Annotated in this window: 62 protein-coding genes, 1 tRNA gene and 1 pseudogene (1 of these 64 cut by a window edge); 42 read left to right on the top strand and 22 right to left on the bottom strand. The window is 46.1% G+C overall.

The features are described from left to right. The 28 genes from QUB52_RS16170 to prfA all read left to right on the top strand — a co-directional run. Positions 1-153, top strand: the 3' portion of a protein-coding gene (locus tag QUB52_RS16170) for a hypothetical protein (RefSeq protein ID WP_265233284.1). It extends 99 nt beyond the left edge of the window; the window shows 153 of its 252 coding nt (coding positions 100-252); the start codon falls outside the window, past its left edge; it ends in the stop codon at positions 151-153. Beyond that, positions 59-340, top strand: coding sequence for a 30S ribosomal protein S19 (gene rpsS / locus QUB52_RS16165; protein WP_265233170.1), 282 nt, complete (start codon positions 59-61; stop codon positions 338-340). Before QUB52_RS16170 ends, rpsS begins: the two co-directional genes overlap by 95 nt. 97 nt (positions 341-437) lie before the next feature. Continuing rightward, entirely contained in the window at positions 438-797 is a 360-nt protein-coding gene (gene rplV / locus QUB52_RS16160) for a 50S ribosomal protein L22 (protein ID WP_265233169.1), read from the top strand. A gap of 193 nt (positions 798-990) precedes the next feature. Beyond that, positions 991-1,719 (top strand): 30S ribosomal protein S3, encoded by a 729-nt coding sequence (gene rpsC, locus QUB52_RS16155; RefSeq protein WP_265233168.1) that lies wholly within the window; start codon positions 991-993, stop codon positions 1,717-1,719. 97 nt (positions 1,720-1,816) lie between these two features. After that, positions 1,817-2,239 (top strand): 50S ribosomal protein L16, encoded by a 423-nt coding sequence (rplP, locus tag QUB52_RS16150; RefSeq protein WP_265233167.1) that lies wholly within the window; start codon positions 1,817-1,819, stop codon positions 2,237-2,239. Between the two features lie 150 nt (positions 2,240-2,389). Then, entirely contained in the window at positions 2,390-2,671 is a 282-nt protein-coding gene (gene rpmC / locus QUB52_RS16145) for a 50S ribosomal protein L29 (RefSeq protein ID WP_265233166.1), read from the top strand. A gap of 42 nt (positions 2,672-2,713) precedes the next feature. Then, on the top strand, positions 2,714-2,962 hold the full coding sequence (gene rpsQ / locus QUB52_RS16140) for a 30S ribosomal protein S17 (protein ID WP_265233165.1): 249 nt from the start codon (positions 2,714-2,716) through the stop codon (positions 2,960-2,962). A gap of 115 nt (positions 2,963-3,077) precedes the next feature. Then, positions 3,078-3,446, top strand: coding sequence for a 50S ribosomal protein L14 (rplN, locus tag QUB52_RS16135; protein ID WP_193973611.1), 369 nt, complete (start codon positions 3,078-3,080; stop codon positions 3,444-3,446). Position 3,447: 1 nt separating this feature from the next. Next, positions 3,448-3,810, top strand: a complete 363-nt coding sequence (rplX, locus tag QUB52_RS16130; protein WP_265233163.1) for a 50S ribosomal protein L24 — start codon at positions 3,448-3,450, stop codon at positions 3,808-3,810. 113 nt (positions 3,811-3,923) lie between these two features. Further along, positions 3,924-4,469 carry a 50S ribosomal protein L5 gene (gene rplE / locus QUB52_RS16125; RefSeq protein WP_265233162.1) on the top strand — a complete coding sequence of 182 codons (546 nt, stop codon included), beginning with the start codon at positions 3,924-3,926 and terminating at the stop codon, positions 4,467-4,469. A gap of 22 nt (positions 4,470-4,491) precedes the next feature. Then, on the top strand, positions 4,492-4,896 hold the full coding sequence (gene rpsH, locus QUB52_RS16120; protein ID WP_265233161.1) for a 30S ribosomal protein S8: 405 nt from the start codon (positions 4,492-4,494) through the stop codon (positions 4,894-4,896). A gap of 122 nt (positions 4,897-5,018) precedes the next feature. Next, positions 5,019-5,567 (top strand): 50S ribosomal protein L6, encoded by a 549-nt coding sequence (gene rplF, locus QUB52_RS16115; RefSeq protein WP_265233160.1) that lies wholly within the window; start codon positions 5,019-5,021, stop codon positions 5,565-5,567. Between the two features lie 2 nt (positions 5,568-5,569). After that, positions 5,570-5,932: a 50S ribosomal protein L18 gene (gene rplR, locus QUB52_RS16110; RefSeq protein WP_265233159.1), complete on the top strand. Its 363-nt coding sequence runs from the start codon at positions 5,570-5,572 to the stop codon at positions 5,930-5,932. A gap of 199 nt (positions 5,933-6,131) precedes the next feature. Continuing rightward, positions 6,132-6,680 carry a 30S ribosomal protein S5 gene (rpsE, locus tag QUB52_RS16105; RefSeq protein ID WP_265233158.1) on the top strand — a complete coding sequence of 183 codons (549 nt, stop codon included), beginning with the start codon at positions 6,132-6,134 and terminating at the stop codon, positions 6,678-6,680. A gap of 144 nt (positions 6,681-6,824) precedes the next feature. After that, positions 6,825-7,271 carry a 50S ribosomal protein L15 gene (gene rplO / locus QUB52_RS16100; RefSeq protein ID WP_265233157.1) on the top strand — a complete coding sequence of 149 codons (447 nt, stop codon included), beginning with the start codon at positions 6,825-6,827 and terminating at the stop codon, positions 7,269-7,271. Positions 7,272-7,373: 102 nt separating this feature from the next. Then, positions 7,374-8,678, top strand: coding sequence for a preprotein translocase subunit SecY (gene secY / locus QUB52_RS16095; protein ID WP_265233156.1), 1,305 nt, complete (start codon positions 7,374-7,376; stop codon positions 8,676-8,678). 5 nt (positions 8,679-8,683) lie between these two features. Then, positions 8,684-9,265 (top strand): adenylate kinase, encoded by a 582-nt coding sequence (locus tag QUB52_RS16090; RefSeq protein ID WP_265233155.1) that lies wholly within the window; start codon positions 8,684-8,686, stop codon positions 9,263-9,265. A gap of 292 nt (positions 9,266-9,557) precedes the next feature. After that, complete coding sequence (gene infA / locus QUB52_RS16085) at positions 9,558-9,782, top strand: translation initiation factor IF-1 (RefSeq protein ID WP_006276978.1); 225 nt, start codon at positions 9,558-9,560, stop codon at positions 9,780-9,782. 362 nt (positions 9,783-10,144) lie between these two features. Then, positions 10,145-10,258: a 50S ribosomal protein L36 gene (gene rpmJ / locus QUB52_RS16080; RefSeq protein ID WP_015178722.1), complete on the top strand. Its 114-nt coding sequence runs from the start codon at positions 10,145-10,147 to the stop codon at positions 10,256-10,258. An 83-nt stretch (positions 10,259-10,341) separates the two neighbouring features. Next, entirely contained in the window at positions 10,342-10,725 is a 384-nt protein-coding gene (rpsM, locus tag QUB52_RS16075; protein ID WP_265233151.1) for a 30S ribosomal protein S13, read from the top strand. Positions 10,726-10,812: 87 nt separating this feature from the next. Beyond that, the gene (rpsK, locus tag QUB52_RS16070) at positions 10,813-11,214 is read left to right on the top strand and encodes a 30S ribosomal protein S11 (RefSeq protein ID WP_265233150.1); all 402 of its coding nucleotides are present in this window, start codon (positions 10,813-10,815) and stop codon (positions 11,212-11,214) included. A 174-nt stretch (positions 11,215-11,388) separates the two neighbouring features. Beyond that, complete coding sequence (locus QUB52_RS16065) at positions 11,389-12,333, top strand: DNA-directed RNA polymerase subunit alpha (RefSeq protein ID WP_265233276.1); 945 nt, start codon at positions 11,389-11,391, stop codon at positions 12,331-12,333. A gap of 125 nt (positions 12,334-12,458) precedes the next feature. Beyond that, positions 12,459-12,809 carry a 50S ribosomal protein L17 gene (rplQ, locus tag QUB52_RS16060; protein WP_242719721.1) on the top strand — a complete coding sequence of 117 codons (351 nt, stop codon included), beginning with the start codon at positions 12,459-12,461 and terminating at the stop codon, positions 12,807-12,809. 29 nt (positions 12,810-12,838) lie between these two features. Continuing rightward, positions 12,839-13,681, top strand: a complete 843-nt coding sequence (gene truA, locus QUB52_RS16055; protein ID WP_332973923.1) for a tRNA pseudouridine(38-40) synthase TruA — start codon at positions 12,839-12,841, stop codon at positions 13,679-13,681. Between the two features lie 215 nt (positions 13,682-13,896). Then, positions 13,897-14,352, top strand: coding sequence for a 50S ribosomal protein L13 (rplM, locus tag QUB52_RS16050; RefSeq protein ID WP_265233148.1), 456 nt, complete (start codon positions 13,897-13,899; stop codon positions 14,350-14,352). Next, positions 14,352-14,765, top strand: coding sequence for a 30S ribosomal protein S9 (gene rpsI, locus QUB52_RS16045; RefSeq protein WP_194067224.1), 414 nt, complete (start codon positions 14,352-14,354; stop codon positions 14,763-14,765). Before rplM ends, rpsI begins: the two co-directional genes overlap by 1 nt. A 588-nt stretch (positions 14,766-15,353) precedes the next feature. After that, positions 15,354-15,650, top strand: coding sequence for a 50S ribosomal protein L31 (gene rpmE, locus QUB52_RS16040; protein WP_265233147.1), 297 nt, complete (start codon positions 15,354-15,356; stop codon positions 15,648-15,650). 208 nt (positions 15,651-15,858) lie between these two features. Then, a complete protein-coding gene (gene prfA / locus QUB52_RS16035; RefSeq protein ID WP_332973925.1) occupies positions 15,859-16,953 on the top strand; it encodes a peptide chain release factor 1 in 1,095 nt (364 codons plus the stop codon). A 15-nt stretch (positions 16,954-16,968) separates the two neighbouring features. Here prfA and QUB52_RS16030 read toward each other — a convergent pair whose 3' ends face one another. After that, complete coding sequence (locus QUB52_RS16030) at positions 16,969-17,406, bottom strand: hypothetical protein (RefSeq protein WP_332973927.1); 438 nt, start codon at positions 17,404-17,406, stop codon at positions 16,969-16,971. A 181-nt stretch (positions 17,407-17,587) separates the two neighbouring features. Here QUB52_RS16030 and QUB52_RS16025 point away from each other — a divergent pair, with 181 nt between their 5' ends. Together QUB52_RS16025 and QUB52_RS16020 are read left to right on the top strand one after the other, a co-directional pair. After that, entirely contained in the window at positions 17,588-17,935 is a 348-nt protein-coding gene (locus tag QUB52_RS16025; protein ID WP_332973928.1) for a helix-turn-helix domain-containing protein, read from the top strand. Positions 17,936-18,000: 65 nt separating this feature from the next. Then, complete coding sequence (locus QUB52_RS16020) at positions 18,001-18,348, top strand: helix-turn-helix domain-containing protein (protein WP_332973929.1); 348 nt, start codon at positions 18,001-18,003, stop codon at positions 18,346-18,348. A 156-nt stretch (positions 18,349-18,504) separates the two neighbouring features. Here the strand turns inward: QUB52_RS16020 and QUB52_RS16015 are convergent, their stop codons facing one another. Continuing rightward, the gene (locus QUB52_RS16015; protein WP_332973931.1) at positions 18,505-19,314 is read right to left on the bottom strand and encodes a pentapeptide repeat-containing protein; all 810 of its coding nucleotides are present in this window, start codon (positions 19,312-19,314) and stop codon (positions 18,505-18,507) included. Between the two features lie 227 nt (positions 19,315-19,541). Here QUB52_RS16015 and QUB52_RS16010 point away from each other — a divergent pair, with 227 nt between their 5' ends. Beyond that, a complete protein-coding gene (locus QUB52_RS16010) occupies positions 19,542-20,804 on the top strand; it encodes a UvrD-helicase domain-containing protein (RefSeq protein ID WP_332973932.1) in 1,263 nt (420 codons plus the stop codon). Positions 20,805-21,136: 332 nt separating this feature from the next. Here QUB52_RS16010 and QUB52_RS16005 read toward each other — a convergent pair whose 3' ends face one another. From QUB52_RS16005 to QUB52_RS15975, 7 genes are all read right to left on the bottom strand, one after another. After that, positions 21,137-21,421, bottom strand: a complete 285-nt coding sequence (locus QUB52_RS16005) for a type II toxin-antitoxin system RelE/ParE family toxin (RefSeq protein ID WP_194062326.1) — start codon at positions 21,419-21,421, stop codon at positions 21,137-21,139. Further along, the gene (locus tag QUB52_RS16000; RefSeq protein WP_332966308.1) at positions 21,418-21,630 is read right to left on the bottom strand and encodes a hypothetical protein; all 213 of its coding nucleotides are present in this window, start codon (positions 21,628-21,630) and stop codon (positions 21,418-21,420) included. Before QUB52_RS16000 ends, QUB52_RS16005 begins: the two co-directional genes overlap by 4 nt. A gap of 156 nt (positions 21,631-21,786) precedes the next feature. Continuing rightward, on the bottom strand, positions 21,787-22,002 hold the full coding sequence (locus QUB52_RS15995) for a hypothetical protein (RefSeq protein ID WP_332973934.1): 216 nt from the start codon (positions 22,000-22,002) through the stop codon (positions 21,787-21,789). Between the two features lie 125 nt (positions 22,003-22,127). Then, positions 22,128-22,346 carry a type II toxin-antitoxin system HicB family antitoxin gene (locus QUB52_RS15990; RefSeq protein WP_332973936.1) on the bottom strand — a complete coding sequence of 73 codons (219 nt, stop codon included), beginning with the start codon at positions 22,344-22,346 and terminating at the stop codon, positions 22,128-22,130. A gap of 199 nt (positions 22,347-22,545) precedes the next feature. Then, on the bottom strand, positions 22,546-22,689 hold the full coding sequence (locus tag QUB52_RS15985; RefSeq protein WP_332973937.1) for a hypothetical protein: 144 nt from the start codon (positions 22,687-22,689) through the stop codon (positions 22,546-22,548). Positions 22,690-22,827: 138 nt separating this feature from the next. Beyond that, a tRNA-Glu gene (locus tag QUB52_RS15980) sits at positions 22,828-22,900 on the bottom strand. Between the two features lie 91 nt (positions 22,901-22,991). Beyond that, positions 22,992-24,038: a M42 family metallopeptidase gene (locus QUB52_RS15975; RefSeq protein WP_265233136.1), complete on the bottom strand. Its 1,047-nt coding sequence runs from the start codon at positions 24,036-24,038 to the stop codon at positions 22,992-22,994. Positions 24,039-24,360: 322 nt separating this feature from the next. Here QUB52_RS15975 and QUB52_RS15970 point away from each other — a divergent pair, with 322 nt between their 5' ends. Beyond that, the gene (locus tag QUB52_RS15970) at positions 24,361-25,107 is read left to right on the top strand and encodes an FkbM family methyltransferase (protein ID WP_265233135.1); all 747 of its coding nucleotides are present in this window, start codon (positions 24,361-24,363) and stop codon (positions 25,105-25,107) included. Positions 25,108-25,281: 174 nt separating this feature from the next. Here the strand turns inward: QUB52_RS15970 and QUB52_RS15965 are convergent, their stop codons facing one another. Both QUB52_RS15965 and QUB52_RS15960 read right to left on the bottom strand, forming a co-directional pair. Further along, positions 25,282-26,316, bottom strand: a complete 1,035-nt coding sequence (locus QUB52_RS15965) for a histidine kinase (RefSeq protein ID WP_265233134.1) — start codon at positions 26,314-26,316, stop codon at positions 25,282-25,284. A gap of 489 nt (positions 26,317-26,805) precedes the next feature. Beyond that, positions 26,806-28,206: an S-layer homology domain-containing protein gene (locus QUB52_RS15960; protein WP_332973938.1), complete on the bottom strand. Its 1,401-nt coding sequence runs from the start codon at positions 28,204-28,206 to the stop codon at positions 26,806-26,808. Between the two features lie 69 nt (positions 28,207-28,275). On the opposite strand from QUB52_RS15960, the gene QUB52_RS15955 reads away from it, so the two are divergent. The 5 genes from QUB52_RS15955 (at position 28,276) to speD (ending at position 34,686) form a co-directional block, all read left to right on the top strand. Next, positions 28,276-28,821, top strand: coding sequence for a hypothetical protein (locus QUB52_RS15955; protein ID WP_265233132.1), 546 nt, complete (start codon positions 28,276-28,278; stop codon positions 28,819-28,821). A 627-nt stretch (positions 28,822-29,448) separates the two neighbouring features. After that, positions 29,449-29,925: a BON domain-containing protein gene (locus QUB52_RS15950; RefSeq protein ID WP_265233131.1), complete on the top strand. Its 477-nt coding sequence runs from the start codon at positions 29,449-29,451 to the stop codon at positions 29,923-29,925. Between the two features lie 360 nt (positions 29,926-30,285). Then, complete coding sequence (locus QUB52_RS15945) at positions 30,286-31,494, top strand: general stress protein (RefSeq protein ID WP_265233129.1); 1,209 nt, start codon at positions 30,286-30,288, stop codon at positions 31,492-31,494. Between the two features lie 1,470 nt (positions 31,495-32,964). Next, positions 32,965-34,026 carry a pentapeptide repeat-containing protein gene (locus QUB52_RS15940; protein WP_265233128.1) on the top strand — a complete coding sequence of 354 codons (1,062 nt, stop codon included), beginning with the start codon at positions 32,965-32,967 and terminating at the stop codon, positions 34,024-34,026. A 237-nt stretch (positions 34,027-34,263) separates the two neighbouring features. Continuing rightward, a complete protein-coding gene (speD, locus tag QUB52_RS15935; protein ID WP_265233127.1) occupies positions 34,264-34,686 on the top strand; it encodes an adenosylmethionine decarboxylase in 423 nt (140 codons plus the stop codon). An 84-nt stretch (positions 34,687-34,770) separates the two neighbouring features. Here the strand turns inward: speD and QUB52_RS15930 are convergent, their stop codons facing one another. Further along, on the bottom strand, positions 34,771-35,367 hold the full coding sequence (locus tag QUB52_RS15930; RefSeq protein WP_332973939.1) for a hypothetical protein: 597 nt from the start codon (positions 35,365-35,367) through the stop codon (positions 34,771-34,773). A 145-nt stretch (positions 35,368-35,512) separates the two neighbouring features. Here QUB52_RS15930 and queF point away from each other — a divergent pair, with 145 nt between their 5' ends. Continuing rightward, a complete protein-coding gene (gene queF / locus QUB52_RS15925) occupies positions 35,513-35,932 on the top strand; it encodes a preQ(1) synthase (RefSeq protein ID WP_332973940.1) in 420 nt (139 codons plus the stop codon). 113 nt (positions 35,933-36,045) lie between these two features. Here queF and QUB52_RS15920 read toward each other — a convergent pair whose 3' ends face one another. The 7 genes and pseudogenes from QUB52_RS15920 to QUB52_RS15890 all read right to left on the bottom strand — a co-directional run. Further along, positions 36,046-36,243 (bottom strand): DUF2283 domain-containing protein, encoded by a 198-nt coding sequence (locus tag QUB52_RS15920; protein WP_265233124.1) that lies wholly within the window; start codon positions 36,241-36,243, stop codon positions 36,046-36,048. 301 nt (positions 36,244-36,544) lie between these two features. Further along, positions 36,545-37,957: a cytochrome c biogenesis protein gene (locus tag QUB52_RS15915; protein ID WP_332973942.1), complete on the bottom strand. Its 1,413-nt coding sequence runs from the start codon at positions 37,955-37,957 to the stop codon at positions 36,545-36,547. 246 nt (positions 37,958-38,203) lie between these two features. Further along, positions 38,204-38,935: a cytochrome c biogenesis protein CcdA gene (locus QUB52_RS15910; protein ID WP_375339772.1), complete on the bottom strand. Its 732-nt coding sequence runs from the start codon at positions 38,933-38,935 to the stop codon at positions 38,204-38,206. 115 nt (positions 38,936-39,050) lie between these two features. Next, positions 39,051-39,227, bottom strand: a complete 177-nt coding sequence (locus QUB52_RS15905; RefSeq protein WP_265233121.1) for a hypothetical protein — start codon at positions 39,225-39,227, stop codon at positions 39,051-39,053. 296 nt (positions 39,228-39,523) lie between these two features. Further along, positions 39,524-39,889: a hypothetical protein gene (locus tag QUB52_RS15900; protein ID WP_332973943.1), complete on the bottom strand. Its 366-nt coding sequence runs from the start codon at positions 39,887-39,889 to the stop codon at positions 39,524-39,526. A gap of 267 nt (positions 39,890-40,156) precedes the next feature. Beyond that, complete coding sequence (clpS, locus tag QUB52_RS15895; RefSeq protein ID WP_265233119.1) at positions 40,157-40,450, bottom strand: ATP-dependent Clp protease adapter ClpS; 294 nt, start codon at positions 40,448-40,450, stop codon at positions 40,157-40,159. 452 nt (positions 40,451-40,902) lie between these two features. Continuing rightward, positions 40,903-42,018, bottom strand: a pseudogene (locus QUB52_RS15890) (pyruvate formate lyase family protein); the annotation flags it as partial. Positions 42,019-42,447: 429 nt separating this feature from the next. Between QUB52_RS15890 and QUB52_RS15885 the strand changes: the two are divergent. Beyond that, positions 42,448-45,180 carry a bifunctional acetate--CoA ligase family protein/GNAT family N-acetyltransferase gene (locus QUB52_RS15885; protein ID WP_332973944.1) on the top strand — a complete coding sequence of 911 codons (2,733 nt, stop codon included), beginning with the start codon at positions 42,448-42,450 and terminating at the stop codon, positions 45,178-45,180. A gap of 290 nt (positions 45,181-45,470) precedes the next feature. Continuing rightward, complete coding sequence (locus QUB52_RS15880; protein WP_332973945.1) at positions 45,471-46,214, top strand: SGNH/GDSL hydrolase family protein; 744 nt, start codon at positions 45,471-45,473, stop codon at positions 46,212-46,214. Between the two features lie 423 nt (positions 46,215-46,637). On the opposite strand, the gene QUB52_RS15875 is transcribed toward QUB52_RS15880, so the two are convergent. After that, on the bottom strand, positions 46,638-50,975 hold the full coding sequence (locus tag QUB52_RS15875; RefSeq protein WP_332973946.1) for an amino acid adenylation domain-containing protein: 4,338 nt from the start codon (positions 50,973-50,975) through the stop codon (positions 46,638-46,640). 501 nt (positions 50,976-51,476) lie between these two features. Next, positions 51,477-52,079, bottom strand: a complete 603-nt coding sequence (locus tag QUB52_RS15870) for a superoxide dismutase (RefSeq protein WP_265233115.1) — start codon at positions 52,077-52,079, stop codon at positions 51,477-51,479. A 376-nt stretch (positions 52,080-52,455) separates the two neighbouring features. On the opposite strand from QUB52_RS15870, the gene QUB52_RS15865 reads away from it, so the two are divergent. After that, on the top strand, positions 52,456-52,995 hold the full coding sequence (locus tag QUB52_RS15865; RefSeq protein WP_265233114.1) for a phosphate-starvation-inducible PsiE family protein: 540 nt from the start codon (positions 52,456-52,458) through the stop codon (positions 52,993-52,995). A 194-nt stretch (positions 52,996-53,189) separates the two neighbouring features. Here the strand turns inward: QUB52_RS15865 and QUB52_RS15860 are convergent, their stop codons facing one another. Further along, complete coding sequence (locus tag QUB52_RS15860) at positions 53,190-53,741, bottom strand: peroxiredoxin (RefSeq protein ID WP_265233274.1); 552 nt, start codon at positions 53,739-53,741, stop codon at positions 53,190-53,192. Positions 53,742-53,977: 236 nt separating this feature from the next. Here QUB52_RS15860 and QUB52_RS15855 point away from each other — a divergent pair, with 236 nt between their 5' ends. Next, a complete protein-coding gene (locus QUB52_RS15855) occupies positions 53,978-55,303 on the top strand; it encodes a peptidylprolyl isomerase (protein WP_332973947.1) in 1,326 nt (441 codons plus the stop codon). Positions 55,304-55,624 lie beyond the last annotated feature (321 nt).

Raw genomic sequence — 55,624 nt, 5'->3', positions numbered from 1 at the left:
ATTCCTGCAACTTTCTTCCCAATTCAATTCCAACTACTAATTACTAATTACCAAAATCATGTCTCGATCGTTAAAAAAAGGCCCGTTTGTCGCAGATCATCTGATGACAAAGATCGAAAAGCTCAATGCCGCAGGCCAAAAACAAGTAATTAAAACTTGGTCGCGATCTTCCACAATCCTGCCCCAAATGGTAGGTCACACGATCGCAGTTCACAACGGCAAACAGCACGTCCCAGTCTACCTGACAGACCAAATGGTCGGTCACAAACTCGGAGAATTCTCCCCCACTCGCACCTTTAGAGGTCACGCGAAAAGTGGTGATAAAAAGGCCAAAAGATAGCCTAATTAGGTGACAGGTAATAGGTAAGCGGAAAAACTTTTCCCCAATTACCAATTACCTTTTCCCCAATTACCATTTACCAATTACCCAAATCGAAATGGCTATAGATACCACATCCGAAATTAAGGCGATCGCCCGTTACATCCGAACATCGCCCTTCAAAGTGCGCCGAGTCCTCGACCAAATTCGCGGCAAAAGCTACCAAGAAGCGCTGATTTTACTCGAATTCATGCCCTACCGCGCCTGCGAACCAATTGTCAAAGTTTTGCGATCGGCAGTAGCCAACGCCGAACACAACGCAGGATTGGACAAAAGCAAGCTCGTAGTCTCTCAAGCTTACGCAGACCAAGGCCCAGTCCTCAAACGCTTTAGACCACGCGCTCAAGGTCGCGCCTACCAAATCCGCAAGCCAACTTGCCACATTACGGTAATAGTTGCTCCGATCGCAGAAGACTAAACCAGGGAAAACGTAATAGGTAATAAACAGCTTAAAGTAGAAAAAATAGGTAATCACCAATTACTTTTCTTCAAGGCACGGAAATCACGGAGTGGCAGACAGTTGTTTTTTACTTCTTTCTTCTTCCTTCTTCCTTCTTCCTTCTTCCTTCCCTGTTACCAATTACCAATTACCAATTAACTCATCAAATATTATGGGCCAAAAAATACATCCAATTGGTTTTCGCCTCGGCATTACCCAAGAGCACCGCTCTCGCTGGTTTGCTGACCCGAAAAACTATCCAGAACTCTTGCAAGAAGACTTCAAAATTCGCAAGTACGTCCGCAAAACCCTCAGCAATGCTGGCATTTCTTCGGTCAGAATTGAACGCAAAGCCGATCAAATCGACCTAGAAGTATTCACCGCCAGACCGGGCGTTGTCGTAGGCCGCGGCGGAGCAGGTATCGAAACCTTGCGCGTCGGTTTGCAACAACAACTTGGCAGCAATCGCCAAATTCGCATCAACGTCGTCGAAGTTCAACGAGTAGATGCAGATGCCACGCTGATCGCAGAATACATCGCCCAGCAACTAGAACGGCGCGTATCCTTCCGCCGAGTAGTCCGCCAAGCAATCACCCGCGCTCAAAAAGTCGGCGTCCAAGGCATCAAAATTCAAGTCAGCGGACGCCTCAACGGCGCAGAAATCGCCCGTACCGAATGGACGCGCGAAGGCCGAGTCCCCTTGCACACGCTGCGGGCCGACATCGACTACTCCTACTGCACCGCTCAAACCATCTACGGTATTCTGGGTATTAAAGTTTGGGTATTCAAAGGCGAAATTATTCCCGGACAGGAACAAGAATCCGCACCGAATGCAGCAGTGCCCCGGACTAAACAAAAGCGCCGCCGTCAGAACTTTGAAGATCGATCGAACGAAGGCTAACAGTCAATTGACAGTTGACAGTTGACAGTTGACAGCGAAGGGCGAGTAAGTTCGTGCTGTCTGCTATACCGATTACCAATTACTGAATTCCCTAGCCATGTTAAGCCCTAAAAGAACAAAATTCCGCAAACAACAGCGCGGGCGAATGAGCGGTATTGCCACCCGCGGCAACTCAGTTAGCTTTGGCGACTTCGCACTCCAAGCGATCGAACCCGCCTGGATCACTTCCCGCCAAATAGAAGCCGGACGGCGCGCCATGACCCGCTATATTCGCCGGGGCGGCAAAATCTGGATTCGCATTTTTCCCGACAAACCAGTCACCCAGCGCGCAGCAGAAACCCGGATGGGTTCCGGTAAAGGCGCACCTGAGTTTTGGGTAGCCGTGGTCAAACCCGGCCGGATTATGTTTGAAATTGGTGGTGTAACCGAAGAAATTGCCCGCGAAGCAATGCGTTTAGCATCTTTCAAATTACCGATTAAAACCAAGTTCATCACCCGCGCGGAAGACCCGTCATCGTGATAATCGAAGGTAGAATTAGGTCGGCATTGGTTAAAATTTTAAAGGGCTACAGCAATTTAAAATCTGCCATTCATCACTTTTCTGTCCTTCGACCTTCAGGATTTAGACAATTCTGTCGTCACTAGACCGCTAACGAGAAAGCACACAATTATGTCTTTGCCCAAGATTAAAGAAGCTAGAGAATTAAGCGATGCAGCACTAGCAGAGCAAATTTTAGCCGTCAAGCGCCAACTAATGGAATTGCGGCTTCAGCAAGCTACTGGCCGCATGGAAAAGCCTCACCTGTTCAAGCACGCCAAACACCGCGTCGCTCAATTGATGACAGTTGAACGCGAGCGCCAAGTCGCTGCTGATGCACAAGCTACTGCTGAAAAATTAGCCGCATCTCAAGCAGCCGCAGAAGCAGCTCCAACCGAAGTCAGCCCAGAGTGAGCAGCTCAAAAAAACTCAATCGCACAACAAAGATAGGTAGCTATGGCAGTTAAAGAACGAGTTGGCGTAGTAGTCAGCGACAAGATGGATAAAACCGTCGTGGTAGCAATCGAAAACCGCTCTTCCCACACCAAATACGGCAAAATTGTAGTCCGCACCAAGCGCTACAAAGCTCACGACGAAGAGAATAAGTGCAAATCGGGCGATCGCGTCCGCATCACCGAAACTCGCCCCTTGAGCAAAACCAAACGCTGGATGGTTGCTGAGATTTTCGGTGCAAAAAATGGCTAACAGTTAATTTCTAATTGCTCGCGTAGTGCGATCGGCTTTCTCCAGCGATCGACCATCCATTAGCAATTAGCAGTTAGCAGTTAGTAAGCATCAAATTACCTTTTCCCCAATCACCATGATTCAACCCCAGACATACCTCAATGTCGCCGACAATAGCGGAGCTCGTAAGCTCATGTGCATCCGCGTATTGGGAGGCGGCAACCGCCGTTACGGCGGAGTCGGCGATGTCATCATTGCCGTCGTCAAAGACGCCATCCCCAATATGGCAGTCAAAAAATCCGATGTCGTCAGAGCCGTTATTGTCAGAACCCGCAAAGCTTTACGTCGCGACAGCGGCATGAGCATTCGTTTTGACGACAACGCCGCCGTGATTATCAATCCCGAAGGCAACCCCAAAGGCACTCGCGTTTTCGGGCCAGTCGCCCGCGAACTCCGCGACAAAAACTTTACTAAAATCGTTTCCTTAGCCCCAGAGGTACTTTAAAATGTACGGAAAAAAGGGTAAACCAACTAGCGAGCCGCAGCGCTACAGAATGCACGTCAAAGCAGGCGACACCGTGCAAATAATTACTGGCAAAGAGAAAGGAAAAGTCGGAGAAATCTTAAAGACATATCCTAAAGTCAGCAAAGTAATTGTTAAAGGCGTAAATATCAGAACCAAGCACGTCAAGCCCCAACAAGAAGGGGAATCGGGAAAAATCGTCACATTTGAGGCTCCCATTCACAGCTCAAATGTGATGCACTATTCCGAAAAAGAGAAAATCGCCAGCCGCGTCTGCTATACATTTAGTGAGGATGGCCGTAAACTGCGACAACTCAAAAAAACCGGAGAAATTCTGGATAATTAGTCATTAGTCCTTAGTCATTAATTGGCAACTAACAACTGGCAACTAACAACTGACAACTGACAAAGAACAATTCCCTGACCAAGCCCAGGGACAGTTAACGAAACACAAAAACTATGCCGGACAAACTCAAAGTTCTTTATCAAGGAAAAATCGTTCCGAAACTGATGGATCAGTTTCAATATACTAATATCCATCAGGTTCCCAAACTCGTCAAAGTTACCGTGAACCGCGGTTTGGGAGAAGCATCTCAAAATGCTAAGGCACTCGATTCGTCGCTCAGCGAAATTGCCATCATCACCGGGCAAAAACCCGTGGTGACGCGGGCGAAAAAGGCGATCGCAGGCTTCAAAATCCGCAAAGGAGTACCAGTCGGCGTGATGGTAACGCTGCGTGGCGATCGGATGTACGATTTTCTCGATCGGCTGATCAACCTCGCACTCCCCCGCATCCGCGACTTCCGCGGCATCAGTCCCAAAAGCTTTGACGGGCGCGGCAACTACAGCTTGGGTCTGAGAGAACAGCTAATCTTTCCAGAAATAGAATATGACCGCATCGATCAAATTCGAGGCATGGACATTTCAATTATCACCACAGCAAATACCGACGAAGAAGGACGTGCCTTGCTTAAAGAAATGGGAATGCCGTTCCGGGACAACTAAGCACTAGAGTAAGAAGCAAAAGATGGCAGCTAACGATACCATAGCAGATATGTTGACGCGCATTCGCAATTCTTGCATGGCGCGCCACCAAACAACACAGATTCCAGCTACAAAAATGACCCGTAGCATCGCCCAAGTTCTCAAAAACGAAGGCTTTATCAGCGAATTTGAAGAAGCAGAACCAGAAGGGATTAAGCGAACTATAGTGCTTTCTTTAAAGTACAAAGGTAAAACTCGCAAGCCCATTATCACGGCACTTAAGCGAGTCAGCAAACCAGGACTTCGCGTTTACTCGAACCGCAAAGAACTGCCCAGAGTATTAGGAGGAATTGGCATTGCCATTATCTCCACCTCCAGCGGCATTATGACCGATAGAGAAGCCCGACGCCAAGGTTTGGGCGGTGAAGTGCTTTGTTATGTTTGGTAGTCATTAGTCATTAGTCATTAGTCACTGGTCATTGGAAACAGACTCAAGAATCAATCACTAAGGACTAATAACTAAAGGCTAATAATCAAGGACTAATAACTAAAAACAAAGGACAAAAAAATATGTCGCGAATTGGCAAGCGTCCGATTAGCATCCCCACCAAAGTCACCATCACCCTAGACGGTCAAAAAGTAGCCGTCAAAGGCCCTAAAGGTGAACTTTCCCGAGTAATCCCAGCCGAAATCGTCATGGGACTCGAAGGTGAGACTTTACTCGTTACCCGCCGAGACGAATCTCGCGTCGCCAGACAACTGCACGGCCTCTGCCGCACCCTAGTCGCCAACATGGTCGAAGGTGTCTCCGCAGGTTTTCAGCGTCGCCTAGAAATTATCGGCACAGGTTATCGGGCACAGGTTCAAGGACGGAACCTGATTTTAAACGTCGGTTACAGTAAGCCAGTTGAAATGCCCCCTCCAGAAGGCATCACAGTGGCAGTTGAAGGCAACACCAACGTCATTGTCTCCGGCATTGACAAAGAACTCGTAGGCAACACAGCAGCCCGCATCCGCGCGGTGCGTCCGCCCGAAGTTTACAAGGGCAAAGGCATTCGCTACAGCGGCGAAGTCGTCCGTCGCAAAGCTGGTAAAACAGGCAAAACAGGTAAGAAGTAAACATGAAGCTTACTCGCAAAGAATCAGTCCACCGCAGACACCGCCGCGTGCGGCGCAAGGTATTCGGCACCGCCGAACGTCCCAGATTAGCGGTATTTCGATCGTCCAATCACATCTACGCTCAAGTAATCGACGACACGGCACAGCACACTTTGGCTGCTGCGTCAACCCTCGACCCAGAACTGAAGTCAGATCTCAGTTCTGGCAGCAACTGCTCCGCGAGCGTCCAAGTCGGTCAGTTGATTGCCAAACGCTGTTCCAGCGCTGGCATAGCTAAAGTCGTCTTCGATCGCGGAGGCAACCTCTATCACGGTCGCGTCAAAGCCCTCGCAGATGCAGCTCGCGAAGCCGGGTTAGAATTTTAGGAAGCAGGAAGTTCGGCAACGGATTGTGTAACGGATGTAACGGATAGCAGGAATCAGGAATCTCGAATCTCGAATCAAATTCTTATTTTTTTAGATAAAGAAAGAAGAAACAATCGAGAACAAAATTCTGAATTCCTAATTGTTAATTTCTACTTGCCAACAACCAGTTAGCAATCTTCAATTCCCACAACACAAAACTATGGCAGAACAAAAAGAACAGCGCAACAAGAAAAAAAGCAGCAGTAACAACAAAGGGCGCGAAAAAGAATCCGAATGGCAAGAACGGGTTGTTCAGATTCGTCGCGTTACCAAAGTAGTCAAAGGTGGTAAAAAACTCAGCTTCCGCGCCATAGTCATCATCGGCAACGAACGCGGTCAAGTTGGAGTGGGAGTCGGCAAAGCTAGCGACGTAATCGGTGCCGTTAAAAAAGGCGTTGCTGACGGCAAAAAGCACCTAATTGAAGTCCCCCTCACCAAAGCTAACTCCATCCCTCACCCGATCAACGGTGCAGGTGGCGGAGCCAAAGTAATGATGCGTCCGGCAGCACCCGGAACCGGCGTAATTGCAGGGGGAGCAGTGCGAACTGTTCTCGAACTAGCAGGAGTCCGCAACATCTTAGCCAAACAGCTAGGTTCCGGAAACCCCTTAAACAACGCCAGAGCAGCAGTCAACGCCCTCTCCACCCTCCGCACCTTGTCCGAAGTTGCTCAAGAACGCGGAATTCCAGTAGAAAACCTCTACGGTTAGGGCATAGAGCATGGGAAACCGTAAGTTTTGAGTGTTAAGTGTTGGCGTTGAGAATCAAAAATCCGCAACTCAAAACTCACGCACTCAAAACTACTGCGCACCCGCTCTCTAAATACCAATTACCAATTACCAATTACTAAAACTATGAGATTGCAAGACGCCCGACCCAAAGCAGGCTCCCAAAAGCGCCCCCGACGCTTAGGCAGAGGTATTTCTGCCGGTCAAGGCGCGAGCTCCGGTAAAGGGATGCGCGGTCAAAAAGCTAGAGCCGGTAGTGGCACTAGACCCGGTTTTGAAGGTGGTCAAAATCCTCTTTATCGTCGCCTGCCCAAGCTGAAAAGCTTCCCTTTAGTGAACCGCAAAGAGTACACTATCATTAATGTAAGTAAATTAGCATCCTTGCCAGCAAACACAGAAGTTACTCTCACCTCTTTGATTCAAGCAAAAATTGTCACGACAGACGATGGGCCGCTGAAAATATTAGGAGATGGCGAATTGAATGTGGCTTTGCAAGTGCGCGCCAAGGCTTTTACCGCAGGTGCTCGCACCAAAATTGAAGCCGCCGGCGGAAGTTGCGAATTAATTGCATGAAGATTTGAGGTTTGAGAAGATGTCCAAATCTCAAATCCTCAAGCTGGCTATCAGAAAATCATTTAGTCGAAAATCCCAAATCTAAAATCCAAAATCGTAACTATGGACGTTAGTAGAGAAAAAGCGCCAACTGCACAAGAGACATTCATGCAGATGGCTCAAGCAGCTGGTCTGCGGGGCCGCATCCTCGTCACCATTGGCTTATTGATTTTAGTGCGCCTGGGTGTCCACTTGCCAGTCCCCGGCATCGATCGCGCCGCCTTTGCCCAAAACGTCCAAAACAGCCCTTTAATTGGCTTTTTGGACTTGTTTTCAGGAGGTGGGCTATCAGCTTTGGGGATTTTCGCGCTGGGGATTTTGCCCTACATTAATGCTTCAATTATCGTGCAACTTCTAACTGCGGCTCTGCCCAGTTTAGAAGATATGCAGAAAAATGATGGAGAAGCAGGGCGACGCAAGATTTCTCAAATTACTCGCTACGTTTCTTTGGGCTGGGCTATTCTGCAAAGCGTTGGCATTGCGATTTGGGTCAGTCCTTTTGCTCAATCTCCGGGACCTTTTTTCATCCCACAAACAGCTTTGGCTCTCACAGCCGGCTCGATGTTTGTGATGTGGATATCGGAAGTGGTGACGGAACGAGGTATTGGGAACGGAGCCTCGCTGTTGATATTTATCAACATTGTGTCGGTTTTGCCGCGTTCTTTGGGACAAACGTTTGAGTTGGCTCAAAGTGGCGACACGCAAGTTGTCGGCCGTGTAGTGGTTCTGCTGCTGGTCTTTTTGGTGACGATTGTCGGGATTGTTTTTGTTCAGGAAGGTACTCGTCGCATTCCGATTATTTCTGCCCGTCGCCAAGTCGGTCGCAAGGTTTATCGGGAGAGTCGCAGTTATCTACCCCTGCGCTTAAATCAAGGCGGAGTGATGCCGATTATTTTTGCATCTTCGGTGTTGATTGTGCCTTCTTTCCTCGCTCAGTCTCTCAATCAGCCGTTTTTGGTTCAAGTTGCTAATGTGTTGAGTCCGAACGGCCCGGCGCCTTGGGCTTACGCGCTGTTTTATCTGACTTTGATTCTGTTCTTCAGCTATTTTTACGCTTCGTTGATTGTCAACCCCGTAGATATGTCTCAGAACTTGAAGAAAATGGGCGCCAGCATCCCTGGAATTCGTCCTGGTCAGAAAACCAGCGATTATGTGGAGAAGGTTTTGAACCGTTTGACTTTCTTGGGAGCGATTTTTCTCGGTCTGGTGGCCATTGTACCAACGGCTGTAGAAAGTGCGATCGGCGTCCAAACTTTTAGAGGGTTTGGTGCAACTTCCCTACTAATTCTAGTGGGTGTGGCGATCGAAACGGCTAAGCAAATTCAAACTTACGTCATCTCCCAGCGATATGAAGGAATGGTGAAGTAATCGCAATGCAACTGATTTTTATGGGGCCTCCAGGGGCAGGAAAGGGAACTCAGGCTCAGGTTTTAGCCGCTCTCTGGAAAATACCCCACATTTCTACGGGTGACATCCTCCGCGCCTGCGTGGTAGCGAAAACTCCCTTGGGTTTAAAAGCCCAAGCCTACATGGATGCTGGTGATTTGGTTCCCGACCAGTTATTGATGGATATCGTACAAGAACGCATGAATCAACCAGATGCTAGTTCTGGCTGGATTCTAGACGGATTTCCCCGCACTGTGCCACAAGCAGCGTTTTTTGACAAACTACTCTGTGATGTTAGCGGTGCTGGGGGAACGTCTGGTAAGGACTGCGCTCTCAGAGCTGTCAATTTGGACGTACCTGACGACATTTTGGTGGCTCGCCTGCTGTCGCGGGGGCGCCAGGATGACAATGAGGAGACGATCCGCCGTCGGTTGCAAGTTTATCGCGAGCAAACTGAGCCTTTAATTGCTTTTTACCGCGCCCGCGAACAGTTGGTTGCGGTTGATGGCGATCGCGATATGGAAGTAGTCACCGCAGAACTGCAACAAGCTCTCTCTGGCGACTCTTGAACCCTCTCAATAGGGCTTGTTACTTACAAGCTTTTGCTAAGATGTGTTAACTAGGAGCTTTTTGTGCTATAGGGTTTGGTGAGGGTTGCTAGAAACAGGATTGAACTCGATACTACTTGCCACAACTTTACTCCAGTAAAGCTGAAGCGATCGGTTAATTAAGTCAAGCAGTCGATCGAGTTACCCGAATTATTGCCCCGTGCCCCTTCGACTCCTGCTTTGTAAATAGGTTTTGAAGCAAACGCCGGGACACTCCTAGTTAATCAAATGTAGAGTTGAGGTAAATACCAAATTGTCTAAGCAAGATTTAATTGAAATGGAAGGGACAGTGACGGAATCACTGCCGAATGCGATGTTTCGCGTTGACCTAGATAATGGGTTTAACGTTCTAGCTCACATTTCCGGTAAGATCCGCCGCAACTACATCAAAATTCTGCCTGGCGATCGCGTCAAAGTTGAATTAACTCCCTACGACTTGACCAAAGGCAGGATTACTTATCGCCTTCGGAAAAAATAGGCTTAGATAAAACTTTCTAAAAACTAATTCTAAGTTTAATTAGAGAGAATTTGGTAAAAAGCTTCAAATTTATGCTATAATGCTACGTTTGTAGTGTTGCCGAGAAGGCCGTCAACAACCCAGCGGCGTACCGGGTTAAGTCATTGCTACGCCGTTTAAGTATCGCTCGTCCACATTTTTGTGCAGGCGAACTTTACCCAGCAATGGGAGTGGGTCCAAGCGAGCTCCTTCATAAAACAACCCGCACTTTATACAATTTAATCGAGGAGAGGTCTACACCTTGCCCAGCCTCTCCTCCCACCGCTCTACGGGCCAGCGTGCCTGCTCTCCGGTAGAGCGGGGTTCTCCAGGCAGGAAGAAAGATGAAAGTTCGAGCATCTGTCAAAAAAATTTGTGAAAAATGTCGCGTCATCCGCCGTCGCGGTCGAGTGATGGTGATATGCACTAACCCGAAACACAAACAGCGCCAAGGTTAGAAAACAGGAAGATTGGGATCTGCACACAGGTGCTGCCTAATTCAACATTGTAGCCAAACAGGAAAACTAGGGAGACAAAAAGTGTGGCACGGATTGCCGGGGTAGACCTTCCACGCGATAAGCGCGTCGAAATAGGTCTGACATACATTTACGGAATAGGCCTGTCGCGGGCCCAAAAAATTATCGCTGCAACAGGCGTCAATCCTGACACTCGCGTCAAGGATTTAACAGAGGCCGACGTGACCATTCTACGGGCTCACGTAGAAAGCACCTACCAAATCGAAGGAGACCTCCGGCGCTGGGAGTCAATGAACATCAAGCGCCTGATGGATATCGGGACTTACCGCGGTCGCCGTCACCGTTTGGGTCTGCCGGTGCGGGGTCAACGAACCCGTACCAACGCCAGAACCCGTCGAGGCGTCCGCCGTACAGTGGCGGGCAAGAAAAAAGCACCGTCCAAGAAATAACAGCAGTTTGCAGGAAATTTATGTTCCTGCCGACTGTTTCCTCGCCTTTGGGGAGACTACTTCAATGAAAACGATAAAGAGACTAATATGCCGCCACGACAACAGACAGGCAAGAAATCTGGTGCAAAAAAGCAAAAACGTAACGTACCGAATGGGGTAGGCTACATCCAGTCTACCTTTAACAATACGATCGTAACTATTACCGACCTTAACGGCGAAGTAATATCCTGGGCATCAGCAGGTTCCAGCGGTTTTAAAGGAGCTAAAAAAGGTACTCCCTTTGCAGCTCAAACAGCAGCAGAAAGTGCAGCCCGCAGAGCCAATGACCAGGGAATGCGTCAAATAGAAGTAATGGTGAGCGGGCCCGGAGCAGGTCGAGAAACTGCAATTCGGGCGCTGCAAGGGGCGGGACTAGAAATTACCCTGATTAGAGATGTTACCCCAATTCCTCACAACGGCTGTCGCCCTCCCAAGCGGCGTAGAGTCTAAAACGATTTGAGATTTTAGATTTTAGATTTTGGATAATGGCTAACTGCTTAAAGTGAAAAAATAATGCTTCTAACTGTTGCCCCGTCCATCCAAAATCCGAAATCCGTTCAGGGGTATGCTCTGCAATCTAAAATCCAAAATCAAAAATCCAAAGTGGAAAAGGGAGGTCACTCTGTGGCGCAGTTTCAGATTGAATGTATAGAGTCTAATACTGACAAAGACCGGAGTCAGTACGGTAAATTTGTCCTGGAACCGCTCGATCGCGGTCAAGGAACAACTGTCGGGAACGCGCTTCGGCGAGTCCTGATGTCAAATCTGGAAGGAACGGCAGTAACTTCAGTGCGTATCGCGGGTGTCAATCACGAGTTTGCCACGATCGAAGGGGTACGTGAGGATGTTCTGGAAATTCTCCTGAACATGAAGGAGGTTGTTCTCAAAACTCATTCTCAGCAGCCGCAAATCGGCAGGTTGCGGATTGAGGGGCCAGTCACAGTTACTGCCGATCGATTCGATTTGCCCTCTGAGGTGGAATTGATCGATAAATCGCAGTATATTGCGACTCTCTCTCCGGGTTCTGTTCTGGAAATGGAATTCAGAATTGAAAAAGGCATCGGATACCGAGCGGTAGACCGCACTCGCGATGATGGGTCGGCTTTGGATTTTCTCCAAATTGACGCTATCTTTATGCCGATTCGCAAGGTTAACTACAGTGTTGAAGATGCTCGGCTGGGCGGCACTGTCGAGAAAGATCGATTGGTGATGGAAATCTGGACTGATGGCAGTGTGACTCCTCAAGAAGCTCTGAGTCAGTCTGCCCATATCTTGGTAGATTTGTTTGCTCCTCTCAAAGATATCACCCAAGATTCTCTGAAACCAGAGTACCCAGGTGAGGCCGATCCTACGAGCCAAATCCCGATCGAGGAATTACAGTTGTCTGTCCGGGCTTACAACTGTCTCAAGCGGGCTCAGATTAATTCAGTTGCAGACTTATTGGATTATACCCAAGAAGACTTGCTCGAGATTAAGAACTTCGGGCAGAAATCCGCAGAGGAAGTGATTGAAGCTTTACAAAAACGCTTGGGCATAACTTTGCCTCAGGAAAAATCAGCTAAAAGTTAATCAACGGGTAACGGGTAAAGCTGTTCGGAATTTTAAGTGGGTGAGTTCTTGGGTTCAAGAATTCACGGCTCAAAACTCGCGGACTATCCCTACGCCCAATTACCAATTACCAATTACTAACTGCTATGCGCCACCGCTGTCGCGTTCCTCAACTTAGCAAACCGGCTGACCAGCGCCGCGCCCTACTGCGTTCGCTGACTACCGAATTAATCCGCCACGGTAAAATCACTACTACTCTTGCCCGCGCTAAAGCGCTGCGCTCAGAGGCGGACAGGATGATTACTTTGGCCAAAGATGGCTCCTTGGCCGCTCGTCGGCAAGCTATGGGCTATATCTATGACAAACAGTTGGTGCACGCCTTGTTTGAGGCTGCCCAAGAACGGTACGGCTCGCGCAATGGGGGCTATACCCGTGTAGTGCGAACTGTCCCCCGTCAAGGAGACAATTCCGAAATGGCGATCGTTGAACTGGTTTAATGCAATTTTGGGTTGGAGATTTTTGATTCATGACTAACAATCCAAAATCCCCAATCGAAAATGCCCGATCGATGCAGCGCGTTGCTCTGGTGATCCAATACCTCGGCACTGACTTTCACGGTTGGCAGCGACAGCCGAACCAGCGTACAGTACAAGAAGAAATTGAAACAACAATATCGAATGTGCTGGAACGGCCGGTAACGCTGTACGCCGCCGGGAGAACTGATGCGGGAGTTCACGCTGCTGCTCAAGTAGCCCATTTTGATGCTGATGGCCCAATTCCGGCTCACCGCTGGGCAAGCGTTCTCAACTCTCGACTGGCAAAAGATATTTTAATTCGAGCTTCGGCAAAGGTGGAACCTACCTGGCACGCTCGGTTCTCAGCCAGTTGGCGGCGCTATCGCTACACCCTTTATACAGACCCGATTCCTAATTTGTTTGTGCGTCCTTATGCTTGGCACTGCTACCACGCGCCTGTGGACGAATCTTTGATTCAGGCCGCTTTGACACCGCTAATCGGGCGGCATCACTTGGCGGCTTTCCACCGCGCGGGGTCTGCCCGCCCCCATTCTTGGGTGGACGTACAAGCAGCAGAGTGTCACCGTTCTGGGCCTCTTATCTATATTGAGGTTCAGGCGAGCGGGTTTCTGTACGGGATGATGCGGCTGCTGGTGGGGTTGCTGGTGCAGGTGGGTCGGGGGGAAAGACCGATCGACAATTTCACAGATATCTGGGTCAACGAACGCCGAGAAATGGTAAAATACGCCGCTCCCGCTCAAGGTTTATGCCTGCTGCGGGTTGGCTATTCAGAATTTCCCTTTCCCCCAGATGTTTGGTACGACACTCAGCCAAAATTAGTCATTAGTCAGTAGTCAGTAGTCAGTGGTCAGTAGTCAGTGGTCAGTGGTCAGTGGTCAGTGGGTAACTACGAAAAATAAAAAACTAATTACTGACAATTGCCAACTGACAACTAACAATTGATAACAACTAACAATTGATAACAACTGACAATTGCCACCTAACAACTAACAACTGACCACTGCCAACTGCCAACTGCCAACTAACAACTAACAACTAACAATTACCAATGAACAAAACTTACGTCCCTACTAAAGACTCCCTAGAGCACAAGTGGTACGTGGTCGATGCCGCCGATCAGCGGCTGGGCCGTCTGGCAACTGAAGTTGCCACGCACCTCCGGGGGAAACACAAACCCACTTACACTCCTTCAATGGATACCGGCGACTTCGTAATTGTCATCAATGCTGACAAAATTGCTGTTACTGGGAAAAAACGTACCCAGAAAATCTACCGCCGCCACTCTGGTAGACCGGGCGGTATGAAAACAGAAACTTTTGCAAAATTGCAAGCACGTTTGCCCGAAAGAATTGTTGAAGAAGCTATCCGAGGAATGCTGCCTCACACTTCTCTGGGCAGACAACTGTTTACGAAGCTGAAGGTGTACGCTGGCCCTAACCACCCGCACCAAGCTCAACAACCAGAAGAGTTAATTATTCACACGATTCCGGGAGGAAATGACTAATGCAAGCAACAGATACATCCGGCCGCGCTGTGTACTGGGGTACCGGTCGCCGCAAGTGTTCCGTAGCGCGGGTACGTTTGGTTCCCGGCACTGGCATACTGACTGTCAATGGTAAAGAGGGGGATTTGTACCTGCAATTCAACCCTACTTATTTGGCTCTTGCTAAGGCTCCTCTGGAAACTTTGGGTCTGGAAAATGAGTATGATATTTTGGTCAAAGTCGAAGGCGGCGGGCTGACAGGTCAGGCTGACTCGATTCGCTTGGGTGTCGCTAGAGCGCTTTGTCAATTAGACCCGGACAACCGGAAGCCTCTGAAGACTGAAGGCTATTTGACTCGTGACCCACGGGCTAAAGAACGCAAAAAGTACGGTTTGCGGAAAGCTCGGAAAGCTCCTCAATACTCGAAACGGTAATCGAAGGAAGAAAGCCGTTCGACTACACTCAGGAACCGAAAAAGGAAGAAGGAAGAAGGCAAAATTATCCAGATTTTATCTTCCTTTTTTTTTCAATTCTCTTTCTGATTGCTGATTCCGAAAGATATAAGGCAACAAAATTCCTGGTGTTGTTAGTACGCAAGTCCGATGACCAAATAAATGGGACTCAAGCCCCGTGCTTCTAGCACGGCTTTCTGATACGATGTGGGTGGGACTAATCCATAACCCCCACCGGACAGTGAAGGCTCCAGTACGTTGCAAGACCGAAGTAGAGAGTGGACTTCTGAAGACCGGGAAGCCGAAGGGCAATGCGTTGCAGCCTGAAAGCAAAAAAACAGTTAATTGCATGGTGTTTCATTAGTCGCGGGCGGGCAGTTCGAGACTCAAAATGGACGTTGAGAGCGTGTAAGACCTCTTTGGAGGCTGTGCTTGATGAAGCGTCAACCCCATTCAGCGACCGCATCCTGTTCGTAGGTTGTGGCGTGGTGAGGAATCTCTGTGGCTTTAGCCCGGAGAGGATGTCAAAGCTAAAATGGTTGTAAAGTCAAAAATTAGAGAGTAAAAAAAATGGCGAAAGCTGGCATTCACCCTGAGTGGTATCCCGAATCTCAGGTTTTTTGCAACGGGGAACACGTGATGACGGTTGGTTCGACTAGACCAAAGCTTCAAGTTGATGTTTGGTCGGGGAATCATCCTTTTTATACTGGCACTCAGAAGATTATTGATACTGAAGGTCGTGTGGAACGCTTTATGCGGAAATATGGCATGACAGATGTAGAAATGCCGCAGGCAGATGCTTCCTCTGGGCCTCTGAAAATGGAAGAAACCAAATCAGATGCTGCTAAAGGCAAAAAGAAGAAGTAGCCGGATTGTCAATTGTCCGCAGTTTGTTGAAAGTAGTTTTTGCTGACGACAACTTGCCACCCTCGGGTTTTAGATTTTAGATTGAAGAGTTGCAATGCGGCAGTTGAGTTCGATCGCGATTCTACTCCAACTGCTATTCAAATCTAAAGTCTAAAATCTAAAATCTAAAATCTAAAATCGATTGACAACTGACGGAGGACATTTGACAATGGCTGAATCTTATTTGCTGGATAAATTGAAGTCGGTAGAGCAAACTTTTCATGAGTTGACTCGCCGCATGGCTGACCCGGATGTGGCTAGGGATAATCAGGAGTTTCAACGGGTGGCAAAAGCTCGATCGTCCTTAGAAGCAGTGGTCGATACTTTTGATCTGTGGAAAACGACTCAGGAAGATTTGGTGGGCGCGCGGCAGGTGCTTAAGGAAGCTGCGAGCGATCGAGAAATGCAGCTTATGGCCGGGATGGAAGTTGAGGAACTTGAGTCGAAGCTGGAGAATTTGGAAAGTCGTTTGAAGGTGTTGCTGCTACCGCGCGATCCGAACGATGACAAGAATATTATGCTGGAAATTCGCGCGGGTACTGGCGGAGATGAGGCTAGTATTTGGGCGGGAGATTTGCTGCGGCTGTATTCGCGCTACGCTCAAACTGAAGGCTGGCAGGTGAAGTTGGTGAGCGAGTCACTGGCGGACATGGGCGGCTTTAAAGAGGTGATTCTGGAAATTACGGGCGATAGCGTTTATAGCAAGCTGAAGTTTGAGGCTGGGGTGCACCGGGTGCAGCGGGTGCCGGTGACTGAGGCTGGCGGCAGGGTTCATACTTCGACGGCGACTGTGGCTGTGATGCCGGAGGTGGATGATGTGGAGATTCACATTGATCCGAAGGATATTGAGATGAGCACGGCTCGATCGGGCGGCGCTGGTGGTCAAAACGTGAACAAGGTGGAAACTGCTGCGGATTTGTTTCACAAGCCGACGGGTATTCGGATTTTCTGTACTGAGGAGCGCAGTCAGTTGCAGAATAAGGAGCGGGCGATGCAGATTTTGCGCGCGAAGCTCTATGACATTAAGTTGCGGGAGCAGCAGGATGAGGTGAAGTCGCGGCGTTTGGCTCAGGTTGGTACTGGTTCGCGATCGGAAAAAATTCGCACGTACAACTATAAGGATAATCGGGCTACTGACCACCGTTTGGGGGAGAATTTCTCGCTCAATAGTGTTTTGGAAGGGGATATTGAGGGGATTATTCAGACTTGCATTTCTCAGGATCAGCAGGATCGTTTGGCTGAGTTGGCTGCTTCTATTAATTGATGGAGTGATCGGGCGCTAGGCGCATTTTGGGGTCTGCCTTTGGTCTCTGATGACTTGGCGGATGTGGTTGAGTAAGGTGTCCCAAATTGCGTCGGCGCTCTGGACGGGATAGTTGAAATGTTCGAGGTCGTATTGTACAATTATTTCTAGGGGCGCGAGGGTTTGCTGGTTTCGACAACTGGCGATCGCTGCGATCGTCTCTTTTTCCCATCTGGCAAATAATCGGTAGCTGAAAAAGGAACTACATTTTTGTCCTTTCTCGTTCAGGTAAACGACTATTACTTGATGTTGTTTGGGGTAGATTTTGACGATGCGGTTGACGGGGATTTTCAGGGCTTCGGCGGCTTCCGTTTTGGAAATTTGCCAGCACTGGGGCTTGAGCCAACCGGAGGCGGTGAGGCTTTGACGGTTGCGACGTGAGTTGTTGGTGTTTTGGCTGCGTCTTTTGGTCATTTTTGGGGACTCCTGGATCGTGAGGGGCGCTCCGATGCAGTAAAACTATATCTATACTTTTTATTTTAGACTAAACTTACTTGTATGTCAATAGTTGCAAGTTAAGTGTTAAAGCATTAAATGATAATGATTTATAAATTGACCAGTTTACTTGTAGGTAAAGCCGAGTAGCTTTTAAGTCGTGAACATCCAAAATAGAGAAAAACTTAGTGAAATTATCAGAAAAGCGCGCGGAACAATGAGTCAGCGAGCGTTTGGTAAGCTTTTGGGCGTTTCCGCTACTGCTGTTCAGCTTTGGGAAAGAGGCGATACGGTTCCCGATACGGACAACTTGGCTAAGCTCGCTGCGAGATCGGGTTATACGCTGGAAGAATTTCTGAGATTGTTGGATGGCAAGGCAGTTTCAGAAGCTCCAGAAATCAACGATATTGTCAAAAAAATCCAGTTTTTGCCTCTGGGTCAAGTGGCGCTAATTGGCAGAGCTGTGGCGGATAGATTCGCGGCGGCGGCTGAGGTTTCTGGAGATTAAGGCTGGAGTCCAAATCAATTGAGCAGTAAACTGAGTTATGTGTTGATTAAGTGGTGACTCATACTGTGGACGCAGAAGCTAGGAAAAAACTTGTTGAGGTTGTGAAGCTAGCCCGTGGCTCCATGAGTTTTAGCGCTTTTGGTAGGCTATTGGGAGTCTCTGGGTCTGCTGTTCAGTATTGGGAGAAGGGACAGGTACTCCCGGATACGAAAAATTTGACTCAGATTGCCGCAAGAGCAGGCTTTACTATGGAAGAGTTGATGGCCCATCTGGAAGGCAAGCCAATGCCGGAACCAGTCAATACCAACGACCTGCTTAAGAAAATTCAATGTATGCCACTGAGTGACCTAGCAGTGATTGTTCGAGCCGGTGTGGAGCGGTTGGCTGCTGCTGCGGTGGCTTCTGGGCAATGAGTTGCGCTCGATCGCCCTCACCCCTTTTACACAACTAAATCCCGATCGCCCTTAAAAATCCAAAATCCTCTTGCATATCACAAAACGAGTATTTTGTCAAGCATGGCAAGAGTTTTTTTGTGGAGCCCGATCGCCCTTATGAAAAAACCACTCGCCCTATCCCTGACTCAAGATGTCTAAAAACTCTTGTACAATGCGATCGGCTTCTTGTGTACATCTGTTAGCGTCGCAATAGTGGATGATGCGGATGCCGTGGGATGCAAACTGGCGATCGCGCGTTTGATCTTTTTCTGTATCGGGATGGGATATTTCCAGAATACCCCATTTGCCTTGGTGGAAGATCAGGAAGTCGGGTTCTTGGTTTTGTCGGCCTGCGGGTGTTGTGAGTCGGGCTTTGGAGTTGGGGAAGAAAAGGACGGAAGTGCGATCGAGTGCTTCGGCAATTTTCACTTGTTCTTCGCAGCGAAAACACAAATCATTCCAGTGATAAATGCGTTCTTCTGATTTAGACAAAATCCCCTGATTATGCCCGTTTTCAGCCTTGATAATTTCTTCTGATTTTGTCTGATTATCAGATATAACTGCACCCTGCAAATCTGCTGACGAATCAGATTTACTTAGGTTTACGAATAATACTCTGGCTCCGCTTAAGTTAGCACCGCTGAGGTTTACTCCAATGACTTGAGTTCGATTCAAGGTTATTCGCTGTCGTCTAAAATATCGTCTTAGGACTGCTTTAAGATTATTTTTTTTTACTTTTTCGTCAAACGCTTCTGATAGTAGTTTCCAGAGTTTAGAGCCAGCAGACTTGATATATTCATCATCATATTTGGAACTACTAGCAATTTCATCATAAGAGTGTCTGCCTTCCCAACATTGTCTGAAGATTAGCTCTTGCACGTCGTTTAACTGTTCGTCTTCATCTAGGACTGTTTCGACAATGGCGAGAGCTTCATCGACAGTCATGGGTTAAATCCTCTTAAAAGTAGTATCAGATTTGAGCTTGTGTTGGTAGGGTTTGTAGCATTTTGCCCGTGCTTTCACCTTACTCTGGGTAGATTTTAGCACAATTTTTAAGACGTTGCTACTTTTTATCACTTTTTATCACTTTTTGTCACTGTCAAACTCATCCAGAGTTGGTAAGCTGATTTCAATAAAAAACACTCAACAAAAAGAATATAAGGAGAATTATCGTGGAACAGTGGATTAACTTCGAGCAATCTTTTAACCAGCGTTTAAATAGCCAACATTTAGACGAACAACAGACTAAAGCTAGAAACTTCTCGCTTAAAGGTCATGCTTTAGTTAGAGGCGTTGCAGGTTCTGGTAAGTCATTATTGTTGCGGAATCGTATTGAAAGACTAATCGATGAGGGTTATAATGATATTTTAGTATTGTGTTACAATCGCTTTATGAAGGGTTGGATTGATTCAATAATAGCACAAAAAGGCTTGAGTTCAAAAGTAGAGTGTCGAACTTTTCATAGTTGGGCTTATCGCATTGGATACACTTACAAATGGGATGAAATTCCCGAAAAGCGGGAGCAAATTATTGATTTAGTTAAAACATATTATAATGCCAACCCCAAAAAGCGTTATCAAGCAATTCTAATTGATGAAGCTCAAGATTTTTATGATGAATGGTTTATGGCGATGTTATCTGCTGTAGACCCCGATACAAACTCTATCTTTTTTGTCTATGACAACACTCAGTCAGTTTACGGTGAGCAACATCTAAGAAAGCCAGGTTGGACTTGGAAAGATATTGGATTTAACGTCCCAGGAGGTCGTTCGCAAATATTAGATTTAAACTACAGAAACGCGCCACAAATCATAGAATTGGCTTGGCAGTTTATCATTCCTTATTTAGCTAGTGCTGATATGAAGATAGCTAAACGGTCAGAAACTTATGGTAAAATCCGTCATATTGTCGAACCACTCAAAAAGTCTTCTCGCAGTTCATCTATTAACCCAATGCTTGTAAAAAGCGATATGTCTCCCGACAATATAGCTAAACAGGTTAAACTGGCATTGAGCAGTCATCCAGAGTCTTCAATTGGAGTTTTATTGCATCCACAAGAGTCAAAAGACTTTAAATTAGAAATTAGTAAATTTCTGTGGCAATTGGATGTTCCCAATCACGCTCCAATGCGTTCTCAAGAACGAGATCATAACGTTGTAAACCGACCTTTTGTAATTGTAGATTCTTGGAACGCGCTGAAAGGAGTTGAGTTTGATGCAGTTATTATTGCTGGCGTTGACAAAGTGGAAGACTTGCCAGATCCAGATAAAGATTTTTCAGAAAAAGCAGGACTTTATATAGCAATAACAAGAGCAAGAGATCACGTAGTTATGTTATACCAAAATGAAACTAAACTTGTGCAGCAACTTCAAAACATTTTGACAGCACCAGATGTTTTGGAGAGTGATTCAATAGTAAGTGATAAGGCTGCTTAGTGTAAGGTATAGAGCGGTGTCGGTACTTACTGCAAAGGGCGACAAAAGGATGCCCACGAAAACCTGTTTAATGAAATACGCAACTTACCTATATCGACTGATTTGAAGAATACTATGGAAGCGGTTGTTAGAGACGGGAGGGGTTGTTCATAATACTGATAAGCGATCGCACTTCTCTCCTCACTTCTTCCCCACCTTGTCTCATTGCTTGCAAAAAGACTGTTGAAGTTCGATCGCCCTTTCGTCAATTCCCAACAAACCCAAAACTCGATCGCCCTTTCCTCCCTATTAAAAAAGCAGATAAAAAGAGGTGATCGCATCAGCCAGTATTTTCAATACACCTCATCATGGCTGCCAATATCAAGCAAGAGAATTTCCTCATCTCCTGACTCTGGATTCTCAACAAAATTAAATACAATCCGACAGTCATACTCCACAGAACAAGCCCAAGATCCCGCTAACTGACCTTTGAGTTTGTGTGTTTGCAGTGATGGCTCGAAAGAGTTTTCTGCCAAAAGTCTTAAAATAGCTTCAACTTTGGGCTGTAGTTCCGGGTGTTTGCGGATGAGGGCTTTGTAAGCACGTTTAAATGATTGAGCAAAGGTGATAAGTTTCAACGGTTTAGCTCCGCGATCGCTTCATTAACTGTACCTCGAAACACCTTTCCCGATTGATAGTCTTGTTTTCCTTGTGCAATGTTAGCCGCAATTTCGGTGCGGCGGCGATCGCTAATTCTCCGGTGCATGATGACAATTAAAGCAGTTTGTTCGTCTATAGACAAGGTTTCGATCTCGTCTAAAATACTGTCAAATGTTGAGGTTTGCATGGTGAGTTAGGTTTTTTGGGGATGATGGCTGTCTTATTTTACTCAAGTTTAATGGAATTTGCTGAAGGCGATGGGAGGTGCGATTAAATTCCCCGACTTCAAGAAATACCAAACAATAGCATGGGTATCTATCACAACTGCGCTCATAGAGGAAACTCATAAAGGAAAATTCCCCCACATTTCTTCACGGACTTCGGCAATATCCAGCGCTGTAATTTCAATATCCAGATCGCTCCACAACCCGTACAAACTACGCTGAGGTTGTTTCGGAGTAGACTTTTGCTTGAAAAACTGCACGAAGTTTAGAACTTCTTGCTGTTGCTCAGGCTGCAATTGGCGTAAATTTTCTAATACAGCTTGTTCAATTGTCATTATTTTTACTCCCATTCATCTCTCTTCAATAAGACTAGCGGGTTTGCAGTCAATCCCGCAACACAGAAACCGCACGTTAGGCGATCGCCCTTTTTCACCACAAAAATAGACTTTTGCCATATCAATCAAGCAATTTGAAGCGTGCGAGGTTCCGGGATAGATTCACCTTCAGCTTCCCAAGCTTCCAAATACATTTCAATCACTTCTTCGCCACTATGAATAGCTTCCTCGCGAGTTTTTCCGTGAGTGCAAGGCATGACAACGCGATCGGCAAACTCTGGAATCGTCACCAAGAAAAGCTGATCTTCATCAGACCATTGAACAATCATGCTGTATTGACTCATAAATCATCATCCTCCCTTAGCTCATTTAGTTCAGTTAATAACTGTGCTAACTGCTTTTCTAGGTAGAGTGCCACATCCAGCATTAATTAGGGCTTGTTTGACAACTTGATGATAACGGTCTTTTGCAGGCACGATCGCTCTCTTTTGTAGTCAAGGTTGATATTGACTATTCTAATGTATTGCATTAACTACAACAGAATCAAGCGCAGGCGATCGCCCAAATCATCCCAAAGGCGATCGCCCGAACGCAAGTCACAAGTCTCCAAGCATAAAAAGAATTAGAAAGTGCGATCGCTTTTTCAAAGGTACGGGTAAATATCCGAAGTTTAAGAAAAAGTTTCAACAGAATTCATTAATTATCCAACATGGGAGGAGCTTGAAGCCGATCGCCAAAACAAAAATGATACCTAGCGTGTGGGTTGGGCTTGTTGCCTTTACCAGTTGCTAGATATCATTTTGATATCAAAATTGTATTTTTCAATACCCCCAGGGGAATTCGAATCCCCGTCGCATCCGTGAAAGGGATGTGTCCTAGGCCTCTAGACGATGGGGGCGCGTTTTGCGTTGCGTTTGCTTGTGTTCCGCACCTTTATTACCTTAACTAATCTTTCTGAATTTGTCAACTACTTTGCGAAAGTTTTTTTTCTAGTCATCCGAAAGCTGCTCACAGTAGGCTTTGAGGATGGCGGCGCAGTTGCCGATCGCCCCCAAGTGAGCAATCTCAAAGCCGTGGGTGTTCTGCGTCGGGAAAGCCAAACAAGCGGCGCGGGCTACATGGCCGAACTTCATGGCGATCGAAGCATCGCTCCCAAAACCGCTAATCACAGCCAACTGCACCTGTTTGCTGGCTGCTGTGGCTGCGGCGCGCAATTGGGCGTTCAATCCTTCATCGTAGACTCCGTAGCCGTCCTGAACCAGCAAAACCGGGTTTTCGCCGTCGTCGATCGGGTATTCCGCAGCCAGAGGGCAAATTTCCAAAGCAATCAGCGCCTCCAAAGGCTGGCGCTGCGTGAAATACAAAGCTCCGATCGCCCCAACCTCCTCCTTCGCCGAAGCCACCAAATAAACATTCACCGCAGGCTCTGTCAAACATTCCGCCAGAGCCAGCAAAATCGCCACTGAAGCCTTGTTGTCCAGGGTGTAGCTTGCGATCCAATCTTTCAACCGCAGCGGGCGCTTGCGGTGCTTTCCCACCACCATCCGCGTGCCCGATCGAATTCCGGCCTCGGCCAATTCCTCGGCGGTACACTTGGTTTCAATCCAGGCATTTTCCCACTTGACAGCAGCATCTTCCTGCTGAGCTTTTTGAGGAGATTCGTGAGAAACGTGGCGACTCCCGAAGCTGAGAATGCCGCTAATTGTTTGCTTGTCTCCCAACAAATCGACAACACCTTCGCCATAAACCCAAGGAAAGGCGCCGCCCAACCTGCGAACTTCAACGCGGCCACGATCGCCTATGGTTTTAACTAGGGCGCCAATTTCGTCTTTGTGGGCGGTAATGGCGATCGACTTTTCGGGATTGCGGCCTTTAATTAGGGCGATCGCATTATCCGCGCGATCGATCCAAGCATTCACTCCCAGGGCGGCGAATTTTTCCATCAACCGCTGGTTAATTTCCGACTCCGCACCGCTGGGTGAGTGCAGCATGACTAACTCTTCGATTGTTTGGAATAGGCGATCGAACTCTAACATTTTTGATTCTCGTCTTTTCGAGCGTATTTTGACATATTTTAAAGCAGATTTATTCTGTCTAGCAATCCTATTTTCTGAAGTGAACCCGATTTTTTTTTATTAACAACAGAGGCCGCAGAGGGATGTTTAAACATTGACACACCTTCGCCACCAAAGAAACTGGGTTTCTGATACCTTTGCGCGCTGACCTCATAAACCGGGTTTCTTGCGATTCTTCTCGTCACCAAACCTAAAATTCGTAGAAACCAGGTTTTTCGTCCCTAGGTCAAATATAGTCCGAAATATTGTTATCATAAACTTGAAAAAATATTAATTTCTTTCTATGTTTTTCCATAAACTTCAGCAACTGATGCAGCGCAAAATTAGAGCAAAAAAGTTAGGCATAGAATTTAACAGAGTTGCTAGCTTTCAATTACCCGATAATTTGCTTGTCCAAGGAAAGCGTCATCAAGTCAACGTGCCTTCAGAGAAAGGTATGGACGGAGAATTTATAGAAGTGCTTTTAGACGACTGCTACGGAGTCGAACAATTATCTCAATCGCTGAGGACAATTATTGATGTTGGAGCGAATGTCGGGTTATTTCCGATTGCGGCGAGGAATAGGTTTCCCCAGGCGGTGATTCACGCCTACGAAGCTAATCCCAACTTAGAAATTTACCTCAAACATCAATCTGAAATCGCAAATTTTACGTATTTTATGGAAGCTTTAGGAGACCGAGATGGTAAAGTAGTGCTGGATATTCGGGAAGTATCGGGAAAAACGCGATCGACTGTCAGCGAAAACGGCGACATACCGATGGTATCGTTGAAAAGGGCGATCGAGCGAATGGGCGGCAGCGTCGATTTAGCCAAAGTAGACTGCGAAGGTGCAGAATGGCTGTTATTGGAAGACCGAGATTCTTGGCAACTCGTGCAAAACCTGTCTTTAGAATATCACTTGTGGTCTGGTCACACTCACGCCGAAACCCGACAAATTATTGAAAATTTAGGATTTGAGGTCAGAAAACAAATACCAATAGATAAATGGTACGGCTTAATCTTAGCATCCCGAACCCACAACCCTCAATAATATAGCAGAAGGAAGAAGGAAGAAGGAAGAAGCAAGAAGGAAGAATAAGGAAGAAGGAAGAAGGAAGAAGCAAGAAGAAAGAATAAGGAAGAAGGTTTGTAGTGAGGAATTCAGTCCTCCAAGTTTTAGAATGACTGATGTCCTCACTACGAACCAATTTTAACAGGAGTTGGGTTAAATCTGTTCTTCACCTTGATTGAAATGGTGAATTCCTTGATTTTTCTCGACGTGCGCAATAGTATCTTCGGGAATATTGAGGATACCTGTGGATGGTTCTTGACTTTGTGGCAAAGCTTGTTCCTTGTTTTTGCGATCGGCAATTTCGCGCTGCAACTTATCAATTATTTGTTGAAAACGAGCTGCTTGCTTGAGCATTTCCTGTTCAGAAAAATCTAGCAATTGAATCAGGTTAGCAACCTGATGTTCAAGTAATTGATTTTCATAAACATTGTGAGATTGTACAATGTTTTCCGATGTTTTTGAACAAGTGAAAATATCTTTTTCGTCGAAAAGAGACAGGGCTGTTTTGACACTAAGTGCCAAATGTTTAAACAGTTGGGCTGTGCTTGCAGGAATTTTTACTTTGATAAAAATGACTACAATAAACAAACTTCCCGACTCTAGCAGTCCCCCAAATGCCAAGACAGACTTGACTCCGTAGGGAATAATTAAGGAATCTTGTTCGGGAATAAAAGGGCTGCCTTTTGCCTCGGATACGTGAAAAATATTTAATACTGCGGGTTCTAATTGCCGGAATCTTTCTGGCTCAATTCCGATCACTGTAGGAATGTCTAAACCGAACTGTTTGATTGTTTCTGAAATCGCAGGCATTTTATCTACTAATTCGGTACTAACTAATGGAATAGCTATATTTTCTGCTGCTGTGTGCCGAGAATTCCAGTGCGGGTCGGCGCCTGCTGCTGCTAACAAAGTCCAGCATTTCATGTCGGCTGCTGGGGATTTGCCGTTCATTAAGCGGCGGGCGGATTGTTGCAATGAGTCTTCTAATTCCCCGTAGGGATGAGTCTTGAACAAACGCACCAAAACACAGCTATTTTCTCCTGTTTGTGAATCGCAAAAATGTTGGTAAATATACTTGACAATTTTCTCGCTGCTGGCTTCCATACTAGCAGAATTTCTACCGAACTGGCGCAGGACTAAACTGCATTTCGCGATGTCTTGCGGGGTAAATAGGCTAATATCGTACATTGAAAAACGCTCTCCCAGACTCAAACACTCTTTTTCATTTATCCTTAAGTCCGTTACCCCATCCGGAATCATACTGAGAGTTTTGAAAAGTGTTGGTTAAAATATGTACAAAATTGGTCAGGAAAATGCAGCGATTGTGCGGAATAATACAGAAATTAAGACTAGGTAATAGAAAAAATCTATCGCTTAGGAGCGCCTTGGCGGACACAGAGGCTGGTGTATGGTGTTTGAAAGGATTTTTGACGCTGACTCGCGCAGAGAAATTTAAGAAACGGGACTTTTCTACTACTATCCCTCGGCTGTTACGGCGAGTTTTCGTGCGTCGAACTAGGTTTCTGGGTAATATCGTTTCCGGTAGCATCGGTATTATTCAATTCTTGATCAGGTGCGTGAGTGTAAATAGTCTCATGCGTGTGGATTTAATGATTTCTAGTTCTCACGCACCCTACAAATAAATAGTTCCGATGCTGTTTACCGCCCCAAACAACTTTACTGGGCTGGTTGAGATTTGGCTTGGAGAGCATCTTCAGCCGACAATCCCTGATCTTGAATGCCAAAATACCACAAACTAGCAGCAGCTTCGGCGCGAGTCACGGATTTCTTGGGCTGAAACAGAGTTGTAAAACCAAAAACGCGACGAATATTCGCCAAGTCTCCATTGTTAAAATCAGCTAAAACTGCCCGCGACGACTGGGAATCAATCTTAGAAGCATCTTGAAAACCCCATTTTTCTTTCACTCCCTCAATGTTTGCTGTGGGTAAAACTTGACGAGTATCTAATGGTACTTTCCAGAGAATCATTGTTTCGCGGGTTAAAGGTGCATCGGGACGAAATTTCAGATCTTTCGTTTCTCCAGAAAGCGAACTCGGAATTAAACCGGCTTCTGCTAAACCTTGAATTGCTGAAAAATCTGGGTCTGTTTTGGGTATGTCGGAAAATGCCGGTTCGCTAGATTCTACTGCTAATCTAATTTGTTTGGCTTGACGGCTGGTATAAATCTGATTGTTTGCTGCTACTAACCAGCGGGCGTATTCGCGGCGGGTGACAATTTTGTTGGGTTCGGGTAAAGTGTTGTCAGTTTCTAAATTAGCACCGCTTTTTAATCGCACTTTCAGCACTTCCAACTGAGCCAAATCTGCCACATACTGCTGCAACTGTTGAGGAATTTTGGTGTCTAGCTGGCTAACTTTTGCTGATTTGGGCGAAGGAGATGGCGTGGGAGTAGTTCCCTCTGAATTCGATGGAGTTGGTGAAGCGGTTGGAGATGCGGTAGACTCGGAATTGTCAGGTTGGGGACTGGCTGCAATTTCTGGGCTGTCTTTGCTATAGTCGATCGCAAATTCTGTAGAACCCCCTACTTTTTGAGTCGGAGAAAGCAACACTGTTACCCGCAATTTATCTCTGGTTGCTACCAAAGAACCTTGTCCTTCGGTGATTGGGCGGCTGACTATTTGCCAATTGCGCCGTCCAAACTCTGTCTGATAAAAGTTTTGAACCGAATTAACCGGATCTGTGCTTTCCCAACGCAGCCGCACATTTTTTGGCGAAGCATCGGTTGCCGCACCAACTTCGACCAACTGAGCATTAGGATAGAGTGGAATTTCTGTCGGGAAATCGTCCGGGAGTCTGGCGGTTGTGCTGGTTTCAACTGCTGTCGCTGGTGACGGGGAAGATAAAACCGCTGGATTTTGTTGTAATTTGGGATCGGCGGCTATGGATTCTTCGAGGGCTTTACTGTTGGGGCTGTTTGCGCAAGCTGTGACAGCAGCCAGCAGACACATAGCTAGCCAAGTATTTACAGCAGCGAGTATATTAGTTTTATTGGTTTTACTGGTTTTAGCTTGCCCCATCGAGTTGCGTTGCCGTTGAGTAAATATAGTATTCAGCATAAATCCCTCGTTTGCGGATATATTTCTAGGCTAGCGCAGATCGATCGGACAAATATAATTTTTACCGAAATGAAATTTCTGTATATCATCCTAGTTACTGCTACATTACTCGTCTCGGCCCTCAAGTTTACCAGTCCGGCAAAAGCTGAAGTTGCCCCGCTGCGGACGGCACTTCCTCAGCCGGAGTGGCACCCGTTTTGCTCGGCGATGGGTCAATTTGCGATCGATATGCCGGGAACTCCCAAAATTAATACTGAAACTTTTTCAACTCAAATTACCACTCATACATACAGATCGATCTTAAAAAACCAAGAAACTTATTTACTTCAATACTTTGACCTAGATTTTCGGATCAGCAACAATAATATCAAAATTACTTTAAATAATGCCGTGGATTTTTTTGTCGTGGCTGCGAATGCTAAATTGCTGCAAGTACGGGATATTTCGCTGGGTGGCTATCCGGGAAAAGAGTTTGAGTTTCAGCCACTTTCCCCCAAACAACCTGTAGGTGTAGGTCAAGTTTTTTTGGTGGAAACCCGCATTTACGGGCTGCTTACTACTACCCCAGAACCAGAAAATGCTCAAAAATTTCTCGACTCTTTTCGTTTGTATTGAAGCAGGAAGTTCGGCAAGGGATGTCAGTCATCAGTCATCAGTCATTAGTCATCAGTCATTAGTCATTAGTCATTAGTCATTAGGAAAAAATAGTTTTGAGTGGCGAGCTGATCTATTAATACAACTTATAGCGGTTCTCAAAAAAGTGAGGAGAGCCTCATGCCCTATGCCCCATGCCCGGTTTGCCCTATTCTGGAAGCGTACCTGATCTTTCTGAGAAAGGCTATACATTTTTGAACTTGGTGTCTCTGAAAATATTAGCTTTGGCAACTAAAAATATCGGAATCAACCTGATTTATGATGAATAGTCCGTCCCAGAATAATTAAGTTAAATTTAATCTAATACCACTTTCCAAAAAGAATACAACTGTAGGTCAGATTCAAACCCATATTCAGTAGATCATGCCCAATCGCAAATCGCATAAGGCCTTATTTGTTTTTTGTACTCTATCTAACGATAGAGGTAAAAGTTACACCTGTGGAGCGATGTAGCAGCTTCCTCAATTTTATATATTTGATATAACGCTTTTTAGATCGTAGAAAGCACCACATAAATTTTTGTGTGGCTTAATTTACTTCCACGAAGTCTGGCTCATCGAAAGCTTACCCGGAGGGTACTAATATATCATGAACAAATTAACACCTATTCTCATCAGCGGTCTCCTATTATTTGGAGCTGCTGCTTGCACTGGCGACGCTAAAACTAGCGCTGATGCTCCTAATTCTACCACAGAAAATGTCAAGAGCCCGCCCCCAGCCGAGAATATTCAAAAAACTCAGGGCGACGCCACTAGCCAGATTCGCCAAAACCAAGCAAATTCTGATATTAGGGCCAGAGAACAGCGCAACAACGTGACGGGCGGCGATGCAATGAGAGCCGATGGTGACCTCAAAAGTGAAGTTCGTTCTAAGTTGGAAGTGAACATCACTAAAGGTCAGCTAACTGTTGACGCCAAAGACGGGGCTGTTACCGTAGGTGGCACAGTTCCCAGTCAAACTGATTTAGCTAAAATTGAACCCCTAGCTAAAGAGATTAAGGGTGTAAAAACGGTGAATGTTACGGCTGTTGTCGCTCCCGCAGCACCCGCATCGCCTAGCAAGTGATAAATTTGAAGGAAGAAGGAAGAAGGAAGAAGGAAAGTTAGGCTTGTTAAAATTGGCTATAAAGCTGATCGCAACGCCTACGTGACTCTTCCGGGTAGCGGGGGTTTAAGTTGAAGAGTTTAAGATTCATGCAATCAAAACTCCCAACTCAAAACTCGACTAATACCTGAAATTCCCATTACCAATTTCCGACTAATTTCTGATAATGAGTGGAAAATTAGCCTGAAGATAGAGACTGAATTTATTCCCAGCGACCGATGAAAAATGTTGGGAAAAAATGAGTAAATGTGATTGATGGCAGCAAGCAGAGCATAAATTCTGTAGCTGTGTAAAAGTAGTTTATTTTGAAGGAGAAAAAAAATGTCTTTAGGTCAATACAAGCGAGCTGTAGGATCGTTTTCTAATTACCGCGATACGGAACTAGCCTTGATGGAACTGCAAAGTGCTGGCTTTCCGATGAATAAAGTTTCGGTAGTTGGGGAAAGTCTCAATGGCAGCGAAATTGCGGGCGCTACAACTGCTAAGAGTACCGACGAGAAAGTGGGCGGTGGCGCGAAAGCTGGCGCGACGGCGGGAGTAGTGACGGGCGGTTTGATTGGCTTGCTGGGCAGCATTGGGGCGCTGGCGATTCCGGGAGTTGGCCCGGTGATGGCGGGGGGCGCGATCGCCACTCTGCTGGCTGACACTGTTGTCGGAGGCGCGATTGGGGCAGCAGCGGGCGGTTTGGTGGGCGGTTTGGTCGGTTTGGGTGTTCCCGAAGCCAAAGCTAAAATTTATAGCGATCGCATCTCGCGCGGAGAATATTTGGTATTCGTCGAAGGAACGGATGCCGAACTTGCTACCGCCGAAGGAATTATGAGCGTGCGGGGCATTCAGGATTGGGGCATTTATGATGTGCCGGCAGACACTGGCCGCAGATCTATGGATCGCCACAAGCGCGCTGTGGGCGTGTTTTCTACCCGCCGCGAGACGGAACACGCGCTGGCAGAACTGAGAACTGCGGGTTTCGACATGGATCGGGTTTCGGTCATCGCGAAGGATGCCGACTCTAAAGCGGATATCGCGGGGATTGACGTGCAGGAAAGCGCGGACAACAAAGCCGATGAAGGGGCGACCAAGGGCGCGCTCACAGGCGGCACGCTGGGCGGTTTGACTGGCTTGTTGGTAGGCCTGGGCGCGCTGGCAATTCCGGGTATCGGGCCGATTATGCTGGCTGGAGCTGCGGCTACGACGATCGCCACTACACTCGCGGGTACTGCTTTGGGTGCGGCTGCCGGCAGCTTGATCGGAGCTTTAGTCGGTTTGGGAATTCCCGAAGAGGAAGCCAGAGCTTATAACGATCGAGTCGCGAGAGGAGATTACTTGGTGCTGCTTGATGGTAGCGAAGCAGAAGTCGCTAAGGCTGAAGCAATTATGAGCCGCGGAGGCGTTCAGCATTGGAACACCTACGACTACCCCAGCGTGGATACCGCTCGCGCAGATTACGGCGCTCCCGGCACTCCGGGCGTTGATACTACGGCTGATATTTACGACCCCAATCAGGGCGTTACGGGCCACCGTCGGGTTTAGATAGTTGAGGTTTGGTTTGGCTATTGTTTCTACTTCCCGTAGGGATGGACGCACTGGCGCACTTGGATTGTCGAAGCCGTAGGCCTTGAGCGCCATGTCGGTAAAATTATCTCAAAAGTCGGCTTTTTCTGTGAAAGCCGGCTTTTGTTTTGTCCTGGAAAGTTTAAAAAAAGCGATTTGTTAAAAGTTTAATTTTGATTGGCGAGCTGGGCTTTTTGCTGGAAGCTCGATCGGCGCCCTTAATTTTGATACCCTAAATCCGCAGCGCTTTTGGAGTCTGTAACACTCACTACTGCTCGATTGCAAACTCCGCAGTATTATCAAATTAGATGGCCTAAATTGCAGCAAAGATTGCCCAGTTAGTCAAAGAACGACTATCTTTAATTATGGGGCCGCTAATTTCAGCAACTTATGCAACTTACCAGTATAGGTGAAGTAGCCAGTCCCGCGCACCGAGTATGGCCTGCGGTGGTCGGCAACTATTAGTAGAATAATATTGTCGTCGCCTTCGGGGAAGACTTAGGCTAGTCATTGGTTGGCTGTAGCAGAATTGCCCTCGGTAAGACCTGCTACAGAAATACATTTTTTCTGGGAAGGCCTCAGCGAAGCATTTGAGAAGCCCAGGAACAGCTATGATCTCCGAGAGTGCGTCAGGTGTCGGGTCTTCTGTTAATTAGAACCGCAAGCGCTCATGGATCGAATCAACATTAACAGCAAACACAGCAGCGCGGGAGCACGGGAATGGCTCGCGGATCACTTTTTTGGGAAATCGCAGACGAGTGATAGCGTGTTGCTTTCTTCGCCCGTGAGCCGTTCAGAACTCAGAGGGAAACAGCCTTCCTGTTGGATTTCACTGGCATCAAGCACAGTGGGGGGAGGTGACACTAGCTGAGCTGACCGGGCTCTGCTTTTATGGGCGATCGCACAGGCAGAAAGTAGAAGACATTCGGTGTTGAAGCTTCGAGTTCTTATTTCTTTCTGACACTAATAAATGCGATCGCCTGTATCAGCAATTTTTCGGGTCAGAATGTGGCCCGGATGCCGCCAGCAATAGGTCAAATCGGCGATCGACCTTGACCAGAAGTGCGATCGACAAATTCTCTGTATTTTGGTAAATAGTGAGTAGTGAATAGTTAGTGATTAGCAGTTAGTATAAATACAACTAACAATTAACAACTAACATCAGCCATAACTAACTACTAGCAAAATAAAACTTACACAACTTACACGCGCGGGCGAGAAACTCTGTTTCTTCATGACTGCGCTGGTCAAACCCAAAATCTTCTCCGAAAAGCCTGGTTAATTTGCGTAAGTTATAACTAGGTTAATAAGGTAGCGCTAGTAATCAACCACTTTTGATAATTGTTAATGTGGCAGTATTGGTTGAAAGCCTGACTAGCAAACACGAACATACAAATTTTCAGACAACATAGAACATCGAGAAATTAAGGAAACTCACTCAATTTTTTTATGAATTTCACTGAGCTTTTAAGTGCTGATGAACTTTTAACTAGACATAGAAACGGGGAACGAGATTTTCGAGGAGCTAACCTCATTGCAGCTCATTTGATTGAAGCTAATCTCAGTCGCACAAATTTGAGCAGCGCTAACTTAAAAGGTGCTAACTTAATTAGAAGCAAACTAATTGGAGCTAATTTAAACAGTGCCGACTTGAGCGGGGCTAATTTATCTAAGGCGAAATTAATTGAAGCTAACCTGGGCAGTTCTAGTTTAACTGGAACGGTGGCGATCGGAGCAGATTTTAGCGGAGCCAATCTCAGCGGAGCAATATTGTCTCGCGCTGACTTGAGCAAAGCTGTGATGACTGGAGCGAGTTTAGTAGGAGCTTGTTTGCTCAGCGGCTCGAAACTAACTGAGGCCAATTTGAGTGGCGCGACGCTGAGCCGAGCCATTATGAGCGGAGTTGATTTAAGCAGAGCAAATCTAACTAGAGCGATTCTTAGCGAGGTAGATTTGAACGGGGCTAACCTGAGCGGAGCAATTCTAATTCGGGCTTATCTCAATCGCGGAAATCTCAGCGGTGTTAATTTGGTTGGGGCGATTTTGAGCGAAGCAAGTCTGCGGGAGGCTTGTATTTGCGCTGCTAATTTGAGCAATGCTGACTTGAGCGGTGCTGACTTAAAAGGAGCTAATTTAAATGGCTCTAATTTGAGCGGTGCTGACTTGCAAGGAGCTAATTTAAGTAAAGCCAATTTGAATGGTTTGATTCTGCACCATGCTGATTTGAGGGCTGCGAATTTAAATAAAGCTTCTTTGCGGGGAGCAGATTTGAGCGGTGCAAATTTGTCTGGTGCTAGCTTGCTGGAAGCAGATTTGCGTGGGGCGAACCTGAGTCACGCCAATTTGTCGGGTGCGGGTTTGTTGCTGAGTTCTCTGACAGGGGCAAATTTGACAGGAACTAATCTGTCGGAGGCGAATCTGATTGGAGCGAGCTTGAATGTTGCTAATTTGAATGAAGCGGCTTTGAGCGGGGCTATTTTGCCGAATGGAGCTACTCATAGCCGGGATTAATACTATATTCATAACGTCGTTCTTGTCAGTCGGGAACGAGCTAAACGCAGGAACGTGCGATCGTAGTAAAGTAAAAAAAGCTTCACTACCTTCGTTTTTTTTGCAGTGGTATGCTGCCGCCCAGAGAACTCGCCGCTATTTCTGATTTATTTTTGGAAATTTACTTGCAAAATTTCTTGACTCTGTGCTATCGTCAAAAGGTTTGGAACACTACAATTAAAGGTAAAACCCCGCAGAATGAAACAATTGGGAACCCATCTGGTCGCTGATGCTTGGGAGTCTCCTGGAGACATCCTCAACGATCCTGAACGTATCCGCCGCGCCATACTCGATGCGATCGAAGCCGGAGGAGCTACTCTCATCGATTTGTGCGTACACCAGTTTAGTCCTCACGGAGTGACGGCTACTGCAACTTTGGCAGAGTCTCATATAGCAATCCATACTTGGCCTGAACACGGTTATTTTGCCGCAGACTTATTTTTCTGCGGAGCCGGCGATCCTCACCGAGCCATGAAGGTGCTACAAACAGCTCTGGAAGCTAAACAGGTAAAACTCACTGAGTTCACGCGCGGTTTCGAGCCCGGGGTGGGCAGCCTAGGTTCTGCTTGTGAAGAGCAGTATGCGCCTCGTGCAGTAGAAACGAGTGCCGTCAGAGTATAGTGACCAATTAGCGTAACTTTGAACATTTTATGCTAGGTTTCGGTTAAAATCCCACGGCTCAGGTCGTGGGATTCTTGTTGGAATTTACTTTTTCATTAATAAAGGACGAACAACTAAATAACCTGCGCCGAAGGCGGAAATGACTATCAGAAAAATTGCGATCATCAACCATAATCCGTTTAAGTCTGAGGCTTTTTTGGGTTGAGAGCGCACACGGTAAGGAGTTTCTGGCACTTCTGTAAATGATTTTTGTGGAAGTGTGTCAGGCATCCGGGGGGCTGTGGGCTCCGCTTCCGGTAGAGGGAAAGGGAAAGCCACTGTCTGAGGTGGTTGAGGTATGGTAGAGTTAGTCCGCGAGGTGACAGGTGCTGGGGGCTCCGGTTCAACGCTGAAATTGAATTTGACTGAGGGCATTTGGGGCATCCCAGTCTGGGTGACAGTCTGAGCTGAGTTGACGACTTGCTGTAGCTGCTGGGATACTTGAACTACTGTTTCTACTTCTCGCCGCAGTTGTTGATTTTGTTGGACTAATTGCTGGTTGTGGGTTTTGAGGGAGTCGAGCATCGCTTGGGCGGCTTGCAATTCGGCGGTGACTTCTCGATAGAGGGAAATTGGTACCGATGGAGAGTAAGTATTTGAGTTTTCAGGGGATGTATTGTCAGATAAGGTAGTATTTTGCATAATTGTAGATGGCGAGGGTGAACTTTTTTAAGTTTAGCCTGAGAGTATTTGCAATTAGATCGATCGCAACACAATTCGTCAATATATTTGTTAAAAATATTAATAGTGAGTTTAGTTAAATGTTAGAAGTTTTCAGTCGATCGCTATGAACAACCACCCAACCGAACAAGATGTGTTGCCAAAGTCAAGTACCGAGGCAATGAAATATGGCGAACGCGAGATTTTGGACGGGGAGTTAATTACTTTCCCGAACCCGCGAGTCGGGCGGCGCTACACGATTAACATTACTTTGCCGGAGTTTACTTGCAAATGTCCGTTTTCGGGCTATCCCGATTTTGCCACGATTCACGTTACTTACGTGCCCGACGAGCGGGTGGTGGAGTTAAAGGCGATGAAGCTGTACGTTAACAGTTATCGCGATCGCTACATTTCTCACGAAGAATCGATCAATCAAATTTTAGACGATTTTGTCGCAGCTTGCGCACCACTGGAAGTGACAATTAAGGGCGATTTTTTGCCACGGGGGAACGTGCACACTGTGGTTGAGGTGCGGCACGAGAAGTAGGGCTAGTATCAGTTGTAGTCAGGTGCGCTGTACATCGCCCTAGGAATTGGTGTAAGGTGCGCAGTGCGCACCCTACGGTTCGTTGTAGTAGTTGATTTTGAGGATGGACTGCTTTAGCGGGCAGGTATTTGATCGGAGACAGATTCTAATGAGATGAATTGTTTGACATCTAATATTTCGATCAATACCAGTTCTCCACTGCTAGAATAGTGTAGAATAATTTGCCCTTCATCTTCGGCATAGGCGATCGGGCGATCGCAAATTTCGATCAGCATCGCATCTACATCCGGGCTGTATCTAATCTTTTTCATATCTTGACCTCTTACCAGGATAAGCAGTAATTACTAAAATTCGATCGAGATATTCTTGGTAAACCACTCTTAGGACAAGTCCATTCAATCTCTTTTGACAAATAAACTTCCCTTCACCACTTGCTTCTATCTTACTAGGCATTCTAAACAGTTTCGGAAATTAAATATGTTGAAATTGTAACCCCGTGACTTTCAAGAATTTCTATTTTCAGCAAGGCGTGTTGACTAAATTCTATTTTTTTATCCACATTTATTTTTCGTTTTATCCATTGGTGTAAGGTGCGCAGTGCGCACCCTACGGTTAGGTTTGACTAGCAACAGAAGTCGGGGATATCGCACTTTTTGCATCTGCTGTTTTCAATTCTGCCAACTTGTCCAAAATCTCCACAACTTCTCTTTCAAATATCACCTGAGCGCGATTAGTGCGCCCGCCAACATAGAGTTTGCCTTCCTTTTCCAAAGCCCAAATCTGCGAGTGAGACAGATAGCTCATCATCACACTGAGCATCAGCAACCCAAAGCCAGTATAAACTAGCGGAATTCCCGGATCGGCTTTAATTTGCAATCCCGTGCTCCCGACAACTTCGTCAATTGCCAACATCACTCCGTTAACTTCGACTGCGCTGCCGGCGCGAACAGTAGTTAACAATTTGCCATCCGTACCGTAGACTAACATCGTGCCTTGCAAGTCCTTTGCTAGCAAAGAAACTCCCGCACTTAAATCGGGTTTTGTTGGAATCCAAGCACCCCAAATTCTGCCTTTACCCTGGGTGTCTAACTGAGCCATTGGCAATTGTAAAACCGGGCTTTTGTTGAGGCGAACTCGCACGGCGGCTAGGGCCCAATCTGCTTGATAAAAGGTGACTCCTCGGTATCTCAGCGGCTCGTTAACGTGAATGGTTTTGCGATCGACCTCTTGGCCTGTTTTGTCCAAAACCGACAAATCAGAGTAAAATTGGTCGATCGCCCCGCTCGGACTATAATCGATCCAGAACCGATTCACACGCATCGACCAATCCTTCGGTATTTGCGGCCCAGCCCAAGGCCCCGCATCCGTGATATTCTGCACCCGAAACGTTTCACCGCTAGGAACCATTTCTTGACCCATAAAACCAGTCATCGAGCCCAATATCGACCCAGCTAAAATAATTAGCATACTGGCGTGAACAATAATCGGGCCAATTTTACCAATTATGCCTTTACGAGCATAAACTTTTTCGCCTTCTCGGAAGATGCGGTAGTTTTTTTGCTGTAAAAGTTGTTCTAACGAGGTTAAATCAACTGTTTCTAATTCCGCACTGAGAGCTAATTTCTCAAACTGCTTCGGTTCTTCATAAAATTTCCAGCGGCGGGCCGATTTTAATGCGGGAAATTGTCGAGTAAAAGTGCAAGCTGTCAAGCTGCTGCCGAACAAAATTAGGATTGACAAAAACCACCAAGTGCGGTAAACGTGGTCTAGTCCTGCAATGATCACAACTTTCCAAGTTAAGAAACCGAAAAGGGCTGGGTGTTCTGGATAGTTGGATTGGTAAAACTCTACCGATTGGCCTTGTTCGATGACGGTGCCGGAAATGCTGAAAAGTGCGATCGCCAGCAGCAAGATAATTGCCAGCCGCAAATCTGCCAGCACCGGCAATATTTCCCGCTTGAAGAACTTTTGAGGTGCAGTCGCCCAGTCTGATAGTTTGGATAGAAATACTTCTTTTGATGTCATAGGAAGGAAGAAGGAAGAGGGAAGAGGGAAGAAGGAAGAGGGAAGAGGGAAGAAGGAAGAAAATATTATTTTTATCTAGCAATTCTCAATCAATTGTGAATTGTTTCTTTTTCTTCCTTCGTGTTCTTAGCGTCTAAGCGCTTCGCGCAGGCTACGCCAACGCGGTTCATTCAAAAAAAATAGTTCTCGAATCCTGTAATGATTGCTATATCTTCAAATAAGAACTGAAGTCCGAACGATCGAACCTTAGGCGGGAAGTATGCGGGAAAGTAGGGAAAAAACCCCAAATCCTACTAGCAAAACGCCGCTAACAGGCGTGATCCAACTCGACCACCTGCGTAATTCTAACAACTTTTTAATGCTCGCGGTAAAAGTACCTGCTATAATTAGCGGAGCGACATAACCAGCAGCATAAAACAGCAGCAATACACCACCTAAAACGGTATCTCCCGTTTTGGAAACCCAAGCTAAGAGCGTAGCTAAAACCGGAGTGCTGCACGGAGATGCTACTAAACCAAAAGTTAAGCCCAATAAGTACGATCGCACGCCCGCAGGCAAATTCTTCGGCACCCACCCCACAGCATCGAAAGACGGCATTTGTAAGGGTAAAGCTTCGAGTAAATTCAGCCCCATTAAAATCGCGATTATGCTGACAACGATCGGCAAACCCAGACCAATTTTGCCATAAACTTGACCCGCAAATGATGCTACAATGCCTAAACCCGCTAGGGTTGTGGCTAGTCCCAGAGAAAACCACGCCGACTGGGCGGCAGCTTGAAGACGGCTTTTTGCTTCGTATCCGCCGATGTAGCCGATCGTGATCGGCAACATGGAAAGCATACAGGGCGTCAAGCTAGTTAGCAATCCTGCCAGAAAAATCACTCCCACGCTGACTAAACTCAGGTGTGTCAGTTGAGTGTTGACTAAATTATTAGCAAATTGTGCGAGTTCGTAAAGTTGGGTTTGCAGGGTTTCCATCAGTCGATTTTAGATTTTAGATTTTAGATTTTTAGATTGACTCCACAGTCGATTTTAGATTTTAGATTGACTCCACGGATGAATCTGGAAGCTGAAACTAAATATCTAATTTTTTTCAATCTCCACGACTCCTATCGCGGGCTGGTATCCCTATGCAGGTGAGTTCCGGCGGGCGTGCTGTTCTGGCTATGTTGAAAATTGTAACAGATGCGGGCAGCTTCGGTTTAAGATTTGAGATTTGAGCGCGATCGACTGGTTGAGAGTGCAAAGGGCGATCGTAGACTTCTTGCAAAAATAGCTAGGACGATGCTCAAAGCCTATCCCACATTTTTTTCTTGTGGGATGGGCTTTGAGCATCGTCCGAAAATTTGATTAAAAGGACTTTTGCAATTCAAGTCTCATAATTGTAGGATGGGCACGAGAGCCCGTGCGATCGCCTCTTAACGCCAGTTAATCCATTAAGAGCTTGACCAATTCTTGTGTAATAGGAAAACCAGTCTGACGCTCAAAATGTACAAACATCGGACTAGGATTTGCCTCTAAAAATACATACTCACCCGTTGGCTTGACACGCCAATCAATCGCATTCTACTCTACCATAAATGCCTGGGATATTGCCAAACATTGTTTGTGAACTGCTTCTGGCAAATCTATCGGAATTAGCTCAGCGTCCAAATCTTCCCGAAAGTCCAAAGCTGGACTCCGAATTTCGGCAGTATAGACTGATTCACTAATCACATAACTGCGAATATTTGTCCCAGAAATATACTCTTGGATTGTGACTGAAGAAATACTCAAAGCCATGTTCAACCGATTAAGTTCTAAATGCGCCTCTGTCATAAACTTGTTATGAGCACCACCATAAACAGGCTTGAAAATTGCTTTTTGATAAGCTTTGATAAATTCCCTAACTTCCGCTGCATCGTTACTGATTAAAGTTGCAGGAATCGTCACACCTATTTGTTTTGCCTTAGTCAGTTGTCGGGGTTTTTCTTTGTGAAATTGGTACGCCAGGAATTGACCCAGCGAGTTCGATCAACCTGTACTCATTGAATCATTAAATGCGACCTGCTGTTGGTTGAAATCTTTTAAAGGTGGAACGGAAACACCGGAGAAATTACGCCAAAACACACTGTGAATATCTTCGAGATTCAAGCGACGACCAGACGGTAGCATCAAGCATCCGACCTCGGTGTCAGGTCGCCAAGACGTAAATACCGGTTAAGTAGACTCTAGCGGAGCCATTGTCAGTCCAGCACGGCTCAATTGCATATGATAAAGTTCTGCTTGTTCTTGCGGCCCAACCCAGACGGTGGCCTGGCCTTCGTTGTGGATTTGGTCGGCTAGTTTCCAAGCTTGATCGCTCGTCATCCCTGGAATGTATTTCGTCAAACATTCCACGACGTGCTGAAATGTGTTGAAATCGTCGTTGAGGACTATTACCCGATAGTTGGGATAAGACTTGCGGGTAACTTGACTCGATCGAACGGGTGCTATGGTTGGTGAAGAGGTCATCGCGCGAACAGCCACTAAAATTACAAAATTCTTAAAACAGTTACCTTTTCAACTATATCACAATTTCTGAATTTTTAAACCGCCTATGGCAAATAGATCGACTTTGGCGATTTTCGAGGGCGATGTTTAGATTTTTAGATTTGAGGACAAAGAAACCGGGTTTTCAGGAAATTGAGGGTTTCTACCCACGATTTTAGTTGAAAAACCCGGTTTCTGGCTACTCGTTAGATGCAGTACAGCTTATCAAACTACAGTTAACTCTCGATCGACCCCAGAAGTGTTGGTGTCAGAGTAGGCTTGCAGCAGAAGCTGCTTTAAATCTTCAATCAGCGGGTAGCGGGGGTTAGCCCCGGTGCACTGATCGTCAAAAGCGCGATCGGCCATTTCCTCAACACGAGCAAAAAAGAAATCATCGCTAATTCCCTGACTGGCGATCGCCTCCTGAATCGTGCATCGTGCAATGCCATTTCTAGCCGCTCGTAGCAGTATTTATCGTGCATATAGTGAATGACATTCAGCGTATTGATATAGGTTTTTGCTAACCACGCCATTATGTCATGGAACCGCGCTTTTACCTCGTCATAATCGAGATATTCGGAAGTAATTGGTGGAAACTGCGGCGTGATTTGGTCGCCGGACTTCTCATTTATACCGCCGTTAATCGCATAGAGCAAAGTCTTAGCTAAGTTAACTCGCGCCCCGAAAATCAGTTCTTGCAATTCCAGTTCTGAACTCGCGCCACTTTGCAAATCGCGATCGAAATAAATGTCTAAAAACGTCGATACGCGACCGAGAGACATCGCCGCCCCGTTTTGTTCTTTCACTGCTCCCAAGTAGCCAAAATACAGCCACTGGAAAGCTTCTCGTGCATTGGCCGCCGGCTTGCAAATATCAAAGCCGTAGTTAGCAGCCATTTCTTTCAACTCCAACAATGCGCGAATTTGCTCGGATAACTCTTCGCGCAAACGAATTGTTCCCTCTTCCATCGCCTCTAGTTCGAGCGATTCTTGCTGTTGTTTCTTATCGTCAATCAGGCGATCGACACCGTACAGAGCAACCCGCCGGTAGTCACCGATGATGCGCCCGCGTCCGTAGGCATCTGGCAAACCTGTGATGATACCAGAACGTCTCGCCAAACGCATGGAGCGGGTGTAAACATCGAAGACACCATCGTTGTGTGTTTTGCGATATTTCGTAAATATTTCTTGTGTTTGTGGATCGAGTTGATAACCGTAAGCTTCTAAACCTGTCTTGACCACGCGAATTCCGCCGAAGGGCATAATCGCGCGTATCAAAGGTCGATCGGTTTGCAAGCCTATTATTTGTTCTAAATCGCGATCGATGTATCCCGCAGCATGAGCGACGATCGATGTGGGTACTTTTGTATCAACATCCAACACACCTTTTTCGCGCTCTTGTTTCATTAGTTCCAGAACTGCGCGCCAAAGTTGCTGGTTTTTTTCTGTTGGTGCTGCGATAAATTCTGCATTCCCTTCATAGGGGGTGTAATTCTTTTGGATGAAGTCTCTGACGTTGACTTCCTTTGTCGAGTTGCCTTCAGTAAAGCCGTGCTATTCTACTAATATAGCTTGCTTTCACCTTATTTTTTGTTAGCGAGCGATTTTTTCTTCTCCGACCGCTATATCTAGCATATATTTAATCTCAATATTTTAAATACTCTGTTCGCTATTTGTTACAAAAATTGACTTGCTAATTCGGTGGGAAGAATTAAAATAGATAGTATGCAGAACATCCTCTGTAATTTGTGAGGAAGCTATAATAAAATGGGATTCCGAACTAACTGTTGGACAACGAAAATGTTGTTTAAGAGGGGTCGGTCGGAAACGCGCAATGAGATTTTTTGGTCAGGAACCGCGAACATCCGAAGAAGATGAATAAAAAGCCGAAAAAGAGCCTAAAAATAGTTTGGATTGGATGCGGTAATTGTTATCGAAAGCAGCTCAATATTAATTGCTGATTAATTGAAGTAGGGTATTATGCAGATAAATTCAAGAACTCAAAGCACTGCGAGCGATCCGGCTCACGATATTTGGAAAGAACAGCGTCATCCGCTCGATCACATTTTTCATCCTCGCTCCGTGGCTGTAATCGGCGCAACAGAGAGAGCAGGAAGCGTCGGACGTACTCTCCTGTGGAACTTGATTCGCAATCCCTTTGGCGGAACGGTTTTTCCGGTGAATCCACAGCGCCGCAGCGTCTTGGGACTCAAGTCCTATCCTGACATTGCTAGCGTCCAGGAAATAGTGGATCTCGCGGTGATTGCTACGCCGGCGGCTAGTGTGCCGCAAGTGATCCGCGAATGTATCGCTGCTGGGGTGAAAGGAGCAGTTATTGTTTCGGCTGGTTTTAAAGAAATTGGGCCGGCGGGAGTTGCTTTAGAACAGCAAATTCTGGCCGAAGCGCGTCTGGGCGAAATGCGGATTATCGGCCCGAATTGTCTCGGCGTGATGAATCCTGTGCTGGGGCTGAATGCTACTTTTGCAGGCTCGATCGCCCGTCCGGGTAATGTCGCCTTCATCAGTCAAAGCGGCGCCCTCTGTACTTCGATTCTAGACTGGAGTTTGGGCGAAAATGTCGGTTTTAGCGCTTTTGTGTCGATCGGCTCCATGCTCGATGTCGGTTGGGGCGATCTGATTCATTATTTCGGCGACGATCCCCACACCCACAGTATCGTTTTGTACATGGAATCGATGGGTGATGCTCGATCGTTCCTCTCCGCCGCCCGCCCAGTGGCGATCGACAAACCGATCATCATTCTCAAGGTGGGACGTACCGCCGCCGCCGCGAAAGCCGCCGCTTCCCATACGGGAGCTTTGACCGGCAGCGATGACGTGCTCAACGCTGCTTTCCGGCGCTGTGGCGCGTTGCGCGTACACACAATTTCCGATTTGTTCGACATGGCAGAAATTCTGGCAAAGCAACCGCGACCCCAGGGGAACCGCCTATCGATCGTCACCAATGCCGGAGGCCCAGGGGCGATCGCCACTGATGCCTTAATTAGCGGCGGCGGTGCCCTCGCAGAGCTTGCACCGGAGACGCTGCAACAGCTTGATGAGTTTTTACCCCCTCAGTGGAGCCATCAAAACCCGATCGATATTTTGGGCGATGCTGGTAGCGATCGCTACGCCAAAACTCTAGAAGTAGTCGCTCCCGATCGCAATAGTGACGGATTGCTGGTCATCCTCACACCCCAAGCGATGACAAATCCCACCCAAACCGCAGAACTACTCAAGTCCTACAGCCAACTCGGAAAGCCCTTATTAACAAGCTGGATGGGCGGTGCGGGAGTGTTAGCGGCAACGGAAATTCTGAATCAGGCAAATATTCCGACTTTCCCCTATCCCGATACCGCAGTCAGGTTGTTTAATTATATGTGGCGGTACAGCTACAACCTGCGCTCTATCTACGAAACGCCTGCTCTCTCCGCTGCGGAAATCCCGACTTGCGATCGATCGGCGGCCACAAATATTTTGACTTCTGTTGTCAAAAGCGATCGCACTTTGCTCACAGAATACGAATCAAAGCAGTTACTCGCAGCCTATGGAATTCCCACTGTAGCCACCGAAATTGCCCTCAGCCCAGCCGAATCTGTGGAAATTGCCGATCGCCTCGGTTATCCAGTGGTGCTAAAACTGCATTCTGAGACGATTACTCACAAGACCGATGTGGGGGGCGTACAACTAAATTTAGGCGATTCTAAGGCTGTAATTAGTGCCTTTGAAGCGATCGCCCAGCGGGTACGGGCGATCGATCCCGCAGCGTTTCTCGGCGTGACTGTGCAGCAAATGGTGCATTTGGAAGGCTACGAACTAATTTTGGGTAGCAGTATTGACCCTCAATTTGGGCCAGTCATGCTGTTTGGTTCCGGCGGACAATTAGTGGAAGTGTTTCAGGATCGATCGCTAGCACTGCCACCTTTAAATACCACCCTAGCGCGGCGGATGATGGAGCAAACGCGCATCTATAAAGCTTTGCAAGGAGTGCGCGGGCGATCGGCAATTGACCTAGAAAAACTCGAACAGTTATTAGTTCGTTTCAGTCAACTGATTGTCGAGCAACCTCAGATTGCCGAGATAGATATTAATCCGCTGTTGGTTTCTCCAGAAGGTGCGATCGCCCTCGATGCCCGCGTTGTTCTCCACTCTGCCGAAAACGCCATTTTACCCGCGATTCGCCCCTATCCTATGCAATACGTTCAAGAATGGTCAACTCTGACAGATCATCCCATCATGATCCGTCCGATTCGCCCAGAAGATGAGCCGCTGATGGTGCTGTTTCATCAAGAGCTTTCCGAAGAAAGCGTGTATTTGCGCTACGCTCACATGGTAAAGTTAAAGCACCGCATCGCTCACGAACGTTTGACCCGGATTTGTTTTATTGACTACGATCGGGAAATGCTGTTAGTAGCCGATCGCAAAGACCCGGAAACCTTAGAACACCGGATTTTGGGAGTAGCACGTCTCAGCAAACTCCACGGCACAAACGAAGCCGAATTTGCGCTCATCGTCAGCGATAGCTATCAGCAGCGCGGTTTGGGAACAGAATTATTGAGGCGGCTGCTGCAAATTGGTCGGGAAGAGAAGTTAAATGCGATCGTCGGTTACATTCTCACTAGCAACTACAAGATGCAGAGTCTCTGTAAAAAATTAGGATTTGAGTTCCAACTAGACCAAGGCGAAGGAATGTTAAAAGCTGTTTTAGTCTGCTAGCTAATCCAGTCTTACGCGCACACTCTATTCGATCTCAAACAAGATGGAGCAGTGCGATCGCTTAATTCATAATTCGCGATCTGACAAACTGATTATAATTGTGAATTACTTTTTGGTAGTGTAGTGATTAGACCTCTTGCAAAAATAACTAGGACGGGTTCTCCGGCCCGTTCCACAATAAAAAATGTTTATCGTGCAACAGGCCGAAAAGCCTGTTCCACAATTGGATTAAAAGGACTTTTGCAAGAGGTCTATTGATAATTTATGTTAGTTTGCTTGCTCATACCTGAATGAAAAAACATATCGCGACCATTTCACTGCTATTGAATGTCATTCTCTTAACAGGGATTTTAGAGTTTACGATGAAGAGGGGGTATTTAGGTAGATTTTTAGTCATGTTGAATGCAAATTCTATCGAATTATCGACAGACACCCTAAGTTCTAATTCTTGGTGGCTAGATGAAGTTGATTATCAACTATATCTGACTAAAAATACTCAAATCAATGCTTGCATTTGGGGCGATTCTATCACTTCTGGGCTGGGAAATACAATGGGTAAAGATACTTTTAATTTTGCCTTGCCCGGAATGTCAACAATTTCTCTGATCGACCAGCTAAAACTATTAACTGCTGCTAACGTTAAATGTAATACAGCAATTATTGCGATCGGTACTAATGATGCGGGTTATCGAATAAATGATGCACAATTCATTAACAATATGCAGGCAATTATCCGCACTGTCAAAACAAAAATGAACACCCAAAAAGTAGTGTTAGTCCCTGCTTTTTACTCAACGATTGAAGCCAGCCATGATATCACACTAGCGGGCCCTTTGGAAAGAGTGAAAACCATTCAAGCCTTGACTCGTCAAGTGGCAGCGACAGAGAAGTTTTTGATAGTAGAAAAAGAAATTCAGCCTCTGTACGAAGGGACAGTATTGAAAGAACAGGTCACAACAGATGGCGTTCACCTTAACTCAGAAGGCAGAAAAATTTATCGAGGAGCCTTATTAAAAATACTGAAGGGGGGATAACCAATACGGTTCACTTAAGTCAACGTAGGGTGCGTCGCCAAAAACAACTCTCGCCCTGGAACGCCAGATTAAACGAGCGACGCACCCTACAACTTAGAAATGAGAATTAAATAACTTCCCAATTTGATTGTTGTGGGATGGGCTAGAAGAAAAATGGAAATTATTTAATTCACGATCCTTATAAATTAAGTAAACCGTATTGGGGTATAAGTACGATTAACTGAAGGTTCTTTGAATTCCTCCAGTAGAATACGGGTTATCCGTCAACAGTCCCACGATTTTAGATTTCCTGTACGATAGCAACTGTCTTGGTAATACCATCTTCACCTTGGATTTGCGCCGCCAATCTGGCGGCGCGTTGACGCATTGTTTGATCTGTAATAGCCTGTTGAATCGCTTGTATAAGTCGTTCAACTCAACAGCCTAAAGTTTTGCTAAAGCTTGATCGATATGCACTCTCATTTTTTCTGCCAAGAGAGGGACATTGGGTTCTTGAAGGATACTTAGATGATCTCCAGGGATATCATATATATCTAATCCTCCAACCAACAGTTCATTCCAGTTTTCCAAAGTGCTAAAGTGACTTTCCTCCATCGCCCGGAACAAAATTGCCCTGCCTGGGTAAGGCTGTGGCTTGTAACTATTAAAAGCGTACTCCCGAAACTGTAATCGAGGATCTACCGGATTACTATTAACATTATTAATGTTAATATCAGGAGTCGATTTAGTCTTCGATTCTACTATCTTTTGAAGCAAATATGAAAGCCCTTTTTGGCGCAGCTTTTTGATATGAAAAGCCAGCTTCTGACTCAATGACAGTTGATTTTTTCCTGGAATCGCACTATCCAAAAGGCAAAGTAAAGCTACTTCTTCACCTTGTAAACGAAGTTGATGTGCCATTTCAAATGCTACTAAGCCACCTAATGACTCACCCGCTAGGAGGTAAGGGCCTTTAGGCTGATGTTTTTGTATTTCTTTGAGGTAGCGAGTGGCCAGATCTGGAATACTCACTGAAGGGGTTGGTGATTGGTCAAGTTTATTCTTTTGGAACATATTGACTTCCTCTTTGACATAGACTCCATAACAGGTTTGGTCTTTGCCCAGGTGTCTTGATAAGTTATAGTAAAGGAAGATGCCGTAAATAAAGAATAAAGGCAGTTTGGAACTACCTTTCTGAATCGTGACTAAAGCCTGCGAAGAAGACGATAATCTTTGTTTACGAAGGGTGTGAGCCAACTGGTGAATCGTTGGTGATTGGAAAAGGATAGGTAAAGGTAGCTCTTTCTTGTAGGTTTTCTCTATTTCACGCATTAGGGATATCGCTAATAGGGAATGTCCTCCCATCTCGAAAAAATTATCTGTCGTACTGATGGATGAAATATTCAATACTTGTTCCCAAATATTGATGAGTTGAACTTCCAAATCATCCTGGGGACTGGCAAATTCTCCTGGCTGTTCTGGATTTTCTTGAGTTGTAGGGGCGGGCAAATCTAGAGCCTTTTGAGTGGCGGGTATGATTGCTGCTTCGCGAGATTGTTCAGGTACAGGTAGAGCTTTACGATCTACCTTACCATTAGGTGTTAGAGGTAGAGCTTCCAAGAAAACGAAGATAGATGGCACCATATATTCTGGTACATACTCCTTGAGCAGACTTCGCAGTTCTTGGATGGTTGGGTTCTGATTGTTGAGAGCGACAATATAACCCACTAGACGCTTGTCGCCAGGAAAATCTTCCCTGACGATGACCACTGCCTGCTGCACGTTGGAATGTTTGACCAAAACAGACTCGATTTCACCGAGTTCGATCCGAAAACCGCGAATTTTGACTTGAAAATCTAGGCGACCTAAACACTCAATATTTCCATCTGGCAAATAACGTGCTAAATCCCCCGTCTTATATATTCGTTCGGTTTCTCGAAAGGGATTAGGAATAAATCTCTCGGTGGTTAAATCGTCACGTTGCAAATAGCCTCGCGCTAATCCTGAACCACCAATATGTAATTCCCCAGCCACCCCAACGGGAACGGGTTGCAGGAGAGCATCTAAGATGTAGATGTCGGTGTTGGCGATCGGCTTACCAATTAAAATTCGCTGTTCGGGGTCTTTGATTTGATAAACCGTTGACCAAACTGTTGTTTCCGTTGGCCCGTACATATTCCAAAGTTCCGTACCTTTGGTTAACAATTGAGCAGCTAATTCTTTCGGTATGGCTTCCCCACCGGAGAGCATTTTCATCGGGGACTGACCTTCCCAGCCCGATTCCAGCAATAATCGCCAAGTCACTGGAGTTGCTTGCAGGATCGTAATGCCTAATTGGGCGATCGTCCTTAATAACTTTCTGCCATCCATCGCAGCTTCCCGACTCAGGATCACAACCTGCGCTCCCACAGTCAGGGGTAAGAACAGTTCTAAGACTGCAATATCAAAAGAAAGTGTTGTGACAGACAGCAAAATATCCGTCGCACAGATCCCCGGTTGCTCGCGCATCGACTTTAAAAAATTGACTGCCCCACGGTGGAGAACTTGTACGCCTTTGGGCTTACCCGTAGAACCAGATGTGTAAATGACATAAGCCATATTTTCTGGGGTAACGCTGGCGATCGGCATTTCCTGACTCTCTTGAGCAATCAGTGGCCAATCCGTATCCAAACAGATGACCAATGATTCTTCCGTAGGCAGGCTCTTCACAAGCTGCTGTTGTGTTAACAATACTTTGGCTTGGGAATTCTCGATCATGTATTCCACGCGATCGTCCGGGTAGTTGGGGTCTATGGGAACATAGGCTCCGCCCGCCTTCAGCACACCTAATAATCCCACCAGCATTTCCAGAGAGCGATCGACACAAATGCCCACTAAATCATCCGGCTTCACCCCTCTTTGTTGCAAATAGTTGGCCAGTTGATTAGAGCGTTGATGTAGTTCTTCGTAAGTCAATGTTTGACCTTCAAAGGAAACCGCAATTTTATCTGGAGTTACTTCTGCTTGTTGAGCTATTAACTGGTGCAGGCATAGATCTTGCGACTCATCTTTTTGAGTCTGATTCCATTCCACAAGCAACAGATTTTTCTCTTGGTCTGGCAACAGCGGCAAGGCAGAAATCGATTGTTCTGGATGAGCCACAATCCCAGACAACAAAATCTGGAAATGCTCGTTCATTCGTTCAATAGTTTCTGCATCAAACAAATCCGTGCTGTAGTACCAACTCCCCTCCAATCCTGCGCTGGTTGGTTTTAAGAATAAAGTTAAGTCAAACTTCCCCTCGTTATTTTCAATCACCCACGGACTGGCTGTTAATCTTGACAGATCGATCCTTTGGAAGGGAATATTTTCCTCAAAGACAAACGTCACTTGAAACAGAGGGGAATAGCTTAAGTCGGGCTGGGGACAAAATTGATCGACCAATAAGCAATAGGGCACATCTTGATAGGCTTGCCCTAACAAAACAACTTTCCGCATTCGTCCCAGAAACTCTGGGAACGTGGGATTACCCGACATATCTGTACGAAGGGGGACAGCATTCACGAAATTTTCTGAATTCACACGGCCCACAAAGGGGGAGCCAACAATCACATCTTCCGTACCTGTATAGCGATAGAGCAAGATATTAAACGCGGCTAACAGGGTTGTGGATAGGGCGACGCCTTCCTGCCCGCCCAATCGACCCAGGGCCGTGGTGATTTCCCCAGAAATGCCAAAAGACAGAGAAGCTGCCTGGAGGGATTGCTCTGGGGGACGTGGCCGGTCAGTGGGTAGGGGTAATAAAGGGGTGGCTCCCGCAAGTTGTTTTTGCCAATACGCTAAGGAGTCTTGAAGGGGGAGCTTGCGTAGCTCTGACATCAGAGTTGTATAGGATATTTCGTAGATTTCCCGATCGATACACTGCAATTTAGGATCGTAATACAAGATCAATCTCAGAATACCCAACGCTGCAACCCATTGTTTAGCTCGTATATATCTCAGGATTTCGTAAGGCAATCGATCGGCAAAAAGCTTAGTCCAAGACCTTTTTCCTTGTTCGTAAGCCGCTATATATTCTTCTTTTCCAGTCTGTTGAATGTAACTCCATTGCCGACCATGAGATAGTCTTGCCTGGATCAGCATTTTTGCCGATTTACTGGATAGGTTATTGCCAGTGTAGCGATATTTAGAAACGACTTCACCGTGGAAATAGATCGGAAAATCACGGGCTACCCGCAGGAACAAATTGATATCTTCCATCGGCACAAGACTTGGGTCAAATGCACCAACAGACTCAATAGAGACGGACTCCAGAGCAACACGCCGAAACATAATACAACCGCATTGAATCTTATGCTGGGTGGCTAAAATGGTTTGATAATTAGCAACTTCAGGCTGATCCTCATATTTTTCTTCTACTTTGTATGAGCCATCAGGTTGAATGGAATAGAAGAAATAACGACCAAATACAAAGCCCACCTCTGGTAGGGCGTTGATGTGCTTGACTCCAATCTCGATCGCTTCAGGTAAAAGGCAGTCATCACTATCCAGGAAAACAATATACTCTCCTGTACTAACCCCCAGACCAGTATTGCGTGCAGCAGCAACGCCTTGGTTGTTTTGATAGACGTATTTTACTGCTGGGTAGCGATCGCAGATTTCTTTCGTTTCATCAGTAGAACCATCATCTACGACAATAATCTCAAATACGGGTAGAGTCTGCTCAAGTATGCTCTCTATTGCTTCCGGTAAAAATTGGGCGCTGTTATAAGATGGAATCACTACTGATACATTTTTTGTCATTTTCTATACTCCAAAAGGTTGTGTTAAATGTCGCTGCCTCCAATATTAACAATCTATCTCTCAGACATCTATCTGTCCAGAACTCTATCTATCACAACAACATTGCTATAGCAAGGGGAAACGTCCCGATTTTGCGAGGATTGGAGAGTTCTACTATCCTTTCCTCGCTACAAATGGGTTTATAAATCTTCACAAACTAGATACCGTGTGAGGCAGTGGAAGTTCCCAAACTACCACACCTATTCTTACATCCACTTAAGTTGTAGGCGATATTAAACTTCACAATATAAAAATATGTAAACAAGGCTAACGAGTGTTGCTAGATGTGCATTTGAATACTTTACAATCGTTTACATATTTGCGTTTTACAGCGCCGACCTACTTAAGCGAACCTATTAAGCTAGTAGTCAGAACTTCAGTCCTCGGAAATAAACAATAAAATCCTCACTACAAACTTAATAGATTCGTAGTGAGGACTTCAATCCTAAAAATCAGGTGCTACTAAGCCGCAGCCAAATTTGCTGCTGCGAAATCCCAGTTAGCCAAATTATCCAAGAAATTAGTAATGTAGTCGGGACGGCGGTTTTGGAAATCCAAATAATAAGCGTGTTCCCACACATCCAAAGTCAGCAACGCAGTTTGGCCATGTGCTAGCGGGGTGTCAGCATTAGCTGTTTTGGTAACTTTCAAAGTACCGTTATCCAAAACCAGCCAAGCCCAGCCGCTGCCGAACTGAGTTGTCGCAGCAGCCTTGAATTCTTCTTTGAATTTGTCGAAGCTGCCGAAGTCGGCATTGATTTTATTAGCTAAAGCTCCTGTCGGAGTGCCGCCGCCACCCGCTTTGAGGGAATTCCAAAAGAAATTGTGGTTCCAAACTTGACCTGCATTGTTGAAGATGCCGGCTTTTGATGGGTCTTTAGCAGATGCCATCACAATTTCTTCGAGGGATTTGCTGGCTAGTTCGGTGCCTTCAATCAGTTTGTTGAGATTGGTCACGTAAGCAGCGTGGTGTTTGTCGTGGTGGAACGAAAACGTGTTGGCCGACATATGACCTGACTCTAATGCGTCAGCGGCGAAGGGTAATGGTGCGAGTGTAAATGCCATTGTGTTCAATCCTCTCTAGGTGGCTGTTGTTTTTCGGTTGACTTTCCGGCTTTTCGTTGATTCGAGCCTAAAGTTCCTAGCTTGAGTTGATCAAGCTGTCGTAAATAATTCTTTACAATTTTTATATTTTATCTCAGTTACAGCATTTTAGGATTTTGAATTATGATTTTCACCAAATTTACTAATACCAGATTTCACATAGCACAAACATTGGCAACAAGTCAACCCGCCTGCGTGATAAATAAAAGTTTGTGGAAAATTCTCAACAGACAGAAGTTTGATGATGGTTATAAATAAATTAAACCTGTTTTTTGTCAAAGATCAGCTCAATTTAACTTAAGCTGTAAGCAAGTCCAACAGATTCCCGGAGCAGTCAATGGAAAACCGTTCAAATAACCAGACCAATTCCCCTCCTAAATGGTTAAATTTGAAACTAATAGTCAGCGGTCTGGAAACTGTTCAAGACTTAATTGTAATTTCTTTGTGTATTGGTTTGTTCTGTTTCATGGTACTCGAACTGCGAGAAATGTTTTTCTCGCTGTTGCCTCCTTTGAATTTTCAGGAAGTGACTGCTGATATTCTCTTTCTCTTGGTTTTGGTGGAATTGTTTCGGCTACTGATTATTTATTTGCAAGAGCAGCGCGTTTCTATCGGCGTGGCGGTTGAAGTTTGTATTGTTTCAGTTTTGCGAGAAGTTATTGTGCGGGGTGTGCTGGAAACTCCCTGGGTTCAAATATTATCAACAGGTGGATTTTTGCTGGTTTTGGGAATATTGTTGGTCATCCGAGTTTGGTTGCCGCCAACTTTTGAGGGGATTGACCCGGAACGCCGTTTTGCTAGCCGAAAAAGAAATCTGTCAGAGCCGGAATCTTCTTCAGAGCCTGTTGCCGTAAATAGTAAGTTCAATTCTCACTGAATATGGCGGGATAGGCAATTTTCGATTTGAAATTGACTTTATAGCTTGTCTCGTTACCAGGTATCAAGTGTCGTAAAATAATTAAATTAATATCAGGTTTGTAGTGGGGTTTTTAGTCGGATTTAAAATCCTGAATAAAGGCTAAAGTCCTCACTACGAACCTATTTGATTGCGGTTATTTAGGTGAGATAATATTAGCTGTTAGTCTGCAATTCGCCTAAACGAGCCAAGACTTCTTTGGAGTGAATCGCCGGATTAACTTTGACAAAAGTTTCCCGCAAAATCCCCTCAGGGTCAATAATAAAACTGTGCCGGGACGAGATAAAACTCATCCAAGAACCGTAAGCTTTACTGACTTGGCCGTCGGTATCGGCTAACAGCGGAAATTTCAAACCTTCTGAGTCGCAAAATTCCGCGTGGGAGTTGACATCATCAGCACTGATGCCGATGATTTGAGTGTTTTTTGCTAAGTATTTCGGCAAGTCTTGCTGGAATCGACGTGCTTCGATCGTACAACCGGATGTAAAATCTTTGGGATAGAAGTAGACTACCAGCCACTTACCGCGATAATCGGACAGCGAGACTTGCCCGTCGCCGCTGTTTGTCGGTAAACTAAAATCTGGTGCGGCTTGATTCACTGCCGGCAGTTTGCCACCGAGGGCAAAGGCTGGAGGAGCAACATTGAAACTCACAAAGGCTAGACAAATTACCAATAAAGTGCTAAAAAATTTGCGCCGGGAAATCATAAATTCACAAGTAGAACTGTACATAACACAAGTTTACAGTTTTCTGATTAAATGGGTAGGAGCAATTCGCGGATTGCTTCTAATACTAAATCCGAGTTACCTACCCCTTTATGATTCGGCGGTTAAAACCGCTTCTATACAACGAAGCCGGTGTTTGCGGGCTAAGAAGTAAAGGGGATATTTAGCCAGGATTTGGTATGAAACCAAATATCACTCACTCAAATAGCAATTTACTTATGAGCGCTGCACTCCCGTTAACAGGCAAAGTTACAGTAGTCCAGGTAATTAATGGTCAACCGGTGGTGATCGAAGTAGACGGCACTAATGCCCCGATTACTGGGGGCAATTTTGTGGATTTAGTTGAACGTGGCACCTATGATGGGGTGATGTTTCATCGAGTTGTGCGCCAGCCCGATCCTTTTGTAGTGCAAGGGGGCGATCCGCGCAGCAAGGATACTAGCATTCCGGCGGGTCAATTGGGAACGGGTAATTTTATTGACCCGGATACGAATCAGGCGCGTTTTATTCCTTTGGAAATCAAACCGCAAGGCGCGGCACAACCAGTTTATAACCAAGTTGTGACCGAAAAGCCGCAGTTGCCGCACACGAAAGGGGCTGTGGCAATGGCTCGTTCTAGCGCTTTGAATTCGGCTTCTTCGCAGTTCTATTTTGCTTTGGATACTTTGCCGTTTTTGGATGGCAATTATGCTGTTTTTGGCAATGTTGTTCAAGGTTTTGAAACGGTGAATGCCGTGCAGCAGGGCGATCGCATTTCCAGTGCTAAAGTCGTTGCAGGGATTGTCCCCAGTCGGGTTTCGAGTATTATTACCAATGCTGCTGTGCTGAATAGTTTTGTCAATAATACCAATTTTGTAAATCTGCCTTTGCGATCGCTCAACTTGCCTGATGCCCCGAACACCTATCAAGTCACCGCCCAAGATTCTCAGCAAAACCCCATCGGCGTGCGGGGAGGTAGCGGAAACGATCGCATTATCGGTTCACCGATTGATGATGCAATTAACGGCGGCCAAGGCAACGATACTCTCACGGGCGAAGCGGGCGACGATTTTATTAGAGGCGGCAAAGGTAGCGACTTAATTAGTGGCGGTATTGGTAACGATATTATCAACGGAAATCTCGACGACGATACTGTCAATGGCGATGCTGGTAACGACTTTTTGAGAGGCGGTAAAGGGAATGACTTGCTAACTGGTGGCGATGGCAATGATATTTTGATGGGAGATGTAGGCAACGATACTCTCACTGGTGACGCAGGTGCAGATATTTTTGTTTTAATCGCAGGTGGTGCAGAAACAGACACAATTACTGATTTTATATCGGCCCAGGGCGATCGCATTGGCATTGGCGGTAGCAGTTTGTCAAACGTTGCTTTCACTCAGTCTGGAAGCAATACTTTAATTCAAGTTGGAGGGGCTACTTTGGCCACTGTTCAAAATGCCACGCCCGCCGCAGTTCAAAGCGCTGCTTTTGCAATTGACTTTTCTACTATTTCCCGTCCCAATGACTTACCAGTGGGCGATGCTGCCTTAAGAATTGGCTAACTTTAACAATACTCATGCCATAATTATAGGTGTAGGGTGCGCAGTGCGCACCTTGCCACACGATCCATTTTCCATTCTCCATTCCCAAATTTCACGGTGATATCCGTACTCTTAGGGACGTGATAAGTTTGATGAGATTGGGTGATGCGCGGGGGTAAGAACTGTTCATAAAAATTTACCTAAATATTCCTAAAGCTGCTTATTAAGTGTGCTATATATGCGTGAGTAAGTTGACAATTTCGCTCAGGGCAAGCTCATCTAATTTGGTATAAATTGTACTTGACAAAAAGGCAATGATCGGGTGTGCACCATTTAATGATG

The sequence above is a fragment of the Microcoleus sp. A6-C6 genome, assembly GCF_036705955.1.
Classification (GTDB): domain Bacteria; phylum Cyanobacteriota; class Cyanobacteriia; order Cyanobacteriales; family Microcoleaceae; genus Microcoleus.
The sequence above is the reverse complement of the archived record's forward strand: the minus strand, read 5'-3'. Positions and strand labels throughout refer to the sequence as shown.

What these genes read in the sequence shown, in the direction of transcription:
- rpsS (WP_265233170.1), top strand. Translation starts at nt 59, where the DNA reads ATGTCTCGATCGTTAAAAAAAGGCCCGTTTGTCGCAGATCATCTGATG.
- rplV (WP_265233169.1), top strand. Translation starts at nt 438, where the DNA reads ATGGCTATAGATACCACATCCGAAATTAAGGCGATCGCCCGTTACATC.
- rpsC (WP_265233168.1), top strand. Translation starts at nt 991, where the DNA reads ATGGGCCAAAAAATACATCCAATTGGTTTTCGCCTCGGCATTACCCAA.
- rplP (WP_265233167.1), top strand. Translation starts at nt 1,817, where the DNA reads ATGTTAAGCCCTAAAAGAACAAAATTCCGCAAACAACAGCGCGGGCGA.
- rpmC (WP_265233166.1), top strand. Translation starts at nt 2,390, where the DNA reads ATGTCTTTGCCCAAGATTAAAGAAGCTAGAGAATTAAGCGATGCAGCA.
- rpsQ (WP_265233165.1), top strand. Translation starts at nt 2,714, where the DNA reads ATGGCAGTTAAAGAACGAGTTGGCGTAGTAGTCAGCGACAAGATGGAT.
- rplN (WP_193973611.1), top strand. Translation starts at nt 3,078, where the DNA reads ATGATTCAACCCCAGACATACCTCAATGTCGCCGACAATAGCGGAGCT.
- rplX (WP_265233163.1), top strand. Translation starts at nt 3,448, where the DNA reads ATGTACGGAAAAAAGGGTAAACCAACTAGCGAGCCGCAGCGCTACAGA.
- rplE (WP_265233162.1), top strand. Translation starts at nt 3,924, where the DNA reads ATGCCGGACAAACTCAAAGTTCTTTATCAAGGAAAAATCGTTCCGAAA.
- rpsH (WP_265233161.1), top strand. Translation starts at nt 4,492, where the DNA reads ATGGCAGCTAACGATACCATAGCAGATATGTTGACGCGCATTCGCAAT.
- rplF (WP_265233160.1), top strand. Translation starts at nt 5,019, where the DNA reads ATGTCGCGAATTGGCAAGCGTCCGATTAGCATCCCCACCAAAGTCACC.
- rplR (WP_265233159.1), top strand. Translation starts at nt 5,570, where the DNA reads ATGAAGCTTACTCGCAAAGAATCAGTCCACCGCAGACACCGCCGCGTG.
- rpsE (WP_265233158.1), top strand. Translation starts at nt 6,132, where the DNA reads ATGGCAGAACAAAAAGAACAGCGCAACAAGAAAAAAAGCAGCAGTAAC.
- rplO (WP_265233157.1), top strand. Translation starts at nt 6,825, where the DNA reads ATGAGATTGCAAGACGCCCGACCCAAAGCAGGCTCCCAAAAGCGCCCC.
- secY (WP_265233156.1), top strand. Translation starts at nt 7,374, where the DNA reads ATGGACGTTAGTAGAGAAAAAGCGCCAACTGCACAAGAGACATTCATG.
- QUB52_RS16090 (WP_265233155.1), top strand. Translation starts at nt 8,684, where the DNA reads ATGCAACTGATTTTTATGGGGCCTCCAGGGGCAGGAAAGGGAACTCAG.
- rpmJ (WP_015178722.1), top strand. Translation starts at nt 10,145, where the DNA reads ATGAAAGTTCGAGCATCTGTCAAAAAAATTTGTGAAAAATGTCGCGTC.
- rpsK (WP_265233150.1), top strand. Translation starts at nt 10,813, where the DNA reads ATGCCGCCACGACAACAGACAGGCAAGAAATCTGGTGCAAAAAAGCAA.
- rplQ (WP_242719721.1), top strand. Translation starts at nt 12,459, where the DNA reads ATGCGCCACCGCTGTCGCGTTCCTCAACTTAGCAAACCGGCTGACCAG.
- truA (WP_332973923.1), top strand. Translation starts at nt 12,839, where the DNA reads ATGACTAACAATCCAAAATCCCCAATCGAAAATGCCCGATCGATGCAG.
- rplM (WP_265233148.1), top strand. Translation starts at nt 13,897, where the DNA reads ATGAACAAAACTTACGTCCCTACTAAAGACTCCCTAGAGCACAAGTGG.
- rpsI (WP_194067224.1), top strand. Translation starts at nt 14,352, where the DNA reads ATGCAAGCAACAGATACATCCGGCCGCGCTGTGTACTGGGGTACCGGT.
- rpmE (WP_265233147.1), top strand. Translation starts at nt 15,354, where the DNA reads ATGGCGAAAGCTGGCATTCACCCTGAGTGGTATCCCGAATCTCAGGTT.
- prfA (WP_332973925.1), top strand. Translation starts at nt 15,859, where the DNA reads ATGGCTGAATCTTATTTGCTGGATAAATTGAAGTCGGTAGAGCAAACT.
- QUB52_RS16030 (WP_332973927.1), bottom strand. Translation starts at nt 17,406, where the DNA reads ATGACCAAAAGACGCAGCCAAAACACCAACAACTCACGTCGCAACCGT.
- QUB52_RS16015 (WP_332973931.1), bottom strand. Translation starts at nt 19,314, where the DNA reads ATGACTGTCGATGAAGCTCTCGCCATTGTCGAAACAGTCCTAGATGAA.
- QUB52_RS16000 (WP_332966308.1), bottom strand. Translation starts at nt 21,630, where the DNA reads ATGCAAACCTCAACATTTGACAGTATTTTAGACGAGATCGAAACCTTG.
- QUB52_RS15995 (WP_332973934.1), bottom strand. Translation starts at nt 22,002, where the DNA reads ATGACAATTGAACAAGCTGTATTAGAAAATTTACGCCAATTGCAGCCT.
- QUB52_RS15990 (WP_332973936.1), bottom strand. Translation starts at nt 22,346, where the DNA reads ATGAGTCAATACAGCATGATTGTTCAATGGTCTGATGAAGATCAGCTT.
- QUB52_RS15975 (WP_265233136.1), bottom strand. Translation starts at nt 24,038, where the DNA reads ATGTTAGAGTTCGATCGCCTATTCCAAACAATCGAAGAGTTAGTCATG.
- QUB52_RS15970 (WP_265233135.1), top strand. Translation starts at nt 24,361, where the DNA reads ATGTTTTTCCATAAACTTCAGCAACTGATGCAGCGCAAAATTAGAGCA.
- QUB52_RS15965 (WP_265233134.1), bottom strand. Translation starts at nt 26,316, where the DNA reads ATGTACGATATTAGCCTATTTACCCCGCAAGACATCGCGAAATGCAGT.
- QUB52_RS15960 (WP_332973938.1), bottom strand. Translation starts at nt 28,206, where the DNA reads ATGCTGAATACTATATTTACTCAACGGCAACGCAACTCGATGGGGCAA.
- QUB52_RS15955 (WP_265233132.1), top strand. Translation starts at nt 28,276, where the DNA reads ATGAAATTTCTGTATATCATCCTAGTTACTGCTACATTACTCGTCTCG.
- QUB52_RS15950 (WP_265233131.1), top strand. Translation starts at nt 29,449, where the DNA reads ATGAACAAATTAACACCTATTCTCATCAGCGGTCTCCTATTATTTGGA.
- QUB52_RS15945 (WP_265233129.1), top strand. Translation starts at nt 30,286, where the DNA reads ATGTCTTTAGGTCAATACAAGCGAGCTGTAGGATCGTTTTCTAATTAC.
- QUB52_RS15940 (WP_265233128.1), top strand. Translation starts at nt 32,965, where the DNA reads ATGAATTTCACTGAGCTTTTAAGTGCTGATGAACTTTTAACTAGACAT.
- speD (WP_265233127.1), top strand. Translation starts at nt 34,264, where the DNA reads ATGAAACAATTGGGAACCCATCTGGTCGCTGATGCTTGGGAGTCTCCT.
- QUB52_RS15930 (WP_332973939.1), bottom strand. Translation starts at nt 35,367, where the DNA reads ATGCAAAATACTACCTTATCTGACAATACATCCCCTGAAAACTCAAAT.
- queF (WP_332973940.1), top strand. Translation starts at nt 35,513, where the DNA reads ATGAACAACCACCCAACCGAACAAGATGTGTTGCCAAAGTCAAGTACC.
- QUB52_RS15920 (WP_265233124.1), bottom strand. Translation starts at nt 36,243, where the DNA reads ATGAAAAAGATTAGATACAGCCCGGATGTAGATGCGATGCTGATCGAA.
- QUB52_RS15915 (WP_332973942.1), bottom strand. Translation starts at nt 37,957, where the DNA reads ATGACATCAAAAGAAGTATTTCTATCCAAACTATCAGACTGGGCGACT.
- QUB52_RS15910 (WP_375339772.1), bottom strand. Translation starts at nt 38,935, where the DNA reads ATGGAAACCCTGCAAACCCAACTTTACGAACTCGCACAATTTGCTAAT.
- clpS (WP_265233119.1), bottom strand. Translation starts at nt 40,450, where the DNA reads ATGACCTCTTCACCAACCATAGCACCCGTTCGATCGAGTCAAGTTACC.
- QUB52_RS15885 (WP_332973944.1), top strand. Translation starts at nt 42,448, where the DNA reads ATGCAGATAAATTCAAGAACTCAAAGCACTGCGAGCGATCCGGCTCAC.
- QUB52_RS15880 (WP_332973945.1), top strand. Translation starts at nt 45,471, where the DNA reads ATGAAAAAACATATCGCGACCATTTCACTGCTATTGAATGTCATTCTC.
- QUB52_RS15875 (WP_332973946.1), bottom strand. Translation starts at nt 50,975, where the DNA reads ATGACAAAAAATGTATCAGTAGTGATTCCATCTTATAACAGCGCCCAA.
- QUB52_RS15870 (WP_265233115.1), bottom strand. Translation starts at nt 52,079, where the DNA reads ATGGCATTTACACTCGCACCATTACCCTTCGCCGCTGACGCATTAGAG.
- QUB52_RS15865 (WP_265233114.1), top strand. Translation starts at nt 52,456, where the DNA reads ATGGAAAACCGTTCAAATAACCAGACCAATTCCCCTCCTAAATGGTTA.
- QUB52_RS15860 (WP_265233274.1), bottom strand. Translation starts at nt 53,741, where the DNA reads ATGATTTCCCGGCGCAAATTTTTTAGCACTTTATTGGTAATTTGTCTA.
- QUB52_RS15855 (WP_332973947.1), top strand. Translation starts at nt 53,978, where the DNA reads ATGAGCGCTGCACTCCCGTTAACAGGCAAAGTTACAGTAGTCCAGGTA.